At 64.6% G+C, this 57,117-nt stretch carries 52 protein-coding genes and 1 other RNA gene (2 of these 53 only partly in view); 22 read left to right on the forward strand and 31 right to left on the reverse strand.

Annotation, left to right across the window (positions count from 1 at the left end):
- From pstB to AAGT95_RS18365, 13 genes are all read right to left on the reverse strand, one after another.
- On the reverse strand, window positions 1–348 hold the 5' portion of the coding sequence (gene pstB / locus AAGT95_RS18305; RefSeq protein ID WP_110602429.1) for a phosphate ABC transporter ATP-binding protein PstB. The gene continues 477 nt to the left of window position 1, outside the view; 348 of the gene's 825 nt are visible here — the first part of the coding sequence; it begins with the start codon at window positions 346–348; its stop codon lies beyond the left edge, outside the window.
- A 20-nt stretch (window positions 349–368) separates the two neighbouring features.
- Window positions 369–1,220, reverse strand: a complete 852-nt coding sequence (gene pstA / locus AAGT95_RS18310) for a phosphate ABC transporter permease PstA (RefSeq protein ID WP_110717972.1) — start codon at window positions 1,218–1,220, stop codon at window positions 369–371.
- A gap of 17 nt (window positions 1,221–1,237) precedes the next feature.
- Entirely contained in the window at window positions 1,238–2,176 is a 939-nt protein-coding gene (gene pstC / locus AAGT95_RS18315; RefSeq protein ID WP_342594727.1) for a phosphate ABC transporter permease subunit PstC, read from the reverse strand.
- A 105-nt stretch (window positions 2,177–2,281) separates the two neighbouring features.
- Complete coding sequence (pstS, locus tag AAGT95_RS18320; RefSeq protein ID WP_342594728.1) at window positions 2,282–3,325, reverse strand: phosphate ABC transporter substrate-binding protein PstS; 1,044 nt, start codon at window positions 3,323–3,325, stop codon at window positions 2,282–2,284.
- Between the two features lie 326 nt (window positions 3,326–3,651).
- On the reverse strand, window positions 3,652–4,866 hold the full coding sequence (locus AAGT95_RS18325) for a Bcr/CflA family multidrug efflux MFS transporter (protein WP_342594729.1): 1,215 nt from the start codon (window positions 4,864–4,866) through the stop codon (window positions 3,652–3,654).
- Between the two features lie 272 nt (window positions 4,867–5,138).
- Entirely contained in the window at window positions 5,139–5,645 is a 507-nt protein-coding gene (locus AAGT95_RS18330) for an STAS domain-containing protein (protein WP_110602422.1), read from the reverse strand.
- On the reverse strand, window positions 5,638–6,777 hold the full coding sequence (locus AAGT95_RS18335; RefSeq protein ID WP_110602447.1) for a response regulator: 1,140 nt from the start codon (window positions 6,775–6,777) through the stop codon (window positions 5,638–5,640). The genes AAGT95_RS18330 and AAGT95_RS18335 overlap by 8 nt, the downstream gene beginning before the upstream one ends.
- 16 nt (window positions 6,778–6,793) lie before the next feature.
- Window positions 6,794–7,540, reverse strand: a complete 747-nt coding sequence (locus tag AAGT95_RS18340; RefSeq protein ID WP_110602420.1) for an MlaA family lipoprotein — start codon at window positions 7,538–7,540, stop codon at window positions 6,794–6,796.
- Entirely contained in the window at window positions 7,540–8,670 is a 1,131-nt protein-coding gene (locus tag AAGT95_RS18345; protein WP_342594730.1) for a beta-ketoacyl-ACP synthase III, read from the reverse strand. The genes AAGT95_RS18340 and AAGT95_RS18345 overlap by 1 nt, the downstream gene beginning before the upstream one ends.
- Before the next feature lie 84 nt (window positions 8,671–8,754).
- Entirely contained in the window at window positions 8,755–12,768 is a 4,014-nt protein-coding gene (gene hrpA, locus AAGT95_RS18350; RefSeq protein WP_342596546.1) for an ATP-dependent RNA helicase HrpA, read from the reverse strand.
- Between the two features lie 112 nt (window positions 12,769–12,880).
- A complete protein-coding gene (locus AAGT95_RS18355; RefSeq protein WP_110602416.1) occupies window positions 12,881–14,590 on the reverse strand; it encodes an AMP-binding protein in 1,710 nt (569 codons plus the stop codon).
- A gap of 125 nt (window positions 14,591–14,715) precedes the next feature.
- A complete protein-coding gene (locus AAGT95_RS18360; RefSeq protein ID WP_110602411.1) occupies window positions 14,716–16,512 on the reverse strand; it encodes a VWA domain-containing protein in 1,797 nt (598 codons plus the stop codon).
- Window positions 16,513–16,602: 90 nt separating this feature from the next.
- Window positions 16,603–17,088, reverse strand: a complete 486-nt coding sequence (locus tag AAGT95_RS18365) for a hypothetical protein (RefSeq protein WP_342594731.1) — start codon at window positions 17,086–17,088, stop codon at window positions 16,603–16,605.
- Between the two features lie 223 nt (window positions 17,089–17,311).
- Between AAGT95_RS18365 and AAGT95_RS18370 the strand changes: the two genes are divergently transcribed.
- Window positions 17,312–19,381 (forward strand): S9 family peptidase, encoded by a 2,070-nt coding sequence (locus AAGT95_RS18370; protein WP_342594732.1) that lies wholly within the window; start codon window positions 17,312–17,314, stop codon window positions 19,379–19,381.
- 48 nt (window positions 19,382–19,429) lie between these two features.
- On the opposite strand, the gene AAGT95_RS18375 is transcribed toward AAGT95_RS18370, so the two are convergent.
- The 10 genes from AAGT95_RS18375 to AAGT95_RS18420 form a co-directional block, all read right to left on the reverse strand.
- Window positions 19,430–19,885, reverse strand: coding sequence for a YcgN family cysteine cluster protein (locus tag AAGT95_RS18375; protein WP_342594733.1), 456 nt, complete (start codon window positions 19,883–19,885; stop codon window positions 19,430–19,432).
- Window positions 19,886–19,960: 75 nt separating this feature from the next.
- On the reverse strand, window positions 19,961–20,248 hold the full coding sequence (locus tag AAGT95_RS18380) for a YcgL domain-containing protein (protein ID WP_110710591.1): 288 nt from the start codon (window positions 20,246–20,248) through the stop codon (window positions 19,961–19,963).
- A complete protein-coding gene (gene rnd, locus AAGT95_RS18385; protein ID WP_342594734.1) occupies window positions 20,248–21,369 on the reverse strand; it encodes a ribonuclease D in 1,122 nt (373 codons plus the stop codon). The genes AAGT95_RS18380 and rnd overlap by 1 nt, the downstream gene beginning before the upstream one ends.
- Window positions 21,370–21,455: 86 nt before the next feature.
- The gene (gene recR / locus AAGT95_RS18390) at window positions 21,456–22,061 is read right to left on the reverse strand and encodes a recombination mediator RecR (RefSeq protein WP_110602401.1); all 606 of its coding nucleotides are present in this window, start codon (window positions 22,059–22,061) and stop codon (window positions 21,456–21,458) included.
- Window positions 22,061–22,387 (reverse strand): YbaB/EbfC family nucleoid-associated protein, encoded by a 327-nt coding sequence (locus tag AAGT95_RS18395; protein WP_110602399.1) that lies wholly within the window; start codon window positions 22,385–22,387, stop codon window positions 22,061–22,063. The genes recR and AAGT95_RS18395 overlap by 1 nt, the downstream gene beginning before the upstream one ends.
- 50 nt (window positions 22,388–22,437) lie before the next feature.
- Window positions 22,438–24,726: a DNA polymerase III subunit gamma/tau gene (gene dnaX, locus AAGT95_RS18400; RefSeq protein WP_342594735.1), complete on the reverse strand. Its 2,289-nt coding sequence runs from the start codon at window positions 24,724–24,726 to the stop codon at window positions 22,438–22,440.
- A gap of 219 nt (window positions 24,727–24,945) precedes the next feature.
- Window positions 24,946–25,042, reverse strand: an RNA gene (gene ffs, locus AAGT95_RS18405) — signal recognition particle sRNA small type.
- A 266-nt stretch (window positions 25,043–25,308) separates the two neighbouring features.
- Complete coding sequence (locus AAGT95_RS18410; RefSeq protein WP_342594736.1) at window positions 25,309–26,826, reverse strand: tripartite tricarboxylate transporter permease; 1,518 nt, start codon at window positions 26,824–26,826, stop codon at window positions 25,309–25,311.
- Window positions 26,826–27,272: a tripartite tricarboxylate transporter TctB family protein gene (locus tag AAGT95_RS18415; RefSeq protein WP_110597473.1), complete on the reverse strand. Its 447-nt coding sequence runs from the start codon at window positions 27,270–27,272 to the stop codon at window positions 26,826–26,828. Before AAGT95_RS18415 ends, AAGT95_RS18410 begins: the two co-directional genes overlap by 1 nt.
- Entirely contained in the window at window positions 27,269–28,255 is a 987-nt protein-coding gene (locus AAGT95_RS18420; RefSeq protein ID WP_342594737.1) for a Bug family tripartite tricarboxylate transporter substrate binding protein, read from the reverse strand. The genes AAGT95_RS18415 and AAGT95_RS18420 overlap by 4 nt, the downstream gene beginning before the upstream one ends.
- Window positions 28,256–28,483: 228 nt before the next feature.
- Between AAGT95_RS18420 and AAGT95_RS18425 the strand changes: the two genes are divergently transcribed.
- Genes AAGT95_RS18425 through AAGT95_RS18440 form a run of 4 tightly spaced genes read left to right on the forward strand, consistent with a single transcriptional unit; the run spans window position 28,484 to window position 32,439 of the window.
- Window positions 28,484–29,155 (forward strand): response regulator transcription factor, encoded by a 672-nt coding sequence (locus AAGT95_RS18425; protein ID WP_342594738.1) that lies wholly within the window; start codon window positions 28,484–28,486, stop codon window positions 29,153–29,155.
- Window positions 29,152–30,546 carry a sensor histidine kinase gene (locus AAGT95_RS18430; RefSeq protein ID WP_342594739.1) on the forward strand — a complete coding sequence of 465 codons (1,395 nt, stop codon included), beginning with the start codon at window positions 29,152–29,154 and terminating at the stop codon, window positions 30,544–30,546. The genes AAGT95_RS18425 and AAGT95_RS18430 overlap by 4 nt, the downstream gene beginning before the upstream one ends.
- 32 nt (window positions 30,547–30,578) lie before the next feature.
- The gene (locus AAGT95_RS18435) at window positions 30,579–31,682 is read left to right on the forward strand and encodes an ABC transporter substrate-binding protein (protein ID WP_342594740.1); all 1,104 of its coding nucleotides are present in this window, start codon (window positions 30,579–30,581) and stop codon (window positions 31,680–31,682) included.
- 7 nt (window positions 31,683–31,689) lie between these two features.
- Entirely contained in the window at window positions 31,690–32,439 is a 750-nt protein-coding gene (locus tag AAGT95_RS18440) for a TlyA family RNA methyltransferase (RefSeq protein WP_342594741.1), read from the forward strand.
- A gap of 7 nt (window positions 32,440–32,446) precedes the next feature.
- On the opposite strand, the gene mscK is transcribed toward AAGT95_RS18440, so the two are convergent.
- Window positions 32,447–35,851: a mechanosensitive channel MscK gene (gene mscK, locus AAGT95_RS18445; RefSeq protein ID WP_342594742.1), complete on the reverse strand. Its 3,405-nt coding sequence runs from the start codon at window positions 35,849–35,851 to the stop codon at window positions 32,447–32,449.
- 405 nt (window positions 35,852–36,256) lie between these two features.
- Between mscK and AAGT95_RS18450 the strand changes: the two genes are divergently transcribed.
- The 4 genes from AAGT95_RS18450 to AAGT95_RS18465 all read left to right on the forward strand — a co-directional run bounded on the left by AAGT95_RS18450 (window position 36,257) and on the right by AAGT95_RS18465 (window position 38,269).
- Window positions 36,257–37,180 carry a phospholipase A gene (locus AAGT95_RS18450; protein WP_110602811.1) on the forward strand — a complete coding sequence of 308 codons (924 nt, stop codon included), beginning with the start codon at window positions 36,257–36,259 and terminating at the stop codon, window positions 37,178–37,180.
- 75 nt (window positions 37,181–37,255) lie between these two features.
- The gene (locus tag AAGT95_RS18455) at window positions 37,256–37,597 is read left to right on the forward strand and encodes a DUF883 family protein (RefSeq protein WP_110602813.1); all 342 of its coding nucleotides are present in this window, start codon (window positions 37,256–37,258) and stop codon (window positions 37,595–37,597) included.
- Entirely contained in the window at window positions 37,597–37,977 is a 381-nt protein-coding gene (locus AAGT95_RS18460) for a phage holin family protein (protein WP_342594743.1), read from the forward strand. The genes AAGT95_RS18455 and AAGT95_RS18460 overlap by 1 nt, the downstream gene beginning before the upstream one ends.
- Entirely contained in the window at window positions 37,970–38,269 is a 300-nt protein-coding gene (locus AAGT95_RS18465) for a YqjK-like family protein (RefSeq protein ID WP_110602817.1), read from the forward strand. The genes AAGT95_RS18460 and AAGT95_RS18465 overlap by 8 nt, the downstream gene beginning before the upstream one ends.
- A 71-nt stretch (window positions 38,270–38,340) precedes the next feature.
- On the opposite strand, the gene AAGT95_RS18470 is transcribed toward AAGT95_RS18465, so the two are convergent.
- Complete coding sequence (locus AAGT95_RS18470; RefSeq protein WP_342594744.1) at window positions 38,341–39,522, reverse strand: NAD(P)/FAD-dependent oxidoreductase; 1,182 nt, start codon at window positions 39,520–39,522, stop codon at window positions 38,341–38,343.
- 148 nt (window positions 39,523–39,670) lie between these two features.
- On the opposite strand from AAGT95_RS18470, the gene AAGT95_RS18475 reads away from it, so the two are divergent.
- The 4 genes from AAGT95_RS18475 to AAGT95_RS18490 all read left to right on the forward strand — a co-directional run bounded on the left by AAGT95_RS18475 (window position 39,671) and on the right by AAGT95_RS18490 (window position 44,711).
- Complete coding sequence (locus AAGT95_RS18475; RefSeq protein WP_342594745.1) at window positions 39,671–40,825, forward strand: efflux RND transporter periplasmic adaptor subunit; 1,155 nt, start codon at window positions 39,671–39,673, stop codon at window positions 40,823–40,825.
- A complete protein-coding gene (locus tag AAGT95_RS18480; RefSeq protein ID WP_342594746.1) occupies window positions 40,825–43,950 on the forward strand; it encodes an efflux RND transporter permease subunit in 3,126 nt (1,041 codons plus the stop codon). Before AAGT95_RS18475 ends, AAGT95_RS18480 begins: the two co-directional genes overlap by 1 nt.
- A gap of 104 nt (window positions 43,951–44,054) precedes the next feature.
- The gene (locus tag AAGT95_RS18485; RefSeq protein ID WP_157958469.1) at window positions 44,055–44,405 is read left to right on the forward strand and encodes a DUF883 C-terminal domain-containing protein; all 351 of its coding nucleotides are present in this window, start codon (window positions 44,055–44,057) and stop codon (window positions 44,403–44,405) included.
- Between the two features lie 69 nt (window positions 44,406–44,474).
- Window positions 44,475–44,711, forward strand: coding sequence for a DUF883 family protein (locus tag AAGT95_RS18490; protein ID WP_110602827.1), 237 nt, complete (start codon window positions 44,475–44,477; stop codon window positions 44,709–44,711).
- 75 nt (window positions 44,712–44,786) lie between these two features.
- Here AAGT95_RS18490 and AAGT95_RS18495 read toward each other — a convergent pair whose 3' ends face one another.
- Together AAGT95_RS18495 and AAGT95_RS18500 are read right to left on the reverse strand one after the other, a co-directional pair.
- Window positions 44,787–45,185: a hypothetical protein gene (locus AAGT95_RS18495; RefSeq protein ID WP_342594747.1), complete on the reverse strand. Its 399-nt coding sequence runs from the start codon at window positions 45,183–45,185 to the stop codon at window positions 44,787–44,789.
- Window positions 45,145–45,429, reverse strand: a complete 285-nt coding sequence (locus AAGT95_RS18500) for a succinate dehydrogenase assembly factor 2 (RefSeq protein WP_110602831.1) — start codon at window positions 45,427–45,429, stop codon at window positions 45,145–45,147. The genes AAGT95_RS18495 and AAGT95_RS18500 overlap by 41 nt, the downstream gene beginning before the upstream one ends.
- A gap of 208 nt (window positions 45,430–45,637) precedes the next feature.
- Here AAGT95_RS18500 and AAGT95_RS18505 point away from each other — a divergent pair, with 208 nt between their 5' ends.
- From AAGT95_RS18505 to lapB, 3 genes are all read left to right on the forward strand, one after another.
- On the forward strand, window positions 45,638–45,934 hold the full coding sequence (locus AAGT95_RS18505; protein ID WP_110602833.1) for an integration host factor subunit beta: 297 nt from the start codon (window positions 45,638–45,640) through the stop codon (window positions 45,932–45,934).
- Window positions 45,935–46,029: 95 nt separating this feature from the next.
- Window positions 46,030–46,335 carry a LapA family protein gene (locus AAGT95_RS18510; protein WP_110602835.1) on the forward strand — a complete coding sequence of 102 codons (306 nt, stop codon included), beginning with the start codon at window positions 46,030–46,032 and terminating at the stop codon, window positions 46,333–46,335.
- On the forward strand, window positions 46,336–47,532 hold the full coding sequence (lapB, locus tag AAGT95_RS18515) for a lipopolysaccharide assembly protein LapB (RefSeq protein WP_110602837.1): 1,197 nt from the start codon (window positions 46,336–46,338) through the stop codon (window positions 47,530–47,532).
- On the opposite strand, the gene pyrF is transcribed toward lapB, so the two are convergent.
- Complete coding sequence (gene pyrF / locus AAGT95_RS18520) at window positions 47,533–48,240, reverse strand: orotidine-5'-phosphate decarboxylase (RefSeq protein ID WP_110602839.1); 708 nt, start codon at window positions 48,238–48,240, stop codon at window positions 47,533–47,535.
- Between the two features lie 225 nt (window positions 48,241–48,465).
- Between pyrF and AAGT95_RS18525 the strand changes: the two genes are divergently transcribed.
- The 6 genes from AAGT95_RS18525 (at window position 48,466) to AAGT95_RS18550 (ending at window position 52,841) form a co-directional block, all read left to right on the forward strand.
- Entirely contained in the window at window positions 48,466–48,729 is a 264-nt protein-coding gene (locus AAGT95_RS18525) for a ComEA family DNA-binding protein (protein ID WP_110602877.1), read from the forward strand.
- A gap of 108 nt (window positions 48,730–48,837) precedes the next feature.
- Window positions 48,838–49,308, forward strand: coding sequence for an FxsA family protein (locus AAGT95_RS18530; RefSeq protein WP_342594748.1), 471 nt, complete (start codon window positions 48,838–48,840; stop codon window positions 49,306–49,308).
- 187 nt (window positions 49,309–49,495) lie between these two features.
- Window positions 49,496–49,789 carry a co-chaperone GroES gene (locus tag AAGT95_RS18535; protein ID WP_071232843.1) on the forward strand — a complete coding sequence of 98 codons (294 nt, stop codon included), beginning with the start codon at window positions 49,496–49,498 and terminating at the stop codon, window positions 49,787–49,789.
- Window positions 49,790–49,847: 58 nt separating this feature from the next.
- Window positions 49,848–51,491 (forward strand): chaperonin GroEL, encoded by a 1,644-nt coding sequence (groL, locus tag AAGT95_RS18540; RefSeq protein WP_110710570.1) that lies wholly within the window; start codon window positions 49,848–49,850, stop codon window positions 51,489–51,491.
- Between the two features lie 161 nt (window positions 51,492–51,652).
- Window positions 51,653–52,372, forward strand: a complete 720-nt coding sequence (locus AAGT95_RS18545; RefSeq protein ID WP_110602844.1) for an RNA methyltransferase — start codon at window positions 51,653–51,655, stop codon at window positions 52,370–52,372.
- A 73-nt stretch (window positions 52,373–52,445) separates the two neighbouring features.
- The gene (locus tag AAGT95_RS18550; RefSeq protein ID WP_110602846.1) at window positions 52,446–52,841 is read left to right on the forward strand and encodes a hypothetical protein; all 396 of its coding nucleotides are present in this window, start codon (window positions 52,446–52,448) and stop codon (window positions 52,839–52,841) included.
- Between the two features lie 298 nt (window positions 52,842–53,139).
- Here the strand turns inward: AAGT95_RS18550 and rpsA are convergent, their stop codons facing one another.
- The 3 genes from rpsA to AAGT95_RS18565 form a co-directional block, all read right to left on the reverse strand.
- Window positions 53,140–54,816 carry a 30S ribosomal protein S1 gene (gene rpsA, locus AAGT95_RS18555; protein WP_110602848.1) on the reverse strand — a complete coding sequence of 559 codons (1,677 nt, stop codon included), beginning with the start codon at window positions 54,814–54,816 and terminating at the stop codon, window positions 53,140–53,142.
- A 222-nt stretch (window positions 54,817–55,038) separates the two neighbouring features.
- Window positions 55,039–55,719 (reverse strand): (d)CMP kinase, encoded by a 681-nt coding sequence (gene cmk, locus AAGT95_RS18560; RefSeq protein WP_110602850.1) that lies wholly within the window; start codon window positions 55,717–55,719, stop codon window positions 55,039–55,041.
- Window positions 55,716–57,117, reverse strand: partial view of a bifunctional prephenate dehydrogenase/3-phosphoshikimate 1-carboxyvinyltransferase gene (locus AAGT95_RS18565; protein ID WP_342594749.1) — the 3' portion only. The gene runs 779 nt beyond the window's last position; the window shows 1,402 of its 2,181 coding nt (coding positions 780–2,181); the start codon falls outside the window, past its right edge; it ends in the stop codon at window positions 55,716–55,718. Before AAGT95_RS18565 ends, cmk begins: the two co-directional genes overlap by 4 nt.

The raw sequence follows: 57,117 nt of genomic DNA on the forward strand, positions 1-57,117 counted from the left end.
TTTCTGAAACACCATGCCGACACGAGATCTCAGCAGGTTGAGATCGACCCCAGCCTCATAGATATCGTGCTCGTCGAGCAGAATCTGCCCCTCGGTACGAATCCCTTCGTAGAGATCGTGGATCCGATTGAAGCAACGGATCAACGTGGATTTGCCACACCCCGACGGGCCGATGAACGCCGTCACCTGGCGTTCGGGAATTTCCATGGTGACATTCTTGATCGCCTGGAACTTCCCATAGAAGAGATTCAGATCGTTGACGCGCAGCTTGGTGGCGATCTGCGGGGCGGCAGCCGCTTCAGCGGCGCCGGCGTTGCGCTTCTGGTCGAGATGAATATCGGCTGTCATGGCAGTCTCGCAGCTAGAAATCAGGATCGCTGGCGCGAGAAGTAGCGCGCCGCAATGTTCAGAATCAGAATGGCAGCGGTCAGGATCAAGGCCCCGCCCCAGGCCAACGCGACCAGATCGGGAATGAAGGCGTTGATCGTCATGTTCTGATAGATGGTCATCGGCAGGTTGGCCATTTCACTACCCAGGTCGAAGAAGTTCCACTGATTGGAATTCAGCGACGTGAACAGTAGCGGTGCCGTCTCGCCGCTGATCCGCGCGAACCCCAGGAGAATCCCGGTCATGATCCCCGCGCGAGCGCCGCTGTAACAGACTCGGACGATGATCCACCAGCGATGGGCCCCCAGCGCGGCCGCGGCTTCCCGCAGCGAGTTGGGTATCAACCGTAGCATGTCCTCTGTCGAACGAATGACCACCGGCACGATGATGACCGTCAACGCCAGCACGCCAGCCCAGCCGGAGAAGTTGCCCATCGGGACCACCACTACGGCATAGATGAACAGGCCGATGATGATCGAAGGTGCCGACAGCAGGATATCGTTGATGAAACGGATTACCTTGGCCATCAAGCCCTTGCCGCTATACTCCGCCAGCCAGGTACCGGCGGCCACGCCGATGACGGTGCCGATCACCGTTGCCGCGCAGGTCATGAGGAAGGTCCCCCAGATCGCGTTGCCCAGGCCCCCGCCGTTCATGCGGGTGCGCTCGACGAACGTCGACGGAGAGATCGCCCCGATCCCCTTGGTGACCAGCGTGAAGAGAATTGCGAAGAGAAAGATGAAGCCGATCACCGTCGCCAGTTGGCAGAGCACCATCACCAGCTGGTTGAGGCGTTTGCGACGCCGGTAGAGCGGCGTTTGATTGATATCCATGGACTCTCTCCTCCCGCTCAGGCGTGGCGACCGGTGCTGTTGCGCAACAGGTACCGGGCGAAGGCCAGCACCGCAAAGGTGATCAGGAACAGGATCAGACCCAGCGCCAGCAGCGCCGAGCGCTGGGTTCCGTCGGACTCGGAGAACTGATTGGCGATCAGTGCCGCGATCGAGGTTCCCTGCCCTGTCAGGGTGGTGTTGAGGAACAGGTTGTTGCCGATGACGAACGTCACCGCCATGGTTTCCCCCAGCGCACGCCCCAGTCCCAGCACGACGCCGCCGACCAGTCCCCCCTTCACCGAAGGCAGGATGACCCGTCGTGTCACCTCCCAGGTCGTGCAGCCCAACCCATAGGCGGATTCGCGCATGACCGCCGGAACCGTATTGATGACATCTCGTGATACGGCCGTGATGAAGGGAATGATCATCACCGCCAGAATGATGCCCGCCGTCGCCAGACCGGTGCCGGCGGGAAAGACCGAGGGGAACCAGGTGCGCAGCAGTGGCGCCAGCACCTCCATGCCCCACATGCCATAGATGATCGAAGGAATTCCCGCCAGCAGTTCGATCAGGGTGCTCAGCGGCTGGCGCAGGAACCCTGGACACTGCTCGGTCAGGAAGATCGCGATGCCGAACGAGACCGGCACGGCGATGACGATAGCGATGAATGACGTCAGCAGCGTGCCGTAGATCGCCGGCAGTGCACCGAAGACTTCGACATTGGCCGCCCAGCGGTTTTCCGTGAAGAAGTCCAGTCCGAAGCGCTGGATCGCGGGCCAGCTGGAGAACATCAGTGACGCGATGATCGCCCCGAGTAGCAGCAACACGGCGAAAGCGAAGGCAAACAACGTGCGCTCGAACCACACATCGATGCGCGCCTTTCGTTGCAGCCGCCTGCGAGTGGCGTCGCTGAGACGCCCCAGACCGCTGGTGGGAATCGCGTTGGTGGTGGCCATCTTCGTTCCTCGTCACTTGCCACTTACCGCCCAGGGGCGGCGTCTGATACAGCGCCGCGACGGAGGCGGTTGTCCCGCCAGCCGTCGCGGTACGTCAGTCAAGGATCACTGGGTCCAGACGGCTTCGCCATTCGGGCCCTTGATCTCGCTCCAGCTGTCACGAACCATGTCGGCAACGTTATCCGGCATCGGCACGTAGTCCAGATCCTGCGCCATGTCGTTACCGTTATCGTAGGCCCAGTCGAAGAACTTGAGCGCCTGCTTGGCGGCATCCGCGTCCTGAACCTGCTTGTGCATCAGGATGAAAGAGGCGCCAGTGATCGGCCAGCTTTCGTCACCCGGCTGGTTGGTCAGCACCAGATACATGCCTGGCGCATCCTTCCAGTCGGCGTTGGCGGCCGCGGCCATGAACGAATCCATGCTGGGTGCGACGACCTTGTCTGCCTTGTTCTTCAGGTGCACCAGGCTCAGGTCGTTCTGCGCGGCGTAGGCATACTCGACGTAGCCGATCGCACCATTGGTGTTGGCGATCTGGCTGGCAACCCCGGCATTGGCCTTGGCACCGACGCCTGCCGGCCACGCGACCGACTTGCCCTCACCTACGTTGTCGGCGAAGTCCTGACTGACCTGCGACAGGTAGTGAGTGAACAGGAAGTTGGTTCCGGAGCCCTCTGCACGGTAGACCGGCGTGATCTGGGTGTCGGGCAGGTCCATGTCCGGGTTCAGCTTGGCGATGGCGTCATCGTCCCAGTTGGTGATCTTGCCCTGGTAGATGTCGGCCAGTGTCGGACCATCGAGGTTGAGCGAACCGCCCTCGATCCCCTCGACATGGAACGCGGCAACCACGCCACCCATGACCATCGGCCACTGCATCAGGCCATTCTTGTCCAGCTCTTCCTTGGTCATCGGGGCGTCGCTGGCACCGAAGGTGACCGTCTTGGCGACAATCTGCTGGATGCCGCCGCCGGAGCCGATGGCCTGATAGTTGAGGCCGATGCCGGATTCGTCCTGATAGGCGTCCGCCCACTGCGAATAGACCGGGTACGGGAAGGTTGCGCCTGCGCCGGTAATGGCGTCTTGAGCCTGGACACCAGCGGCGCCCAGAACCATTGATCCGGAAATGAGCGTTGCGAAGACGTGTTTAAGCATAGCGATATCCTGTTTCCACCTTGGATGCGTGAGCGATAACGACGTTGCGAAGGTTGCCAGCACTCTCAGCGCACACCGTACGTCAGTGCCGTGACAGTTTTATGACAGCCATGTCATGGATGAAAAAGATCATTCCGACAGCCGTTATTATCCGAATGAAAAAACCACCGACGATCTGCTGGATCCCCAGAATCGTCGATGGTTCTCGAGGTGCTGCCTTAAGCGCATGGATGACAACCTTCGCGGCACTCACCATGACAAGGTTGGATGACAACTCAATGACAAGCGTCAAAACGCGTAACGATGGCGCCGCTTCGGGTAACGGCTCAGGGAGTCGGGTCCGGGGCCGCGGCTCGATGCTTGAGCGCACGTCCAGCCAGCACTCGCACCGCGACGTTGCCCAGCAGCGTGGCGCCCAGCATCGTCAGCACCGTCGGCCAGGCGCTGGCCAGCTCGAAGGCTCCGACCAGCGCCCCGGACACGGCACCGCAGGTGAACTGCAGACAGCCCTGCAGCGCCGTCGCCGTGGCACTCATGCGGGGGAAGTGGTCCAGCATCGAGGACATGGCATTGGGGCTGATCAGCCCCTGCATCCCCACGAAGACCACCATCAGCGGGGCAATCGTGAAAATGGAATCCAGCCCCGTTGCCACCATCACCACCAGCAGCACGCCTGCCGTCAACTGGACCCCAAGGCCCAGCAGCAGGTTTTGCTGCGGCGTGCGGGTCTTCAGCAGCCGGATATTGAGCCGGCTGGAGGAGGCCATGATCAGGATATTGGCGCCGAAGACGAAGGGATAAAGCGTGGTCGAGAGACCGTAATGCTCCATATAGAGATAGGGCGAGCCAGTGATGAACGCGAACATACCCGCAAACGACATCGATACCGCCCCGATGTAGCCCATCGCCTCCCGGTGGCGCAGCACGCTGGCGTAGTTCCCCAGAATCTGCCGCACCGAGGGTGCTCGCGGATCCCGGCCGTGCGTCTCGGGGAGATAGCGCCCAAGCAGCCACAGCACGAATGCGGCGTAGATGGCGAGAAACAGGAAGATCAACCACCAATCCGCCAGGTGCAGCAGCGCGCTGCCGATGGCTGGCGCCACCAGTGGCGCCATCATCAGGATCATGACCATGGTCGACATCACCTTGGCCGCTTCCCGACCGCTGAAGCGATCGCGCACGATGGCGGCGGAGTTCACCACGCACGCGCCACCGCCCAGCGCCTGCACGAATCGCCACCCCCACAGCGTCGCCAGCGAGCCGACCTGGGTCAGCGCCAGACTGGCGACCAGGAACACGCTCAACCCGATCATCAGTATCGGCTTGCGGCCGAAACGGTCCGACAGCGGACCGCAGACCAGCTGTCCGAGTGCGAATCCGAGCAGAAAGACGCTCAGCGATAGCTCGGTATGGTGCACGCTGGCACCGATCGACGACGCCAGCGCCGGCATCGCCGGCAAGTAGGCATCGATCGCCAGCGGTGCCAGCGCCGTATTGGCAGCCACCAGCAGCGCCAGCCGCCGGGCACTCAAGATCGTCACAGGCTCTCCTTCAAGATCGTCTCACGGATAGGGATCTCGATGTCCGCCGACTGCCGGCCCCTTGGTAATGCTCTCGCCCCGCCGAACGGGGATAGCCCAGGGAATCGCAAGAGAACCTCGCGGCCCGGCGGGCATCCCTGGCCTGGGCGATTCGGCCTCGACACGAAGCCCCCCCCGTCAATGGCACGGATCGCCGACGCGGGCGACGGACGGCCGACACCCGCGTCGCGACGCTCGTCATTCGTTACGGCCGGGTCTCGACCGAGGGTGGCTCAACCGTGCGGGGAAGCGTCGATGCGCTGCGATTCGAGCAGTTCGACGAAGGGTTGGAATTCGTGCCGATTGTGCTCGCTCATGCGCATGAGGATACGGTGGGCTTCCAGGATCCGCTGCTGGATGTCGCGCTCATCGGCCTCGATATGAGGCAGCTCATCCAACTCCGCCGGCTCGGTCAGTGGCGCTTCGAGCAGCGTGAAATAGCGTGCGAAGCCCATGACGTCCAGCATCCGCCGAACGTCCGGGTGCTCGGCGATGATCGTGGGCGGGTCATCCAAACGCCCCTGCACGGCCATCGCCACCTTGGCCAGGAACCCCAGCGCGGTGGAGTCGACGTTGGTCGCCTCGCGCAGGTCGACCATCACCGCCCGCAAACCGGGCAGTTCCGCCAGACGTTGCGCCTCGGCGTCCAGCGTCGCACATAGCGTCAAGCGCACGTCGCCGCAGAGCTTGAGCACAAATACGCCCGACTCGAAGGCCGCTCTTATCCGCCCTTCAATCATGGTCGAAACCACTCAGTGTCATCATGCTGAGATCATCCGGCAGGGGATCCCCCAACGCCAACCCTTCCCTCAGATCGTCGACGCTGGTGCAGTGTGTCGTGCGGTGCTCGAGTTCCTTGAGCCGCGCGTTCAATGACCCCTCCGGCAGACATTCCAGAATGCCGTCGGAGCAGAACCAGAGTCGGAACGACTCAGGTAACGGGCAACCATAGATGGGGTACTCGACGTCGGGAAACAACCCGACCGGGGGCCCCTCTCCCCCCAGGTATCCGCTTTGTCCCTCTGCCTGGAGAATCGGCATCGGCAACTGGGCGCCGAGCGCATAGTGCAGAAAACGGCGCTCATGGTCCAGCACGCCGGCAAAGATCGTGGCGTGCTTGCCGATACCGGTCTCCAGCAACTCCCGGTTGAGTTCGCCCAGCCACCGGGACGGAAACGCTTCCGGTAGCAGCGTTCGCCACTGGGCCAGCCAGCGATTGCAGAGGTACTTCAGCAACACCGTGACGAAGGCGGAAGAGGCGCCGTGGCCGGCGACATCGGCAAAATAGAAGAAACTGTAGCGTTCGTCACAGCGCTGAAAATCGAGAAAATCACCCGACAGATAGAGCGAAGGCGCGAACCAGTAGTCGCAACGCACGCCGTGGTGCACGACGCCCGGCGGTGGCAGCAGCTTGCGCTGCACGTGCCCGCCCGCCCGCTGGTCGTCCCGGAGCATCTCGAGATGCCGCTCGAGGCGATCGTTCAACGCCTCGAGCTCGGCCCGGCTCTCGCTGTGATCGCGCGACAGCCGTTTCAGTTCCAGAGCCCGCTCGATCAAACGCCGCAGAATGTCGACATGCTTGAGCGGTTCGACCAGGTAGTCGATCAGCCCGGCATCGAGCGCCTTGTGCAGGTCGTCGTCGCGCCGGCTCTCGCTGATGACGATGGTCGGACGTCCGACGGCCAGTCGCTCCCACCCATCGTGCGTGACCGCTCGGACATGCGCTACCACGAGATCGCAATGGGCCGGCAATGCCGAAACCGAGACGGCCGCCCGCACCACGATGTCGAGACGGGAAAGTTCTTCGATCAAGCGTTCACGGTCCGGCCCCGGCAGATCGATCAGACCGATCACGGGCAGCTCGTCCGACAGCGTATTGGACACAGGTCTACTCGGCGAAGTCGTCTTCACTATATTCGAAATCGTCACCGAACCCGCCGCTGGCGAACGGATCCTCGCCGGCCGCGCCGTTGGTGACCTCGAACTGGCGACGCTGCAGGTAAGCGTCTCGGATGAAGCTGTAGCGATCCCCCTGGATCAACGTCTCCTGGTCCAGCAGGCTGGCGCGCAGATCCACGTAGCGCAGGAAGGTCAGGCCGTAACGCCACTTGTCGTCTTCGACATAGGTGACCGGATAGGTGTACATATCGACCGGCAGGCCGCTGGTGTCTCGAACCGTGCTCGGCCCCAGAATCGGCAACACCAGATAGGGGCCGCTTCCCACGCCCCACACGCCCAGGGTCTGGCCGAAATCTTCCTCGTTTTCGTCCAGGCCCATGCGCGTGGCGGGATCGAGCACGCCGCCCACGCCCAGCACGGTATTGACCAGAAAACGTCCGGATGCGACGCCGGCATTGCCCCACTCCCACTGGAGAACACTGTTGAAAACCGTGCGGATTTCCCCCAGGTTGGAGAAGAAGTTGCCGACACCATCCTGGACCGGATCCGGCGTGATGGTGTCATAGCCCTGCGCAATCGGCTTGAGCGCATAGCGATCGAGCGTGTCGTTGAACTGATAGACACCACGGTTGAAACCCTCCCACGGATCCTGGGGATTCGACTCTTCCCCCGTCGAGGCACAACCGCTCAACGCCGCGGCGACACAGGCGCCGCCCACCCAATGGATCGATTTCATCAACACGCATTCCCTTTACGCAGTATCACACTGCCCGCACTGTAGCCCGCACCGAAGGAACACACCACCCCCACGTCGCCGTCCTGCAGGTCGTCGCGATGCAGATGAAACGCAATGATCGATCCCGCCGAACTGGTATTGGCATAGCGGTCGAGTATCACCGGCGCTTCCGACAGCGAGGGCTCGCGGCCCAGCACACGCTGCGCGATCAGGTCGTTCATGTGACGGTTGGCCTGGTGGAGCCAGAGCTTCCTGACCGAGTCCCCGGTCAACGACTGGCTCTCCAGATGATCGAGGATCAACGAAGCGACCATCGGGCAGACCTCCTTGAACACTTTGCGCCCTTCCTGGACGAAAAGCTTGTCCAGATCATCCCGCCCGTCGTCGGCAAGACGATTGAGAAACCCGAAGTTATTGCGAATGGCATTGGAGAACTGCGTCTTCAGCCGCGTTCCCAATACCGTGAAGTGCTCCCGATCCTGGGCGAGATGGTCGGCTTCCAGCACGATGGCGGTACAGGCGTCACCGAAGATGAAGTGGCTGTCCCGGTCACGGAAGTTGAGATGCGCCGAGCAGATCTCGGGGTTGACCACCAGCACCCGCTCCAGGCTGCCGGCACGGATCGCGTTGGTGGCCATGTCGATGGCGAAAGTCGCGCTGGAGCAGGCCACGTTCATGTCGAAGGCGTAGCCGCCCGCGCCCAACGCCGCCTGTAGCTCCACCGCGACCGCCGGATAAGGTCGCTGCAGGTTGGAGCAGGCGACGATGATCAGGTCGAGCTGATCGGCACGCACACCGGCCTCGTCCAGCGCCTGGCGAGCCGCGGCCACGCCCATCTCCGCCTGGACCGACAGCGCATCGTTGGCGCGCTGTGGGATGCGCGGTCGCATGCGCTCCGGATCCAGAATCCCCCCGGCTTCCATCACGTAACGGCTCTCGATACCCGAGGCCTTGAGGATGAAGGCTTCGCTGGAGTGCGCCAGCGGCTCGCGTTCTCCCTGCTCGATCGCCGCCGCGTGACGCAGATTCTCTGCATCGACCCAGGTATTGAAGCTGGCGACCAGTTCGGCGTTATTGATCGAATCCGGCGGCGTGAACAGGCCCGTCGCGGTAATCACGGCTTGCGTCATCGGCTATTACCTCCCGCGGCATCCGCCGCTCTCCATCATTACGCACACCCGCCGACGGCGGATGCAGTGTCTCGAGCCCGCCGATCACACGGTTTGCCCGGTTATCTCCTGCCAGCGTCGTGCCAGACGCTTCTCCGACACGCTCTCGAGCGTGCCCAACTGCTGGGCGAACAGCGAGACTCGCCACTCCTGCAACCACCAGCCGAATTCGACGAGGTCGGCATCGACGATGCCATCGCGATGGGTCTGCTGGCGCCGTGTATCGACTCTCTCCTCCCAGGCCTGCACCTGCTGCATCGAAAGCTGATCCCGCCGCAGGTCGCGGGGTGCCTTCTCGAGCCGGATCTCGGCCGCCTGCAGGTAGCGCGGATAATGTTTCAGCCAGGGGCCGGCGTCACGCACGAAGCCGGGGTAGACGAGGCGTTGCATCTGCGCCTTGAGATCACTGTAGGTCAGGGCCAGCGCCAGCGTGACGTTGCCCTTGAGTGCCTTGGTCACTGCCAGATGGCCTTGCAGCGCCTTGTGCAGGTCGACCAACAGCGCCTCGGCGTAGCCGACCAGGTCGCCGCGCCACTGCTCGAGACGAGCATCGAGCGCCTCCCGCGATCGCGGCAATGGATCGACCGCCACGGTCTGGGCCAGGCAGGCATCGATCACATCGCGGGCAAGCTGCTCGTGACTGCCGACCTTGGCAAACAGCAGCGCGGACTGCTTGAGCGCCGGCAGTTCGCGCTGGATGTAGCGCACGATGTCGGGCAACCGGCGCCGGGCCAGGTTGACGATACCGTCGCGGTGGGCGGCTTCGGCACGCGCGGCGTGGTCGAACCAGGCAACCCGCAGTTCGTCGCCCTCCACCACTACCGCCGGATAGACCTCGACCTGAATCCCGGCCTGGCGGGTCGTGCACGAATCGGGCAGCGGCGTTCCGGGCAGGTCGTCGAGACGCTCGGCGTCCTCTTTCGGCGTCTGGGCCAGCGCCTTGGCACCCGCCGCGGCGGCCTCGCCAAACCGCGTCTGCAGTTGGCGCAGATCACGTCCTTCACCCAGCACCTCGCCGTTGTGATCCACCACTCGCAAGTTCATCACCAGGTGCGGATCGAGCTGGTCGTGACGCCACGCCGACGGGTCCAGTCGGGTTCCGGTCTTGATCCGCAGAAACTCGCCCAGCGCCTCCTCGACCGGACGCTCGTCCGGCGTCATCGATGCCAAGGCAGCGTCGACCCAGTCGGGAATCGGCACTACCTGTCGACGCATCGCCTTGGGCAGCGCCTTGAGCAGCGCGATGCACTTCTCGCGCAGCAGCCCGGGCACCAGCCAGCTCAGCCGTCCCTGCGGAAGTTGCGCCAACATCACCGCCGGCACGGTCAAGGTGACGCCATCGTCGCCCGCCCCCGGCGAGAAGTGATAGCTCAGCGGGTAGCGCACGCCGTTGAACACCAGCTCGTCGGGGTACTGCTCGACGCTGACGTCGTCGGCGTTGCGCGCCATCAGTGCCGCTTTATCGAGCTTGAGCAGATCCGGCGTGTCACGTTCGGCCTGCTTGCGCCAGTTCTCGAAGCTGCGTCCGCCGGCGACGTCCGCCGGGACCCGCTCGTCGTAGAAGGCGAACAGCGTCTCCTCGTCGACGAGGATGTCACGCTTGCGCGCCCGATCCTCGAGATCCTCCACTTCCGCCATCATCGCGCGGTTGTGTTCGAAGAACGCCGCCCGGGTCTGGTAGTCGCCTTCCACCAGCGCCCGGCGCAGGAAGATCTCCCGGGCTTCCGCCGGCGCCACCTTGGCGTAATCCACGCGGCGGCCGGTAACGATCGGCAGGCCGAATAGCGTTACCTGCTCCAGCGCCACCACCTGGGCCCGCTTGCGCTCCCAGTGGGGTTCGCTGTAGCTGTGCTTGATCAGGTGCGCGGCCTGCGGCTCGATCCACTCCGGCTTGATCCTCGCCACGTCACGCGCGAACAGACGACTGGTCTCCACCATCTCGCCGGCCATCACCCATTTGGGCGGCTTGCGCGACAGGCCCGACGCCGGATGGATCAGGAAACGCCGGTTGCGGGCACCGAGGAACTCCCGGCTTTCCGGCTGCAGCTGCCCCAGGTTGGAGAGCAGACCGGACAACAGCGCCTGATGCAGACGCTGGGTATCGATCCGAGGTTTCTCCGCCGGAGATTGTTCCGCTCCCGCCACCGCACCCGGCTCCTCGGTGTCGGACTGCACGGCACTCGACGGCTCCAACTTCATCTCGCGGGTCAGCTGGCGCAGTTGGCGATAGGTGTCGTGCCATTCGCGCAGGCGCAGGTAGTTCAGATACTGATCGCGACACCAGCGCCGCAGTTGATTGCTCGACAGCGTCTCGCGCATGGCATCGAAGCCATGCCACAGATTGAGCCAGGCGACGAAGTCGGAGTTGGGGTCCTCCCACTGCTTGTGACGCTGATCGGCGGCCTGACGCTTCTCCGCCGGCCGCTCGCGGGGATCCTGCGTCGCCAGCGCACTGACCACGATCAGCACCTCGCGCAGACACTGGAAACGCTCGCCCGCCAGTACCATTCGCGCCAGGCGCGGATCGATCGGCAACCGGGACAGCTGCCGCCCGATGGCGGTGATGCGCTCGCCGTCATCGACGGCTCCCAACTCGAACAGCAGCCGGTAGCCATCCTTGACGAAGCGGGCATCCGGGGCATCGACGAACGGGAAATCGAACACGTCGCCCAGCTTGAGCGACAGCATCGACAGAATGACCGAGGCCAGGTTGGTGCGCTGGATCTCGGGTTCGGTGAATTCGGGGCGAGAGAGGAAATCCTCTTCGCTGTAGAGCCGGATGCAGACACCTTCGGCCACGCGCCCGCAACGCCCCTTGCGCTGATCGGCGCTGGCCTGGCTCACCGGCTCGATCGGCAGACGCTGGACCTTGGCGCGCGCGCTGTAGCGGCTCATGCGGACCAGGCCGGGATCGATCACGTAGCGTATGCCGGGCACGGTCAACGAGGTCTCGGCCACGTTGGTGGAGAGCACGATGCGCCGGCCGGCGTGGGACTGGAACACCCGGTTCTGCTCGGCATTGGAGAGCCGCGCGTAGAGCGGCAGGATCTCGGTACTCTTGAGTTCGGCGCGGCGCAGCACGTCTGCCGTCTCGCGAATGTCGCGTTCGCCCGGCAGAAAGATCAGGATATCCCGCGGGCCGCTGTACCAGCGCTTTTCGCGCTCGATTCGCTCGACCTCGTCGACCGCCGCCAGAATGCCCTCCTGCAGGGTCAGATCCTCCTCGTCCCGCGACTCCCGGACCAGCGGCCGATAATGCACCTCGACCGGATAGGCGCGCCCGGAGACCTCGACCACGGGGGCGGGCCGCAGCTCGCCGTTGCGCTCGACGGCAAAGTGCCGGGAGAGCCGCTCGACGTCGATGGTCGCCGAGGTGATGATCACCTTGAGGTCGGGGCGTCGGGCCGTCAGGCGCTTGAGATAGCCGAGCAGGAAGTCGATGTTGAGACTGCGCTCGTGCGCTTCATCGATGATGATCGCTTCATAACGCATCAGGTCCGGGTCGTGCTGCGTCTCGGCCAGCAGGATGCCATCGGTCATCAGCTTGACCAGGGTGTCGTCGCTGCTCTGGTCGGTGAAGCGCACCTGATAGCCGACCTGCTCGCCCAGCGGCACCTGCAGCTCCTCGGCCAGGCGAGCCGCCACCGAACGTGCCGCCAGGCGGCGCGGCTGGGTGTGACCGATCATGCCACGCCGCCCCAGCCCCAGCTCCAGGCAGAGCTTGGGTAGCTGGGTGGTCTTGCCGGAGCCGGTCTCGCCGGCGACCACCACCACCTGATGCTCACGCAGGGCCTCGAGAATGGTCTCGCGCTTGGCGGCGACCGGCAACGCCGCGGGGTAGTCCAGCGTCACCGGCTGACGCTGGCGACGCGCCAGCAGCTCACTGGATGACGCCAGTCGCGTTTCGACCTCCTTCAGCGACCGGTCGATCGGCTTGCCGTCGCGGGCACGTTGCGCCAGGCGCTGGAGCCGCCGACGCAGCTCGTAGGCATCGCGCAGCAGGCAGCCGTCCAGGCGAGTTTCCAGGTCATTCAGGGCTTGCAGCGAGGGGGAAGCGATAGCGCTCAAGAGATCCTCTACGTCGGCGAGAACGGGCCGCCACCCAGAGTGGTGACGAACCCGTCATTGTAGCGCCGTCAGCGGACCAACTCACGTCCTGGGGGAACCGATCTCATGCCGAGGGCTTGTCGCCCGCCTTGCCGGCCTCGTCGGCCCCATCCCCGGAGGCCTCGTCACGCAGCTCTCGTCGCAGCACCTTGCCGACGTTGCTCTTGGGCAGTTCGTCTCGTAGCTCGACGAACTTGGGCACCTTGTAGCCGGTCAGCTCCTGCTTGCACCACTGCCGCAGCGCCTGCGGATCGAGACTCTCGTTGCGCGCGACCACGAACAGCTTGACGGCCTCCCCTGTCTCCTCGTCGGGCACCCCCACGGCGGCGGCCTCGACGACATCGGGATGCCCCGCCACCACTTCCTCTATTTCGTTGGGGTAGACGTTGAACCCGGAGACCAGAATCATGTCCTTCTTGCGATCGACGATCTTGACGTAGCCGTCGTCGAGAATCATCGCCATGTCGCCGGTGCGCAGCCAGCCCTCGTCATCCAGCGTCTTGGCGGTATCTTCGGGACGGTTCCAGTACCCTTTCATGACTTGCGGTCCCTTGACGCAGAGTTCGCCACGCTCGCCGCGCGGCAGGGCGCGACCGTCGTCGTCGACGACCTGGATCGAGGTTCCGGGAACCGGCTTGCCGATGGTGCCGATCTGGGGCGCTTCGGGGGGATTGACCAGCGCGATGGGCGAGGTCTCGGTCAGACCATAGCCCTCGACGATGCCGAGCCCGGTGGTCTGCTCCCAGCGCTCGGCGACGACCTGGGTCAGCGCCATGCCGCCGGAGATGGTCATCTTGAGGCGCGAGAAATCGAGCGCCTTGAAATCGTCGCGCTGGCACAACGCGTTGAACAGGGTATTGAGCCCCACGAAGACCGTGAACGGCGTTTTCGACAGCGTCTTGACGAAGCCGGCGATATCGCGGGGGTTGGGGATCAGGATATTGTGCTGGCCGGTGACCATCGCGAACAGGCAGTTCACCGTGAAGGTATAGATGTGATAGCAGGGCAGCGGCGCGATGATCGTCTCTTCACCCTCCACCAGCGCCCTGCCGACCACCTGCTTGGTCTGCAGCATGTTGGCGATCAGATTGCGGTGGGTCAGCATGGCGCCCTTGGCGACGCCGGTGGTACCACCGGTGTACTGAAGGGCCGCCACATCGTCTGCGCGGCTGGCGACCACCTTGGCCTGATGCCGATGACCGGCGGCAAGCGCCTGTCGAAAACCGACCGCGTCCGGCAGCGAGTAGGATGGCACCAGTTTCTTGACGTGCCGCACCACCCGGTTGATCAGCATCCGCTTGGGCCAGGGATGCAGATCCGCCATTTCGGTTACGTAGACATGGCGAATGTCGGTCTGCTCGAGTACTTTTTCCAGCTTGTGAGCCATATTCGCCAGCACCACGACCGCCTTGACACCGGCATCGCGAAACTGGTGACGCATCTCGCGCTCGGTATAGAGCGGATTGGTATTGACCACGACCAGCCCGGCACGCAGCGCACCGAACACGGCAACCGGGAACTGCAGCACATTGGGCAGCTGTATGGCGATGCGATCGCCCGGCTCCAGGTCGGTCTCCTGCTGGAGCCAGGCAGCGAAATCGCCGGAAAGCCGATCCACATCCCGATAACTCAAGGTGTGACCCAGGCAACTGAAGGCAGGCTTGTCGGCGAATCGATCGCACGCCTCGGCGATGATGTCGTTGATCGACTCGAACGCTTCCATGCCCTCCAGCGGCGCTCCCGTTTCGATGCACGGGCTGACGCTGTCGCTCATAGGATCTCCTTGATTCGTGACGGTTATCGCTCTTATAACAGGATCCGGGCGGTGAGGCGCTGCCACCAAGGTTGTAAGACGCTCGACCCGACCGTCACAGGCCGTGGCGAGATCACCGTCGACGGCTAGATCGACGGCTCCTCGCGCCGGGCCAGTCGCCGCCGTCTGACGGCGCTCCGCCAGCGCAGCAGTATCCACGCCAACACGACGATGGCAATGATGATCCAGGTCACCGGTCGCTGCCCGTAGGTCTCCACGTATGGCCTGGCGAGCCGCCACCCCTGCTGCGCCTTGTCGACGGCGATATCGGCCATCTGCGAAGCGGTCAACCCATCGGTGAAGTCATCGCCATCGTCAGAACCCAGGCTATTGTCCTGCTGGCGGGAGTCGCTGGTGATGCCTCGTTCGAGATCCGCGCCGCTCAAGCCGACGGAAGCCTCGGGGTTGAGCCGCACGACCGGCAGCTCGAAGTGCAACGTGCGTCCACCGACACGGGCGTCGGCGGCGATGGTGACCGGCAGCGACTGACCTGGATCGGTCTGCGGCACCGCAATCGTCCACTCCCGCTCCCCGGTCTGGCGCACGTCGAGCGACCTGCCGGTAAGGCTTGCACTGAGCTGGGTATTGCTGACGTCCAGGTCGGGATGATTGGCACGCACGACGATCTGCGAGCCGTCCTCGCTCAGCACCGCACTCAGTGCAGCCACCACGTTGACCGTCTGGACCTGCTGGCGAATCATGCGATCGCTGCGCGCGGTGATCGTCAGCCGGGCATTGCCGAGTTGATCCACTCCCGGCAGTTCGCCGCGAAAGTGGTTATCCGACGGTTCCAGCGGCGTGGCGGCAAGGACGGCCCCGTCCAGGTCCTTGAGTTCAGCCCGAACGGTGAGCCCGTCGGGACGCCTGTCCGCTCCCAGCACCTCCCCGTCCGACGCCAGCCAGACATCCAGCGGCGTGGAAAAGCCGCGATAGAGCGTTGCCGGAAGCGGCGAACTGCGCAGCACGGTGTCGGCATGAATGCCGATACGGCTATCGTCACCGATATCGCCCTCGATCCGCCATTCACCGGCGGCCGGATCGGGCACGGTGACGAGGTCGTAGCGATCACTGCTCTGCCACTCCACGGCACCGGGATGGTCGCCGCGGGAGTAGCGCTGGCCATCCGGACCCACCAGCACCGGAGAATCGACGCCCGGGGCGTGGAACAGCAGCGCGTTGAATTCGTCGATATCGTCGTCGACGCTGAACCGCTGCTGCCCGTCGATGGGGATCTGGTCCCCCGGCAGGATACGGTCGAGGACATCCAGAAAGGCACGCAGCAGTTCTTCCGGCGTATCGGCGACCGCCGCCAGCCCGCCAGTGGTCTGTGCGACCTGCTCGAGCAGCGGCAGATCGACATTGTTCGACAGCGCGATGGCATGGACGACGACGCCACGCCCGGCAAGCTCCGGCGCCAATTCGTTGATGATGCGTTGGCGCGAGGCACTGTCTCGCTGCGCCTTGTCGCTGCCTGAGGCGGGCAAGTCGACCATGCCATCGGTCAGCAGGATCAGATGTCGGTCGGCGCTGTCAGGCGCTGCATCGGCCGCCTGGCGAAGCGCCCGCTCGATATCCGTGAACTGTTGATAGTCGGTCAACTGCGGCGAGAGGCTGGCCACGCGACCCCGCCAGGCGTCCGCCACCGTACCACTCGGGAGAGGATTGGCGACCGTGGTCCCGAAGGTCCAGATCGACCCCCGAGCGCTGGGCGGCAGCAGTGCCGCGGCGAAGCCCAGGGCGTTGGCCCGCAGGTTCTGAGGATCGTTCTGCTTCATGCTGCCTGAAACATCGACGACGATCCGCACGTCCGGTGCGGACTGCGCCAGCGCCCAGGTCGGGGCGAGCCCCGTTGCCAGCATCACCATCAACAACAACGCACGCATCTCTCGCTTCCTTGTCGAAACACACGCCGAGAACGAGGTCACGACATCCTCGTCCAGTAGTATCGTTGGACAGCCCTTCGGACCGGGGAGTCAGTTGACCACCGGCTCGCGGCGGCCATCCGCCTTGCCGTGGGCGTCGCCACGCTTGCCGGGAGCCCTTGCCGCGGCACCCGTCGGCCGCCCCTTTTTCCGGCCGTGGCCAGACCCACTGCCGGTATCGTCATGGCGGCGACGCAGCAGGCGCCAGGCTCCCAGCCCCAGGGCGGCACCCAGCGCGGCGCCGACCAGCAGCAGCGGCATCGCGCCGGCGACCTGACCGCCATCGTGCTGGATGACCCCGACCGCCATCACCACGATGGCCGGGGCCAGGCCAGAGTAGGCCTCCCCCGGCTGCAGCAGCGGCAGCGAGAACGGCGCCACCGCCCATAACCCGCCAGCGACGACGCCGACCAGGATCAGACGCGGTAGCAGCGGTATCCAGCGCACCGCCAGATAGCCGGTCACCAGAACGATCAGAGAAAGAACCCCATAACTCAGCCAGAGCTGCGGCAGCGAATCGGAAAACAGCATGGTCATGACTCTCGATTCATACGATTTGCCACATGGTACACTCCAACCAGTCAAAGCACAGCCGCACCGGCGCCATCGGATGCGTGATTCGACGCCCAGTCGCCGCACTCCGGGCACGCCTCCGCGGATTCGCGAACCCGGCCCCGGCACACCGCTTCCAGCGCCCGGCCTGGCCAGATGACGCCCATTTCATCGACAGCCTCAGCTCGCAAGGATTCCGCATAGTCCCATGTCCCGCTCGCAGACGACCCAAGTGCTTCCCGCAGTTCACTTCCGGCGTGATGATGACCCCGACTGGCACTGGCTGGAGTCACGCGACGACCCTCAGGTCAAGGCGTTCCTGCGCGCCGCCAATCGCGAGAGCGATGCGTTCTTCTCTCCCCTCGCAGCGCTGGAGGACGCTCTCTACGAGGGCCATCTGGCGCGGCGGGAACTCAGGGTGGTCGGCCTGCCCATGGCGCTGGAGCGTTTCCGCTACTGGAGTGAAACGGCCGGCGACGCGGACTATCCACGGTGGTGGCGACAGCCGATCGCCGAAGAGGCCGAACCGGAACTGCTGCTGGACATCGAGTCGCGCTCGAAGGCCCACGACTTCCTCGAGCTGGGCGACATGGCGATCTCGTCGGACGAGCAGTGGCTTGCCTGGACCGAGGATGTCAGCGGCAACGAATACTTCGACCTCTACCTGAAACGGCTACCGGATGGTGAGCCAACCCGCCTGCGTCGTCGCATCGGCCCGGACCTCGTATGGGCGGAGGACAACCGCACGCTGTTGTTCACCCGCTACGACGCCACGCAGCGCCCCGCCAGCGTATGGCTGCTGCGACCCGGCGACGACCACTGCGAGAAGATCTTCGAGGAAACCGATGTCGAATTCTGGGTGGGCCTGGGCAAGACGCGCTCTCGCCAGTGGCTGATCCTGGAGACGGCCTCCAAGGACACTGCCGAATGCCACCTGATACCGGCCGATGCACCCGGCACCCCGCCCCGGTGCGTGCGCCCGCGGGAGGCGGGGGTCGAATACGGTCTGGATCACCGTGCCGACACCTTCTACGTGCTCCACAATCGCGATGCCTCTCACTTCCGCCTGGACACCGCCCCGACGTCTCGACCGTCGAGCTGGACCCCCCTGGTACCGCATCGCGACGACGTCACCCTGGAGGGCATCGACGCCTTCGCTTGGGGCCTGGTGATCACCGAGCGTGACCATCACGAAGCCCAGGTCTACCTGCGCGTGATCGAACTCCCGGATACCGGGTCATCGGAGGACAGCACCCCGCGGCCGGGGGCGCTGCCGGGCTCGCGGCTGCCGCTGCCCGAGGCCCCCTGCAGCCTGGCACTCGGTGACACACCCGACTTCCATACCCGCAAGCTTCACCTGCGCGAGGAGTCGTTCACCCTGCCGGTGCGATGGATCGAACATGACCTGGACAGCGGCGAGCAGCGCGTTCTCAAGACGCAGCCGCTGTATGGTGATCTTCAGCCCCAGGACCTGATCTGCCAAAGGCTATGGGCAGAGGGCCACGACGGAGAGCGCATCCCTGTCTCGGTGGTCGCCAGAGCCGATGACCTGGGCAAGGCGCCGATGCCGACGCTGCTCTACGGCTATGGCGCCTACGGCGAGGTCCTCGATCCCTGGTTCTCGATCGCACGCCTGGAACTGCTCTCCCGGGGCGTCGCGTTCGCGGTCGCCCATGTGCGCGGCGGTGGCGATCGCGGGGAGCCCTGGTATCTGGCGGGCAAGCTCGAGCACAAGGAAAACAGCTTCAGGGACTTCCTGGCGGCGCGTCATGCGCTGGTCGCCGGAGGCCTGTCGGACCCGAACCGGGTAGCGGCCTATGGCGCCAGCGCCGGCGGCCTGCTGGTGGGAGCCAGCCTCAACATGGAGCCAGAAGCCTTCTGCGCCGCCGTGCTCGACGTCCCCTTCGTCGACGTGCTGCGGACGATGGAGAATCCCGACCTCCCCCTCACCACGGCGGAGTACACCGAGTGGGGCAATCCGGACGAGCCCGCCGTACGCCGGCGCATTCGTGATTATTCACCGCTCGACAACCTGACCGCCCAGCCCTACCCCAGCATGCTGCTGCAGGGGAGCTGGCACGATTCACGGGTGCCTTACTGGGAACCGGCCAAGCTCTACGCGCGCGTGACCGAATTGGGTAGCGCCCGGGGGCCGGTACTGCTGCGCACCGACATGGCAGCCGGGCATGGCGGGGCATCGGGCCGATTCAAGGCCTGGCGGGACAATGCACGCCAGGATGCCTTCATCCTGTGGTCGCTGGGACTCGCCGGGCAGTAGCGCCGGAAAACGCGCATCGGTCGATGATGATTCTGTACCCGCTCACGTTCAGCGCTGTTCGTCGAGCGGGATGATATCGATGATATGGGCCTCGTAGTCGGCCTCGTCGACATCGGTTTCACTGACGGCAAAATGGCGCACGCTCATCCCGCGCTCGTGCATGCGACGATCGTCACCGCTGCGTAGCGGATGCCAACTGGCCAGCTTGCGCCCTTCGGCGAGACGACGATAGGCGCAGCTGTGGGGCAACCAGTGGAACTCGTCGAGGTTCTGCAGGCTCAACTGGGTGCACTCGGGCACTTTCTCGAAGCGGTTCTCGTAGTCGCTGCAACGGCAACTGCCGATGTCCAGCAGCCGGCAGGCCACGTTCAGCGTCGCGACATCGCCCGTGTCGGCATCTTCCATCTTGACCAGACAGCACTTGCCGCACCCGTCGCAGAGCGCCTCCCACTCCTGCTGGGTCAACTCCTCGAGGGAAAAGCGTTCCCAGAATCGATCACGCATATCGACCTCCGCCCCGGTGATTCTCGCCGCACCCTCGCCTTGGGAACGTGCGCCGAGGGGGTGTGGTACGTCTCATCACTCCCCCCGCGGCGTGAACAGATCCAGCATCTCCGGATCCTTGGCCGGCGGCATCTGCAGATAGAAGCCCTGATCACGGATCGCCGCCATGACCTTGACCACGTCGACGCGCGCCAACGGCCGCTCGGCCCTCAGCAGCAGCGTCATCACCGCGATGGGCGGCCCGAACCGCTCACGCAGCGCCTGCGGCACCGGCGCCATGCCCTGGGCCTTGTCGAGATAGAGATACATCTCGTCTCGACGCGGGCTCTTGACCACCTCGCAAATCAGCCGGGAGGCGTCCATCACGCTGCCTCCTGTTCAGCCAGCGCCCGTTCCCAGTCGGCCGCCAGCACGCGCCCGCGCCATCCGGTCGGCAATGGCAGCGTCTCCCGCTTGAGATGGGCGGTGACGATCGCCTCCATCTCCGCTCGGTTGGCGAGTCGCTCCGGGGCGACGCCAAGCGCCTCGGCGTGGGTCTGGACGACCTGCTTCAGCGCCTTGACGCGACGCTTGAACGGGGGCGAGTTCGGCACCGGCAGCGGTTCGCAGAGCGCCGCTTCATCCTGGTGCTGCGCGGTCTTGACCAGTGCCAGCAAGGTGTCGCCTTCGCGCTTGACCAGGCTGGGGGTGACGCCTTCGATGGCCGCCAGCTCGTAGCGATTCTGCGGCATGGCCTCGGCGACCGCGAACAGCACGGCATCCTTGACCAGCCAGCCGCGCGGGACGTCGCGACGACGTATCTCCACTTCCCGCCAGGCCGTGAGTTCGCGGTACGCCTCGATCTGGCGCGGCTTCAGCCGCCACAACTGACGGTGACGGGCATACCATTGCTCGGCGCTCCCCTCGTGCCCACGGCTCAACGCCGCGCACTCTTCCTCCAGCCATTCTGCGCGCCCCAGCTCGACCAGCTCACGCGACTGGCCCTCCCAGATGGCGGGAAGGAACACCACGTCCAGCGCCGCATATTCGAGCTGAGCTGGCGTCAGTGGACGTTCCAGCCAGTTCGAGCGAGTCTCCTCCTTCGGCAGATCGACGTCACAGCGTCGGGCGACGAGCCGCCGGTAACCGATCGCCGAGTCGCTGCCCAGAAAAGACTCGGCGATCTGTGTATCGACCAGCGGCGCCACCGTCACGCCGGCCCACAGCGCCAACACGTCCAGATCCTCGCCACAGGCGTGGATCAGCTTCAAGGGCCCGCCGCCCAGCAACCGCTGAAACGCCTCGCTGGCCGCCACTGCCTGCGGATCGATCAGGTACACCGTTTCTCCAGCCGTCAGCTGAATCAACGCCGGCACGGGGAAGAAGGTGGTCTCTCGGAAGAACTCGGTATCCAGCGCCACGACATCCGCCTCGGCCAGCACCTCGTAAGCGGCCTGCAACCCTTCCGGGGTGTCGACCCAACATAGCGAATAGTCAACGCTCATTCAGATTCCTTGCGGCCACGGACGTGGCCCTGCGATACGAAAGGTGAGAGCCTGGGCGCGGCAGGAGCCCCCGCCGCGTCCAGGCTTCACTCGGAAGAGAACGGCTGGCGCCCTTGAAATGCCCGGCTGAGCGTGCCGCCATCGACATACTCCAGCTCGCCACCCATGGGCACACCGTAGGCCAGCCGCGACAGCCTCGCTTCTCGCCCGACCAGGTGCTCCGCGATGTAGTGCGCGGTCGCCTCGCCTTCCACGGTGGGATTGGTCGCCAGGATGATCTCGCTGACGGTCTCTTGGGCGAGTCGTGCTTCCAACTGGTCGAGACCGATATCGTCGGGCCCGATGCCGTCGAGTGGCGAGAGGTGACCATGCAGGACGAAGTACTGGCCTCGATAGCCACCGGCCTGCTCGATCGCCAGCATGTCCGCCGGCGACTCGACCACGCACAGCAGCGCCGAGTCGCGACGCGGATCCTGGCAGACGCCGCACAGGGTCTCCTCGGTCAGGGTTCGACACCGCTCGCAGTAGCCAACCCGCTCGATCGCCTCGGTCAACGCCTGAGACAGCCGGCGCCCGCCATCGCGCTCCCGCTCCAGCAGATGCAACGCCATTCGCTGAGCCGTCTTGGGCCCCACGCCGGGCAGCACGCGCAGGCTCTCCAGCAGTTGCTCGACCAGCGGTGAGAAACTCATCAGAACGGCATCTTCATCCCGGGAGGCAGGTTGAGTCCGGAAGAGACCTCTTCCATCCTCGCCTTGGACTGGCTCTCCACCTTGCGAGACGCGTCGTTGACAGCGGCCGCCAGCAGATCTTCCAGCAGCTCCTTGTCTTCCTGCATCAAGGAGGGATCGATCTCGACCCGGCTGACGTCATGACGGCCATTCATGGTGACCTTGATCATGCCGGCGCCAGCTTCGCCCGAGACTTCCATCTGGGCGATCTCTTCCTGCACCTGCTGCATCTTTTCCTGCATTTCCTGGGCCTGCTTCATCAGGCCACCCATGCCACCCTTGAACATGACGAACTCCTTCGAGATGGAATTTTCGAGACTGGGGTCGTTGGCAAGTGTCACACGCGGTCGGCGGTGACACTCTCTTCGATCAGACGGGCGCCGAAGCGCGCTTCCAGTTCCTGAATATGTGGGTCGACCCGCAGCGCTTCAACGGCGCGGGCATGACGCTCGCGAGCCTCTCGGTCGCGCCTGGCCTTGGCCGTCTCGCGCGAACCATCCAGTTCGGCGACGTTGACCTCAAGACGGCGAGCGTAACCGATACCCGCCAGCGCCTTGGTAATCCGATCGACGTGCAGCTCCGACAGCATCGCCGACTGCCCGGGGTCCAGCGTGACGTGAAGCACGTGCCCGTCGTCGCTGTCGATGACGCAGTGCGCCGCGAGGTTGCGGGTGAGACCACCGATGTCGAGGCGATCGAAACGCTCGAGCCAGAGATCATGCGTCAATGGTGTCGTCGCGGCGACTACCCCGGCGGGGTCAGGCGACTCGTCGATGACCGCCGGAGATGAAGATTCCCCAGCGCTGGCGGCTGCCGGCGGCGTCTCGGCGGCATCGCGCTCGGAGGGCATGTCGGCCGGGTGCGCGGACGACGCATTCGGGTCGACCGGCAAGGCCGGCGCCGGGTCGTGACTATCGGGAAGCGCCGCCAGTGACTCGTCGCCAGAGACGTTCGACTGCTCCGCCCAGGCGTAGGCGTCATTCTGCAGATCGGCGTCGCTGTCGACATCGATCTCGCGGCCGGATTCGGCATCGCCGCTAACACCGCTGCCGCCGCTGGCACCGACATCGCCGGCTTCGACGCCTGGCGTGGAGAAATCCGCAGCTGAGAATGACTCCGCCTCCCGCGGCTCCCATGACGTCGATTCCTCCGTCGCTGGCGCCGGTTGCCGTGGCGCACCAGGTGCCTCGACATCGACCGACCAGGGCGGACGGTCATCCGCCTGCGGCTCGACGGCGGCCGGGGACGATGCAACCGGCTCGACCGGTCGTTGATCGACCGCGGGTAGCGGCTCGTGTGGCGCCGGCTCTTCAGGATTCACCCGCGTCGGTCCCGACGCCACCGATTCCGGAGCCGCCGATTCCAAGGACATAGTGCTGGCCGCCGATGCCATCGGTTCGGCCGGCGCAGGATCATCGGCCCGCGCGTCTTCTGCAGCGGTCTCGCCTGCGCGCGTCTCACGCTGGGCGTCACGACCACCATCATTTTCGCCCTGCGGATTTCCGCGCAGCGGCAGGTCGGTCTGCGGCGGTGTCGGCACCCCCTGGGGGCGGAAGGCCAGCATGCGCAACAGCGTCATCTCGACCGCCGAACGCGTGTCCGGCGCGTTGTCGATGTCGCCGCGCCCCTGCAGGGCGATCTGGTAGTAGAGCTGGACGTCCTCGGCGGTGAACCGGCCGGCCAGTGCCAGCAGTTCCTCGCGATCGCCGTGGCCATTGTCCAGGGCAGAGGGCACCATCTGGGCGATGGCCAGGCGGTGCATCAACCCGGACAGCTCGTCGAGCACGCCGGCAAAGTCCGGCCCTTGCTCGGCCAGTGCCGCCACCTCCGCCAACAGTCGCTCGGCGTCGACATCCGCCAGGGCCTGGGCCAAGGCAATCAGATGCGCGTGATCCAGCGTGCCGAGCATGGCGGCCACATCCTCACGGCGCACTTCACCCTGCCCAAACGCGATGGCCTGATCGGTCAGGCTCATGGCGTCGCGCATCGAGCCGTCGGCGGCCTTGCCGAGCAGCCACAGCGCCTGCGGGTCGAAAGCGACCTGTTCGGCCTCCAGCACCCGGGTCAGATGCTCGACGACCCGCTCCGGCGGCATGTTCTTGAGCGTGAACTGCAGGCAGCGCGACAGCACCGTCACCGGCAGTTTCTGGGGATCCGTCGTCGCCAGCAGGAACTTGACGTGCGGCGGCGGCTCTTCCAGCGTCTTGAGCAGCGCGTTGAAGCTGTGCGTCGAGAGCATGTGCACCTCGTCGATGAGGTACACCTTGTAACGCCCCTGGGTCGGCGCGTACTGAACGTTGTCCAGCAGCTCGCGGGTGTCCTCCACCTTGGTCCGCGAGGCGGCATCGACCTCGATCAGGTCGACGAAGCGGCCGTTGTCGATATCGCGACAGGTCTCGCACTGGCCGCAAGGCTGCGAACTCACCCCCTGCTCGCAGTTGAGACACTTGGCGAGGATCCGGGCCAGCGTCGTCTTGCCGACGCCGCGCGTACCGGTAAACAGATAGGCGTGGTGCAACCGGCCCTGGTCGAGCGCGTTGACCAGCGCACGGCTGACATGCTCCTGGCCGATCAGTTCGTGAAAGGTACGCGGGCGCCACTTGCGGGCCAGAACCTGATAACTCATGCGGCGCGATACTCCTCGCAGGTAGGTTCGCGGCTGGACGTGATCGTGAGAAACGGTGCGGGCGCGACCGAAAACGTCGATGCCAGCATCGATATCCGAGACAGTGATCGGACCATTCTAGCAGGGTCGGCAGAAGCGTGACGAGGCAGGAGGGAACGACTTTCGGACCGCCGCGAGATCGACGGCGGCCATCGATGTCGGGCCCGAAATGGAGGCGGCCCCGACCAGCCACATCCCGGCACACGCGGCCACCACTACCGTTGCTCCCTTCCGGGCCTGGCGGGGTTTGCGGTTTAGCGTTGCGGGAGGACCGGTAAGGGCCACCGTAACTCGACTCATCGACGACACGGATGAGATCGAAGGTCGACAAAGCCTGTTCCATCAAGACGTTGCCGAGCGAGCGGCACTATAACAGCGTCATCGCCTCGCGACAACCGGCAGACATCGACCGGGCGGAAAGAGTACGCCCTGCCGCTGTCAGCCGCGGGATGACGGCTCTCCCCTCGCCCGGCAGGAGATGACCGGCCACGAAAAAGCCCCGCCGGATCACCGGACGGGGCTCGAATCGCGGCTACGACATGGTCAGCCGACTTTCTCCTTGGCCGCCTGCATGCGCTTGCGCAGGATCGGCCCCACGATCACCGGCAGCAGCAGCCCGATGATCGCCACCAGCCACAGCCCGATCGACAGACCGCTGCTCCATAGAATCGACCAGTCGCCGTCGGAGATCTGCATCGCGTGGCGCAGGTTCTTCTCCATCTCCGGCCCCAGCAGCAAGCCCAGGATCACCGGCACCAGCGGAATCTCCAGCTTGCGCAGGATATAGCCGGCGACGCCGAAGGCGATCATGAAGTAGAGATCGAAGGTCGAGTGGCTGATCGAGTAGATGCCCACGAACGCGACCATGGTCACGATCGGCAGCAGGTACATCGGCGGCACCGACAGGATCTTCACGAACACGCCGACCAGCGGAATGTTGAGCAGCAGCAGCATGAAGTTGCCCACCAGCAGTGCGGCGATGACGCCCCACACCAGGTCGGCGTTCTGGGTGAACATCAGCGGCCCGGGGGTGATGTTGAGCGATACCAGCATCGCCAGCAGCACCGCAGTGGTGCCGCTGCCCGGCACGCCGAGGGTCAGCATGGGTACCAGCGCGCCGCTGGAGGCGCCGTTGTTGCCGGCCTCCGGGGCGGCGACACCGCGCGGGTCGCCTTCACCGAAGTAGCCCTTCTTGCCGACGATCTTCTTCTCCAGGGTGTAGGTGATGAAGCTGCCCAGCGAGGCCCCGGCCCCCGGCAGCACGCCGGCGATGAAGCCCAGCACGCCGCCGCGCAGCGTGGTCGGCATGATCGACAGGATCTCCCGCCACTTCAGCTTGAGCGGATTGACCTTGATCATCTCGCGCCCCTTGCCGGCCTTCTCCTCGATGAAGAACAGCAGCTCGGAGACCGCGAACAGACCGACGATGGCGATGATGAAATCGACCCCTTCGTAGAGCTCCAGCACGTTGAAGGTGTAGCGCTGGGTGCCGGTGGAGAGATCGATCCCCACGGTGGCGATGATCAAGCCGATGGCTGCCGCCATCAGCGTCTTCATCGGGTTCTTGCCGGTGATACCGCCAAGCGTCGCGAAGGCCAGTACGAACAGGGCGAAGTACTCGGCCGGGCCGAACGTCAACGCGAACCGGGCCAGCAGCGGCGCCAGCAGAATCAGGCCGATGGTGGCGATCAAGCTGCCCATGAACGAGGCGATCGCCGAAATCGCCAGCGCTTCGGCGGCCTTGCCCTGGCGCGCCATTGGATAACCGTCGAGACAGGTCATCATCGCCGGTTCGTCACCGGGGATGTTCAACAGGATCGACGAAATTCGTCCGCCGTACATCGCCCCGGCGTAGACCGCGGTGAGCATGATCAGCGCCGTTTCGGGCTTGAGGCCGAGGGTGAAGGCGAGCGGAATCAGGATCGCCACGCCGTTGGCCGGGCCGAGACCCGGCAGCGCGCCGATCAGGGTGCCGATGAAACAGCCCATCAGGGCGAACATCAGGTTCTCGGGCTGCAGCGCCACGCCGAAGCCGAGCGAGAGATAGTGCAACGTCTCCATCAGTGGATCTCCAGCAGGCCGAGCGGCAGCGGCAGTTCGAGCCCGTAGGTGAACAGCACGAACACCACCACGCCACTGATCAGTCCGGTGAGATAGGCCTTCACCGGGCGCGCGCCCATGCGCCAGCACAGCGTGCCGACGGCGAGCATGGTCGAGAGGATGAACCCGAGCGGCTCAAGCAGCAGCGCGTAGGCGATCAGCACGACGACGGCAATGCCCAGCTCCAGGAAGGTCCTGGCCACCGGCCAGTGGTTGTCCGGGTCGGGCTTGACGATCATGTACAGGCTACAGATCGCGAGGATGACGGCCAGCAGCTTGGGAAAGGTCTCGGGACCCACGGCTTCCGATCCCCCGAAGGGGACCGGAAACTGGGTGGCGCCGTAGTAGTAGGCGACGGCGATCACCAGCATGACCAGGCCGAAGACGCGGTCGTTGAACTTGCTCATTGAATCAGCCCGATTTCCTTGGAGAGCGACTGGATATCCTGGATCTGCTGCTTGACGAAGGCTTCGAACTCGCTGGAGTCCGGGTGGAACGGCATCAGGCCGTTACTCTTCATGACCTTCTTCCACTGGTCGCTGGCATAGAGCTTGTCGATGGCATCGACCCAGTACTGCTTGGCGTCGTCATCGATGTCGGCCGGCATGTAGAAGCCGCGCCAGTTGGGCCCGACCGCATCGATGCCCTGCTCCTTGGCGGTGGGAATGTCGGCCAGGTCGCCCGGCAGGCGCTCGTCGGAGAGCACCGCCAGCACGCGCAGGTCGCCGGACTTCAGGAAGCCCTGGGTCTCGGTGACGTCACCGGTGAAGGCGTCGACGTGACCGCCGATGACCTGGGTCATCGCTTCGCCGCCGTTGTTGTAGGAGAGATAGGGAATCCGCGGCAGGTTCTCGACCCCGGCCGCCTTGGCCGCGATCAGCACCTTGAGGTGGTCCCAGCCGCCATTGGCGCTGCCGCCGGCGAACTTGACCGCCCGCGGGTCCTGCTTCATCGCATCCATCAACTCGTTGAGGTTGTGGTAAGGCGAATCCTTGGAGACCGCGATCACGCCATAGTCCGCGCCCACCGCACCGATCCAGTTGACCATGTCGGCATTCATGCCCGGAAACTGATTCTGGGCCAGACGCGTGGTGGTGGCGGTTGAAGCGGCCACCAGCAGCTGGTCGTCGCCCTTGCGCTTGCTCACGGTATGGGCGAAGGCGACACCGCCACCGGCGCCAGCCATGTTGATGGTCTGGACACTGGCCGGGACCAGCTTGAGCTCCTCGAGCACGTTACCCACGCTACGGCAGGTGAAGTCCCAGCCGCCGCCCGGGTCGGAGGGCGCGATACACTCGACCTTGCCGGAAGGCTCGAACGCCATGGCGCTGCTGGCGGTCAAGGCCAGCGTCGCGGCGGCCACCCACTTGATTGTCTTGGCTGCAAACATGTTTGCTTCTCCTCGCTGATGGAGCGGAGTTATTCGTGGCTGACGCCAACCTTACAGTTTCGTAAGGTAGAACGTTGTTCCCGTCAGCGGAAATTAGGGTGAACCCTTGTAACGGTCAACGGCCGGGCGGTAAAAGCCAACTAAAGTTCAATGCCCTGCGAATCGATTCGTTTACAATCGCCCGACCCGGATCACGCGCCTCCCCCTCTTCACCGGCTGGAGTTCTCCATGGCACCGAAGTTGATGCTGATAGAGGATGACCCTCTGCTCGCCAGCACGCTCACCGCAACGCTGGCGGTCGACAATCAACGTATCGAACGGATAGGCGATGGCGGCGAAGCCCTTGCCCGGTTGTCGCTCGATCACGACTACGATCTCATTCTCCTGGATCTCAACCTGCCGACGCGCAGCGGTCTCGACGTGCTGGCGGCACTGCGCTCGCGCGATCGACAGACCCCGGTGCTGATCCTGACCGCGAGAGCCGCCATCGAGGATCGCGTCAGGGGGCTCGACCTGGGTGCGGACGACTATCTGGCCAAGCCGTTCGCGCTGGACGAGCTGGAAGCGCGGGTCCGCGCCCTGTTGCGACGCCGCCAGCACGACCAGAGCGAATCGATCTCGCTGGGTTCGCTGCGACTCGACCGCCATCGCCAGCACTTCACCCTGGGGGACGCCGCCCTGCCGCTGCCGCCGCGGGAACACCGCCTGCTCGCTTGCCTGATCCGCTACGCGGGGGAGCCGGTGGACAAGGCGCGCCTGCTCGAGGAGGCTTTCGCCGGGGAGCCGGTCGGGGATAACGCCATCGAAGTCTATGTCCACCGTCTGCGCCGGCGTCTCGCCGACTCCGACGTCACCCTGCGCACGGTCCGGGGCATCGGCTATCTGCTGGAGGCCGAGTGACCCTGGTGCGACGCTGGCGACTGTCGCATCTCAGCCTCTATCGACGGCTGATGATCTGGCTGTTCTGTCCCTTGGCCATGCTGGTGGCGATCATGCTGCTGCAGGCCTGGTTCGCGTCTCGCGAGGCCGCCGACCGCGCCTTCGACCGGCTGCTCGACGCCGCCTCGCTCTCCATCGCCGAGCAGGTTCGCTGGCAGCAGAGCCGCTTGTGGATGGACCTGCCGCCTTCGGCACTGGAGATGCTCGCCACAGACGCCGAGGAGCGGGTGTTCTATGCGCTCTACGATGCCCAGGGCCATTTCGTCACCGGCAATCGTTCGCTCCCCTCGCTACCGCCCGCCGGCGTCGGCCAGATGAGCTATGGCGACGTGCTCTCCCGCGGCATGCCGCTGCGCCTGGGGGTATTGCGCTCCCGGCTGGAGGGGTGGGATCGCAGCGACCGGTTCGAGGTCAGGGTGGCCCAGAGTCGTGAGGGGCGACAGGCACTGGCCAACCAGCTGTTTCTGGCGAGCCTTGTCAATATCGTGATCATTGCCGTACTGGCCATGGGGGTCGTGCTGCTGTCGGCCCGCTTCGCGCTGGAACCGTTGACCCGGCTGAGACGCGCCATCCGCCAGCGCGATCCTCGCACGCTCGCCCCGCTCGAACTGGCGCTGCCCCGGGAACTGGCGGAGCTGCGCCAGGCATTGAACGAACTACTGGCGCGAATGCGTCGCGTCCGGGCCAATCAGGAGCGCTTCATCGGCGATGCCTCTCACCAGTTGCGCACGCCACTGGCGGGGCTTTCAGCACGCGCGGAGCTGGCCATTCGCCAGTCGGAGCCGGCGGCGTGGCGCGACGCGCTCGTCACCATGCACGGCACCGCCACCAAGACGGCGCGACTGGCCGGTCAGCTACTGTCGATGACCCGTCTCAACAACCCCGAGGCGGCGCCGGCCAGGCGTTCGGTCGATCTCGCCGCACTGGCGCAGCGCTGCGTCAGGGAGTCATTCGCGCGCCATTACCGTCACGGCATCGATCTCGGGGTCGAAGTGCCCGACCATCCCGTCATCGTGTCGGCGACCGACTGGCAACTGGAAGAGGCGCTGAACAACCTGATCGAGAACGCTGCGCTCTACGGCGCCCGCCAGATCACGGTGCAGGTCACCGACGCCCCGACGCGCCTGATCGTCACCGACGATGGCCCCGGCATCCCCGAATCCCAGCGTCTGCTGGTGCTGCGCCCCTTCCACCGTGGCCAGGAAACGGGCGATGGTACCGGCCTGGGCCTGGCGATCGTCGACAGCATCGCGCGCGCCCACGACACTCGCCTGCTCCTGCAAACCGCCAATCCCGACCACCCCGAGCGCCCTGGCTTATGCGTCGTTCTGATCTTTCCCACCGACCACTGAGACTCCCCCGCTGCGTCCGACGCCTCGGCGTCGTGTGGCTGGCACTGACGCTCGCGCTGACGGCTCAGGCGCAGGCGAGGACTCTGCACTTCGCCGCGGATACCGAACCGTCCCGCGCCCTGACCATCTACGGCGTGCTCGATGCACCGCAGGTTCGGCCGCTGCTCTCCGATTTCCATCGCCGCCACCCCGACATCGCGATCGACTACCACAACCTGGAGACACTGGCGCTGCACGCCCGCGTCCTCCAGGAGCGCGACGCCCCGCGCGCCGACGTAATCATGTCCCCCGCGATGCCCTGGCAGTACCAACTCGCCAACGAAGGGCTGTCGAGCACGGTCGACTCTACCGCCGCCGCCGACTGGCCGAGCTGGGCGCGCTGGCGCCAGGAGCTGTTCGGCTTCACGTTCGAGCCGATCGTCATGGTCTATCGGCGGGACCTGGCACGACACATGACGCCACCGCAAAGTCACGCCGATCTGCTGAGCCTGCTACGGCAGCATCCCCGGATGCTCGACCACCGCGTGGTCACCTACGATCCGCGGCGAAGCGGCGCGGGCTACACCTACGCCATCGAGGACGCCAGGATCTCCGCCCGCTACTGGGACCTGGTCGAGGCACTGGGCAACAGCCACAGTGTTCTGGAAACCACCACCGCCGCCATGCTCGAGGGACTCAGCCAGGGACGCTACTGGATCGGCTACAACCTGATCGGCTCCTACGTGCAGGATTATGTGGCCGAACATCCCGAGCTGGTGATGGTGGTGCCCAAGGACTACGCCCTGGTACTGCAGCGTCTGGTCATGATGTCGCGGGATGCGCCTCACCCCGACAGCGCACGGCGTTTCATCGATTATCTGCTGAGCGCATCGGCGCAACGCCTGCTCGCCACCCAGACCACGCTGGGGGCCGTGCACCCGTCTGTCGATGGCGCCGGCACCGCGGCCGACCTGCGCGACCGATTGGGAGAGGCGATCCGACCGGTTCAGATCGGTCCGGGCCTGCTGGCGACGCTGGACACGCTCAAGCGTCAGACGCTGCTGGAACAGTGGCAGCAGGCCTTCGACAACCGGCCGACACACGCCGACGGCCCCCTTGCCGACCCTTCCCCCCTGCCCGACGCTGCAACGGAGTGAGCCGCTCATGACCCGACTCGATCAACTGGTGACCGCCCACGTCCGTTCCCGTACCCGGGCCCAGCGCCTGATTCGCCAGGGTTACGTCAGCGTCAACGAAGGCGGCGCATGGCGGGTGGCGCTGAAACCGGGAGAGAAGCTGCCGGATACCGTGGACCTGCGGATTGCCGAAGCGCCGGAGGAGCGCTATGTGTCGCGAGCCGGCCTGAAACTGGAGGCTCTGCTGGAGGCGTTGGCACGCCGCCTCGACGGCCTCACCGTACTCGATATTGGCCAATCCACCGGTGGATTCAGCGACTGCGCGCTGCGCTACGGCGCCGAGCGGGTGATCGGGATCGAGGTGGGGCACGACCAACTGGACGCTTCGCTACGCAACGACGCCAGGGTCACCTGTCTGGAGGGCGTCAATGCGCGCCGGCTCCCCTTCGCCGAGCTGGAGAGGATCGCCCCGGACGGCATCGATGTCGTGGTGATGGATGTCTCGTTCATCTCGCAGACCCTGATCCTGCCGGAGATCGCCCAGGTGCTCCACGCCGGTGGGGAGCTCTACTCCCTGGTCAAACCGCAGTTCGAGGTAGGCCCCGGCAAGGTCGACCCCAGAGGGATCGTGCGCGACGCCACCCTCTACACGACGGTGGCCGATACCCTCCAGCAGGCCTGCCAGTCACACGGCCTGATGGTCGATCATTGGCAGGAGAGCCCGATCCTGGGCGGCGACGGCAACCACGAGTTCCTGCTCCACGCCCTGCGCCGCTGACCGCCTGTCAGCGCCCGCCGTCACCGCCGTCGCTGCCGCCATCCGGGCCCGCGCCACCAACGTCGCCGTCACCCAGATGACCGTCATCGCCACTGCGGGACTGGCGGGACAGGGGAGCGCCGACAGCCGAGCCGGCCGGAGAAGCGCTGGCCCCCAGCGGCGCCCCCTCTCCATCCGCACTCTGGACCCGCGCAGACTGCCCGTTCTCGCCGTGCAGCCACACGTCCATCTGGTTGAACGCCACACGAATGCCGTGTTGCTTGAACAGCAGGTCCAGCCGGCGATTGATCTCGTCGCTGGCGTAGAGTCGATCCAGCAGATCGTTGACGAAGATTCGCAGTTCGAAGTTGAACGAGGTCGGCCCATAGCTGATGCAGAACACCTGCGGCTCGGGATCCCGCAGCACACGGCGGTTCTCGTCCGCGGCCTGGCGCAACAGGCGATGCACCTCGTCGAGGTCCGATCCGTGCGCCACGCCATAGGTCAGCACCACCCGGGTGACGTTGTCCGACAGCGACCAGTTGATCAACTGGTCGGTGACGAAGGTCTTGTTGGGGATGATGATCTCCTTGCGGTCGAAATCGGTCACCGTGGTGGCACGGATACGAATTCGGCTGACGGAGCCGTGGAGCTGGCCTAGCGTGATGGTGTCGCCGATCCGCATCGGACGCTCGAACAGGATGATCAGCCCCGAGATGAAGTTGGCGAAGATCTCCTGGAGACCGAAGCCGAGCCCCACACCGAGCGCCGCCACCAGCCACTGCAGCTTGTCCCAGGAGACCCCGAGCGTGCCGAGCGAGATCACCACGCCGGTCCCGACGATGGTGTAGGAGAGCAGCGACGAGATCGCGTAGGCACTTCCCTGCTTCAGCGTCAGCCGGGAGAGCACCATGACCTCCAGCAGCCCAGGCAGGTTGCGTGCCAGCATCATGGTCAACGCCACCACGACCAGTGCGATGATCACATCCGCCACGGTGATCGGATCCAGCGTCACCGCGTCGCCCTGCCCCCGCTCGATCTCCCATACGCTGACCTGGTCGAGATAGGAGAAGACCTCGAGCAGGTCCGACCAGATCAGGTAGAAGGCAAAGGTGAAGCCGATGAACAGAATCAGTTTCGAGAGCCGCAGCGACTGCTGGTTGACCTGCTCCATGTCCAGGGGCGGCTCCTCGACCACCTCGAGCCCGCCCTCGGCGCCCTCCTGTATCTGCGCTCGCCGCCGGGCGACCGCACGGCGGTAGGCCAGCCGGCGCTGCGCCACCGCCAGCCCCCGCACCACCGTCGCCTCGACCAGGATCCAAAGGCCAAAGATATAGAGCGAATTGATGAAGCGACCGATCAGACGCAGGGCGGCGTATTCGTAGCCCATGACGATCAGGCCACCGAGCACCAGCGGCACCATCGCCAGCCCCAATCCCAGCAGCAGTCGGAACAGCTTGAGGCCGAAATAGGGCACGTGGGCCAGGATCAACTGCACCAGAATCCAGCTCATCGCCAGCAAGCCGGCCAACAGCGACAGCAGGAACAGCGGGCGGCTGGAGAGTTCGGCCTGGCTGCCGGGAGAGGTCCCGCTGATCAGGATGACCGGAATCAGCGAGATGCCGAGCCAGAACAGCAGCCGCCGCAGGCGCGCCACGTAACCCGCCGACCAGTGGAAATGACGTGTCGCCACGCCGTCGGATACCAGCAGCCTGCGCGCCCAGCCCAGCACGCCCCAGGCCAGGGCAAGCTGCAACAGGGATTCTCCCAAACGCCCGGCGAAATCATCGCTACCCAGCCTCAGCACGCCACCCACGGCTGCCAGGATCAACGGACCATGGGCGGCCAGCAGCGCGTTGTAGAGGATTGCCCGGGGCGTGTGCATTTGGGTGTCACGCTTGAGCCGGCCGATCTGCTCGTGCAGATTGAGCAGCCGAACCTTGATGCGACGTCTCAGCATCAGCAACCCCCCCGCCAGCAGCAGCAAGGGGACCACGGCCAGGGCCCGGACGTCCGGAACCTGCCAGAAACTCGCCAGCGCCGGCCGCCACTCACCGCCGCGCACCTGTCTCGCCAGAACGCCGGGGGCGTCAAGCCACCAACCGAAGGTCAGCGCGCGCGCGCTGGCCACCCAGAACAGCTGCTCTTCGATCACACCGCGGATCGATGTCGAGAGCCCCGCCAGCTGCTCCTGGTTGAGCTGGAGATCGATGGCCACGGTCAGCAGGTTGCCGTACTCCCGATCCAGCTGCTCGAGCACTTCGCTGCGTGACTGGAATAGCTTCACCAGCGAGTCGACCAACGATGGGGTGACCTCGATATCGGTGTTTGCCAGGCTTTTCTCGGCCAGCTCCCGGGGGTGACGCAGCGCATCCCGCTGATCGACCAGATCGAACTGACTCAGGCGAGTCGCGGCGATCTCCTCCTGCAGACCGCCCAGTGCATTGATGTCAGGCAGGGCTCGACGCTGCTCGTTGAGAATGCGCGACAGCAGCGGGCTGCCACGAATCGCCTCGATCTGCTCGTTGAGCGTGCGCTTGACCTGACGCACGCGATCGAGCTGGGAGCGGGTATCGATGGCTTGCCGAATCAATTGGTTGGTCCGGTCGGTCACTTCGAGAAGCCGGTCGCTGAGCTCGCGGTTGGTCTTTTGAATCTCGCGAAGCACCGGGTGCGCCGCGATCGCCTTGGCGTCCTCCTCGCTGATGTCCGCGACCGCCTTCTCCGACTCGGCACGGCGCTGACGATCGAGCGCTGCCTGCAGCGAGTCCAGCCGCGCTTCCTCGATGGCGACCTGACGTCGAAGCAGGTCCCGCCTCTGCACATCGAGCTCGCGAAGCACCGTGTTGTTGGCCAGTTCCTGTCGATGGTATTCGGCTTGCAGGTCGGCCAAGGCCAGTTGCAACCGATAGCGAGCCTCGGCGGGATCGAGGACCTGGGAATCCTCGTCACTGGAGGTCTGAAGCTGGGTCCGCGCCTGCTCGGCATCGTTCATCGCGCTGGCGATGGCCGACTGCGCGCGCTCGGGCAGCGTCTCCGCACTGATCAGCCGGGCGTTGATCGATGCCAGCTGGCTCTGCAGCGCCTCGAGCTGATTCAGCGACTCGGTGGTCTTCTGGCCCAGGACCTCCACGGAGAGCTGGTCGAGGTCGTCGGCCTCGGGCGCCTTCCGGTCGCTCAGCCCGGCAAGCTGGCGCTCGAGTTCGCGGGTACGCTGTGGGGCCTGTCGGGCCGAGGTCTCGAGCGACTCCAGGTCCTTGCGCAGGGCCTTCAACGACGCCAGCGTCTGCTGAGCCACACGCAGATCAGCCAACTCCGTCTGCTGCGCTTCGCTGGGTGTGTCGATCTTCTCGAGCTTCTGCTGCTGCGCCTTGAGCTCGTCTTCGCTGGGCAGACCGTCCGGCTGTTGGGCGAAGGCGACAACGCTTGTCATGAGTATGCACAATACGAGTGCAAGGAACGTGCTACGCTCGACCCCTTTCAACAGGCTGGCGCGCAATCGGGCGGCCGTTGCCGACGGCAGCGCCGCCGGCCTGAACGGTGCTCGTGCTGAAAAGCCTGGTTGCCCAGAATACTTACCCGCGACCGGGTCATCCGACATGCCGACTCCTCGTCAACTCCGTACATACGGCCACCACCGCTTCACAGCGGTGCGATCCTCTATCGATAGCGGAGTCTACCGCCAGCGCGTGTGGGTTTCGAGGCGTTGCTTAGCGCGCTCCCGAGTTTGAAATAAGTCGACGACATGCTAGAAATCGTCACTACCCGAAAAGAAGCCTGATTTTCATCAGCCGGATCTTGCTTCCACCCCATTGGATCATCTTGACAGGACAGTCTTATGACGCCCACTCGTTCGCTGCGCCATACCGGCATTCTTCTCCTCGGGATGGTGACTTCGTCCTTGGCAGTGGCTCAGGATTCAAGCACCAGCAGCGACCCGGTCCAGCAAGCGAACGAACAGGCGGAAGTGCGCCGGAATCTCGAGGCGGAGACTGCCGAGAACCCGTTGGCGGTCACGACCTATCGTCGCAACTACATCCTGCCCTGGACCTACAACAGCAACCCGGACGAATCCGACTTCCGGGAGATCACCTCGGAGGGCAACGTCGACAAGTCCGAGATCAAGTTCCAGTTGAGCTTCAAGGTCAAACTGCTCGACGACATCTTCGGCGACAACGGCGACCTCTATTTCGCCTATACCCAGCGCAGCTGGTGGCAGGCCTATAACTCCGAGGCCTCCGCGCCCTTCCGCGAGACCAACTACGAGCCCGAAGGCTTCGTCAGTTTCGACAACAGCTGGACGGTGCTCGGCTGGACCAACACCATCAATCGTGTCGGCTTCGCACACCAGTCCAACGGCCGCTCCGATCCGCTGTCGCGCAGCTGGAATCGCCTCTACGCGGAGACGATTTTCCAGCGCGGCGACTGGGCCTTCAGCGTCGCCCCGCACTGGCGTATTCCGGAAAACGCCGAAGACGACGACAACCCGGACCTGGAAAACTACATCGGCTACGGGGACCTAACCCTGGTGCGTGCGTTCGGGGATCAGGAAGTCTCGTTGATGGTTCGTGGCAACCCAGGCAAGGCGCACTACGGGGGGCAGCTCGACTACTCCTTCCCGCTGTTCGGCAAGGTGCGCGGTTATCTGCAGTACTACAAGGGGTACGGGGAGAGCCTGATCGACTACAACCATGACGTGCAACGCTTCGGCCTTGGCTTCAGCATCAACACCTTTTTGGCCGGGATTCCCGGTACGCGTTGATGCCGACAGATTGCCAATCTATGCTGAAGCCTGTCTGTTTCACCCATGCCACTCGACTGTCAAAGGATGACAACCATGACCATGCAACCTATCGGCGGCAACGGCCCCGAGCGTGAACGCGAAGCCTCGACCGAACAACTCAAGGAAGATCTGCGCAATCTGTCTCACACGGTCGAGGAGCTGATTCACGCCACGGCGGACGACTCCCGCAGCAATATCTCCGAACTGCGTGAACGCGCTCAGCAACGTCTGCATGCCACGCGCGAACGTCTGGAAGCGCGCGGAGAGGCGCTCTACTCCAGCGCCAAGGGACAGGTCGACGCCACCGACCGCTACGTGCACGAAAATCCCTGGACGAGCATCGGTATCGGCGCTGCAGCGGGCGTGGTTCTGGGACTGCTGCTGGGACGTCGCTGATGGCAGGGCCGGCTGAAAACGTGATCTCCGCCGCCAGGCGACTGATCGCCAACCTCATCGCCACCGGCCAGACGCGACTGCGCCTGGCAGTGGTCGAGTGGGAGGCGGAGCGCGACCGGATGCTGACGCTTCTGCTGCTGGCTGGCGCAGGGCTTATCGTGCTGTCGTTCGCGATCGGGATGCTGCTGCTGTTGGTTGTGGTGGTCTACTGGGAAGAGCACCGTCTGCAGGCGATCGGTATCTGCTCGGCGGCGCTCTTCGTCCTGTCAGGCATCTTGATCTTCTCCGCCAAGCGGGTCGCCAAGCAGCGCAAGCTGATGGCCGCCACCCTGCATCACCTCGATCGCGACCGCCAGGCATTGGGGAGCTCTCATGACTGAACGTTCGCGACAACAGCAGCTGGACGAGCTGGAGGACGAGATCCTCCAGCAACGCCTGGACATGACCGCCGCCATGCGGGAGTGGCGCGATGCCACGGCGCCGATCGACAACGCCTGGGACAAGCTGATGAGTTGGCGCGTTCCGTTGATGGCGGCCGGGGGGTTGCTGGCGATGCGCAGTGCGCGCAAGCCACGGTCGACCGGGCGACTGTTCAGGCGAGCGCTGACCGGATTCATGATGTACAACCGCGGCCGGGCGCTCTATCGGGCGACCCGCGGGAGAAACCGCTAGCGATCCGTCGCGCTGTCTCTGTCAGCCGAACCGGATGGCCACTGCACTCAGTGGCCATCTTTCGTTCGGGCTCAAATCGCCTGGCCGCAGGCCACGCCGGACGACCAGGCCCACTGGAAGTTGAAACCACCCAGCTGGCCGGTGACGTCCAGCACCTCACCGATGAAGTAGAGCTGGGGGAGCGCGTCGACGGCGAAGGTCTTCGACGACACCGCAGCCGTGTCGACGCCGCCCATGGTGACCTCCGCGGTGCGCCACCCCTCCGTGCCCGCCGGCTTGAACTGCCAGGCCCCGAGACCGCTCGCCACGGCATCGATATCGGCGTTGGAGAGCTCGGCCAACGGCCGGTCCTGCCACCCCTGCCACTCGATCAGCGCCTGGGAGAGACGCTTGGGCAGCAGTTCGCCCAGCCAGCTACCCAGCCGTCGCCGCGGCACGCGTCGACGCAGGTCGGCCAGGGTCTCCGCAACCGGGGTAGAGGGCAGCCAGTCGATCGCCACCGGCATGCCCGGCAGCCAGTGGCTCGAGGCCTGGAGCATTGCCGGCCCGGACAGACCGCGATGGGTGAACAGCAACGGCTCACGGTAGGCGCCGTCGCCGCAACTGGCAACAACGGGACAGGAGAGGCCGGAGAGCGAGGCCAGTGACGCCTTCCATTGCGACGTCACCGTGAATGGCACCAGTGCCGCCCGCGTCTCGGTCACGGCCAGCCCGAACTGGCGCGCCAGATCGTAGCCGAAGCCGCTGGCGCCGAGCGTCGGGACGGAGAGGCCTCCGGTGGCGACGACCACGGCCCCCGCTGCCACCCCGCGGCCATCTATCTCCAGCTGCATCCCTTCACCCAGGCGCTCGACCCTCCCTACCGTGGTGGAGAGCGAGACTTCCACGCCTGCCCACTCGCACTCGGTCAGCAGCAGCGAGACGATCTCCTTCGCCGACTGCGCGCAGAACAGCTGGCCAGGCGCCTTCTCGACGTACTCGACGCCATGCCGCTCGACCAGTTCGACGAAATGGTGCGGCGTGTAGCGTTTCAGCGCCGAAATCGAGAAGTGCGGATTGCGCGAGAAGAAATGTGCCGGCGTGGTGGCGAGATTGGTGAAATTGCAGCGCCCACCGCCGGACATCAGAATCTTCTTTCCCGCCTTGCTGGCATGATCGACGACTCGCACGCGAAGGCCGCGGTAGCCCGCGGTCAGCGCGCACATCAGCCCCGCTGCGCCAGCGCCGATAATGACCACGTCGTAGGTTTTCATCTCCGCACCGCACTTGCCTCACTGAATGGGTAGGCATTCTAACAGAGGCGTTTTTCGAGATGCCCTTTTCATTCGCCGGTCGTTCAGGTACTAACGAGTGGCGCGCACTCGCCCGCCCAACGCAACGCTGACAAGATATCCGCCAATCATGACAACGAATTCGGCAGCTCGTGAGCGCTTCACGCTCGGACGCGAAACCCGCCTACCGCCCCTGCTGGCCCTGGCCCTCTGCGCGATAGCGACATGGTTGCCGGGCCCGCCCCCCGCGAGCGCCCAGGAGACGCCGCCTGTCGCCGTGATCGGCGCCACGGTCATGGCTTCGACCTGGCAGGACCCCGTGGAGGCGCTGGGAACCTTGAGAGCCGACGAGAGCGTCACCCTCTCCTCCACGCTCACCGGCACCGTCAGCGCGCTCAATTTCGAGGACGGCGACGAGGTAGCAGCCAACCAGTGGCTGGTGCAGCTCGACGACGCCCAGGCTCAGGCCGAGCTGCGCGCCGCCCAGGCGCTACTGGGCCAACGCCGGAGTGCGCTCAACCGGGCCCAGCAGCTCCAGGATCGCAACCTGGGGGTCCGCGCCACGCTCGAGGACAATGCCGCACTGGTCAAGCAGAGCGAGGCCGAGATCGATGCCATCCGCGCGCGACTCGCCGATCACCGCCTGCAGGCCCCCTTCGCGGGCACGGTGGGGTTGCGCGAGATCAGCGTGGGCGCCCTGGTCACCCCCGGCACCGAGCTGGTCACGCTCGACAAGCTGGACACCATGAAGCTCGACTTCACCGTCCCGGCGACGCTGCTGTCGGTGCTCCACCCCGGCCTGACACTCAGCGCCACGACACCGAGCTATCCGGACCAGGTCTTCCGCGCCGAGGTCGCGACCCTCGGCACGCGTATCGATCCCATTTCGCGCAGCCTGGTGGTCCGCGCCAACCTGCCCAATCCCGACGGCCGGCTGCTGCCGGGCATGCTGATGGAAGTGCAGTTGAACCAGCCCGCGCGCGAGGCGTTGACGATCCCGGAAAGCGCGCTGGTTCCGGATGGCGAACGCCAGACGGTCTGGCTGATCGAACCGGGTCAGCCGGCCCATGTGACGCGCCGGGAGGTCACCACCGGCGAACGCCGACAGGGGGAAGTCGAGATCATCGCGGGGCTCGATGGCGGGCAGCGGATCGTGACCCACGGCACGCTCAAGGTACGCGAGGGGGATCCGGTCGAGCTGGTCGCGGAAAATGTCGGCGAGGGTGACATCAGGGATGTGCTGGAGCGTCAGCGCCGCGCCACCGAATCCCGGGCGAGCGACTGATGCGAATTTCCGATCTATCGATTCGCCGCCCGGTTTTCGCGACGGTCGTCTCGCTACTGCTGATCGCCTTCGGCCTGCTGGCCATGGAGCGCCTGCCGCTGCAGGAGTATCCGGCGATCGACCCGCCCATCGTCAGCATCGAGACCAACTACCCCGGCGCCTCCGCCAGCGTGGTCGAGACCCGGATCACCCAACTGCTGGAGGACCGCATCGCCGGTATCGAGGGTATCGTCTCGATCGAGTCCAGCAGCGCCGACGGCGAATCGGAGATCGACGTCGAATTCTCGCTGGATCGAGACATCGACGGTGCCGCCAACGATATCCGCGACCGCATCTCGTCGGTGGCCGACAACCTGCCCGACCAGGCCGAACCTCCGGAGATCGAGAAGAGCGACAGCAGCGACGATGTCATCATCTGGCTGTCGCTCTCCGGCGAGGGCTATACCATCCCGGAACTCACCGATTACGCCAATCGCTATCTCGTCGACCGCTTCTCGACCCAGAACGGTGTGGCTCGGGTTCGCCTGAGCGGCGGCAAGGAGTATGCGATGCGGGTCTGGCTCGATCGCAACGCCCTGGCCGCGCGGCAGCTGACGGTCGATGATGTCGCCGATGCGCTCCAGAACGAAAACGTCGAGCTGCCGGCCGGCTTTCTCGAATCCCGCGACCGCCAGTTCACGCTGCGCATCCCCCGCAGTTTCACCACTGCCGCCGACTTCCAGAACCTGGTGATCGCGCGAGGAGACGACGGTTATCTGGTGCGGCTGGCCGACGTCGCCCGGGTGGAGGTCGGCTCGGTCGAGGAGCGTTCGCTCTATCGCGGCAACGAAGTCCCCATGGTCGGCCTGGGCATGATCAAGCAGTCGACCGCCAGCGTGCTGGAGGTCGCCAACGGCGCCAAGGCGGAAATGGCCCGGCTGCAGCCGACGCTGCCGGACGGCATGCAGCTGTCGCTCAACTTCGATTCCTCGGTGTTCGTGTCAGGTGCCCTGCACGAGGTCGCAGCCACCTTGTTCATCGCCATGGGATTGGTGGTGGTGGTGATCTTTCTCTTTCTGGGCAACGTGCGCACGACCCTGGTGCCAGCGGTGACGGTACCGATATCGCTGATCGGCACCTTCATCTTCCTGGCCCTGTTCGGCTTCACCCTGAATCTGCTGACCTTGCTGGCGCTGGTCCTGGCGATCGGTCTGGTCGTCGACGACGCGATCGTGGTCATCGAGAACGTCCACCGGCGCATGGTGGTCCATCGCGAAACGCCCCTGGTGGCGGCCTATCGCGGTACGCGTCAGATCGGCTTTGCGGTGATCGCCACCACCCTGGTGCTAATCACGGTATTCATTCCGTTGAGCCTGCTGCAGGGGGATATCGGGCGCCTGTTCTCGGAGTTTGCCCTGACCCTCGCCGCCGCCGTCGGGCTCTCCTGCCTGGTCGCGCTGTCGCTGGCACCGATGCTGTGTTCGAAGCTGCTCAACCCGAGCATGCACGAGAGCCGCATCAGCCGCGGCGTGCAGTGGCTGCTGGACCGTTCGCAGACGATCTACCGGCGCTGGCTAAGCCGGGCGCTGCGCTTCCGCTGGTTCATGGTCGGCCTGTTTGCCCTCGTCCTGGCCCTTACCGCCTGGCTGTTCCAGCAGTTGCCCAACGAGTACACCCCCCGGGAGGACCGTGGCGCCTTTTTCGTGCTGATCGAGGGGCCGCCCGGCGCGACCTTCCATTACATGCAGGATTACTACGACGAGATAGAGACCCGCTTGATGTCCCTGGTCGACGCCGGCGATATCAACCAGGTGTCGATTCGTGGCCCGCGTGGCTTCGGCAATGTCGAGAATTTCAACGACGGCATGGCCATCGTCACCCTCAACGACTGGGGCGACCGGCGTTCGGCGTGGGACATCATGGCCGATGTCAGGCAGCGCCTTGACGATCTTCCCGGCGTCACCGCCACGCCGGTCATGCGCCAGGGCTTCGGCGGCAGAGTCGAGAAGCCGATCCAGTTCGTGATCGGCGGCAGTACATACGAGCAGCTGGTCGACTGGCGCGACCGTCTACTCGAGCGTATCCGCGAGGACGGTAACGTGGGGCTCGAGGCGGTGGACAGCGACTACAAGGAGACCCAGCCACAGCTCCGCATCCGGATCGACTACAACCGCGCAGCCGCCCTGGGCGTGACCGTCAGCACCATCGGCAACACCCTCGAGACACTGTTCGGCGGCCGCAACGTCACCACCTACGTCGATAACGGGGAGGAGTACGACGTCATCCTCGAGGGGGAGCGCGAGCGCCAGCGAGCGCCGAGTACGCTGGACAACGTGCAGGTCCGTTCGGCGGTCAGCGGCGAGCTGATTCCACTGGCGAGTCTGGTCTCCATCTCCGAATTCGCGGGTGCCAGCGAACTAAATCGATTCAACCGGATGCGCGCCATAACGCTGGAGGCCAACCTCCAGAGCGGTACCGCCATGGGTGACGCGCTCGCCTACCTCCAGCGGATCGCCGCCGAGGAGCTGCCCAGCGAGGCGGTCATCGACTACAAGGGCCCCTCGCGCGATTACCAGGAGGCCAGCGGCGCCACCGCCTTTCTGCTCCTGCTGGGCATCGTCGTGGTGTTCCTGGTCCTGGCGGCCCAGTTCGAGAGCTTCATCCATCCGCTGGTCATCATGTTCACGGTGCCGCTGGCGATCAGCGGTGCCCTGCTTGGCCTCTGGGCCAGCGGCCAATCTCTCAACATCTACAGCCAGGTGGGGCTGGTCGTACTGGTGGGGCTGGCGGCCAAGAACGGCATTCTGATCGTCGAGTTCGCCAACCAACTGCGCGACGAGGGAGCGCCGTTCTCGGATGCGCTGGTCGAGGCGGCCGTGACACGGCTGCGACCGATACTGATGACCACCGTCACCACCATGGCTGGCGCGATACCGTTGATTCTGGCCTTCGGCCCGGGCGCCGAATCGCGCATCGTCATCGGCACCGTGATTTTCTGCGGGGTCGCCGTTGCCACGCTGTTGACGCTGTTCGTCGTCCCGGTCGCCTATGACATGCTCGCGCGACGGACCGGCTCACCCGGCGATGTCAGTCAGCGACTGGAGCGAGAGCTGAATCTCGACGCGTCGACGCAGGAAAGGTCCTAGCGAGTCATGGAAATGCAACTACACTTCTGTAGCGACGCCCATGCCAGACATGACGCTGTCGCGGGAATCGTAGGGAGGCCGTTTCACCGAACCGGAGGATGAACATGAGCCTGTTCCATCGTGACGACAAGGAAGGCGAGGCCAGCCGTATCGATGAAGATATGGCAGCGGCCGCCGAGCGTGCGCCTCGCCTGGGGGACGATCCAATCCGGGAGGAGCCTGCACTGGCATCGCGGGACGACCCTCTCGAGGAGAGCATCGACGAGCCGTCCCCCCACGCTGCCGCCTATTTTCCCCAGCACAGCTGGGCGGATCGTTCGCGCCAGCGCCTGGACGAGCAGATCAACGACACCTGCCAGAGCTGCGACGACTTCGTCCAACGCAAGCCCTGGCAGAGCGTCGGTATCGCCGCGCTGGGCGGCGCCTTGCTGACGCTGATATTGAGCCGGCGTTGACAGCTCGAACCGACAGGACGAATCTCCTGTTCTGAACCACCATCATCGACCAACGATTAAGGATGATCCATGAGCCGCAACTATCGGGAAGAGAGCCGGAACTATTACCGCGACGCCAAGCGCCGAGGCCGTCAAGGCCTGGAACGCGCGAGGCATCGGGCGGACGATGTCAGCCACGAGTTGGCAGAGCATGCGGAAGAAGCCTGGCGCGAGACCGACGATTACATTCACCGTAATGCCTGGAGCAGCATCGGCGTCGCCGCGCTGGCCGGGTTTGCCATCGGATTCTTCGTCGGCCGCCGCTGAACGCCAGTGTGACCACGACGGCCCCGCCAGCGTCAAGCCGGTGGGGCCGTTTCACGTTTGGCGTGCAGGATCCGGTCACTCGGCTTGACTGGCTAGCGTCTCGCGCAGACGACGCAGCGAGTGTGCATCGCCACTATCGGGCCACAACCACAGACGTCGGCCGGAGAGATCGACCGCCGACAGCAGCGGTCCAAGGCGCACCAGCCGGCACGGGGACGGCTGCCACACCCGGGCATCGGCCGAATACTCCCAGACCGTCCTCTCCCCGGCCATCATGCATCGCAGATAGCGCCGTCTCGGCGTCGAGAGAAACTGTCGGCCGGCGAATGCCAGCCCGATCAGCGATATCGATACGGCCAGCCGCCAGTCGACCCACCACCCGGCGTAGCCGGACAAGGCCAGTGCCGACAGCCCCTGGCAAGTCAGCGACAGCCTAGAGCGCCTGACGACGACTGTTGTCAGTGGTCTCGGCATGTTCGACGATCATCTTGACGAGACGCCGCAGCTCGGCGTTCTCTGGCCACTCGCGCCGCATCAGCCAGGTGAAGAGATCCTGGTCCTCGTTGGCCAGCAACTCCCGGTACAGCACCTGGTCCGAAGGCGTCAGTTGGTCGTAGCGCTCCTCGAGAAACGGCATCAGCAGCAGATCCAGCTCCCACATGCCACGTCGTGAATGCCAGTAAAGCCGTCGTCGCGTGACATCTTCGTTGTCTGACATGGACTACCCTCGATCCGATGTGCTGAATGACTGCAATGCACAGCACTATACCCGAGTGAACTGCCGGTCACTATTCAGTCATCCGGCTCACCCGGCTAATGCGTTGTTTTCTCGAAAGTTGCGAAGTATGCTGAAACGACAATAACAGACGTCGGACGCCCATTACGCGGTTCTTGGCCGCCAGGCAGAGGCCTCACGGAGAATGTCGATGACAAAGTCTGAATTGATCGAACAGATCGCCACCCGTCGCCCCGAGTTATCGGCGAAGGAAGTCGAAGCGGCGGTGCGCGTCATTCTCGATGATATCACCAACGCCCTGGCGGACGGCGGGCGCGTGGAAATTCGCGGATTCGGCAGCTTCTCGCTGCACTTTCGCGAGCCCAGGACCGGACGCAACCCCAAGACCGGCGACCCCGTCGACCTCGACGGAAAATACGTCCCGCACTTCAAGCCGGGCAAGGAACTACGCGAACAGGTCAATGCCAGCCGCGCGCTGGGCTATTGATCTCCCCAGTCATTGCATCCGTCGCCCGATTCGACGGCTGCCATCGCGACGACCGATCACGACCGGACCGTCGCGGTGCGTCACCAGGAATTACTATGCGCTGGCTCAAAGGCGTCATTCTCGCCATCATCCTGATCGTCGTGCTGCTGCTCGGCATCCTGTTTGCCGTCAACAACCAACAGCCGCTGCCACTGGACTTGATCTGGGTCCAGCTTCCCCCCGCTTCGTTGTCGCTATGGCTTCTGGTTGCCCTGGCTTGTGGCGTGATTCTCGGCATGCTGGCAATGACAGGGATGTATCTTCGTCTGAGAACCCTGTTGACCCGGGCCCAGCGTCACAATCAGCAACAGCGCAAAGAACTCGATCGTCTACGGACGCAGGAGTTCAAGGAAAGCACCTGAATGAGCGATCCTCTGCTGCTGGCGTTGCTGGTGGCAGCCATCGCCATCGGCTGGTTGCTGGGGCGCTGGGAATCAGCGGGGCGCGGCCGGCGTCGGCCACGCCCCGAAATGCCGAGCGGCACCCTGCCGAAGGACTATTTCGTTGGCCTCAACTATCTGCTCAACGAGCAGCCGGACCGCGCCATCGAGACCTTCACCCAGGCGCTGGAAGTCAACAGCGACACGGTCGAGACGCATATCGCCCTGGGCAATCTCTACCGGTCGCGCGGCGAAGCCGATCGCGCCGTCCGCATCCACCAGAATCTGCTCGCCCGGCCGGCACTGTCCAACGCCCAGAGCGGCCAGGTCCAGCTGGAGCTCTCGCGCGACTTCCTCACCCTCGGGCTGCTCGACCGAGCCGAGCGGCTACTCCTGTCACTGCAGAAGAGCCAGGTCGACGACGCGCAGAAGCTCGCCGCCAAACGCCTGCTCGTCGACCTGTTCGAGCGGGAAAAGGAGTGGGCCCAGGCTCTCGACACCGCCCAGCCACAACTGGTGCGTCAGGACCCCGACATCCGGCGGGCGGCGGCGCACTGGCACTGCGAGCTGGCCAGTAGGCACCGCATCGAGAGCAGTCCGTCACTGGCCAGAAAGGCCTTGAAACAGGCACTGCATACCGATGAACGCTGCGTTCGCGCCAACTGGATGCTGGGCCAGCTCGAGTGGGATATCGGCCACTATCGCGACGCGGCCCGATGCTGGCAGCGAATTCCCGAGCAGGATCCGAGTTTTACCACTATCGTGCTGGAACCGCTGCGCAATGCCTACCGTCTACTCGATGACGAGGACGGCTGGTGGCAATTTCTGGAGAAGCAGTTGCAACACGACCCCCAGACCTCGGTGGTGATGATGGCTGCGGACACGCTAAGACACCGCCAGGGCACGGAGATCGCCTGCGCGTTCGTCAGCGATCAGTTGCGCGACCACCCCAGCCTGCGTGGCGTCGACTACCTGATGGACCTCTATCTGGACGATAGCGATCCCGCCGAGCGGGATCGGCTGGAGCTGCTCAAGCAGCACACCCGGCAATTGCTGAGCACCCGCCCGAGGCATCGCTGCCAGCGCTGCGGCTTCGGAGCCGAACAGCTGCACTGGCAGTGTCCCCGCTGTCGCAGCTGGGGTACCAGCAAACCGGTAACGGGCCTGGAAGGTGAATGATCACGACCTGCCTGCCAGGGAGAGCTCGATATCGGCCAGCGCCGCCATCGGATCGGCCGCCTGGGTCACGGCCCGGCCGATGACCAGGTGCGTGCTGCCGGCGGCCATCGCGGCATCGGGGGTCATCACCCGCCGCTGATCCCCCTGCTCCGCGCTGGCGGGGCGAATCCCCGGCGTCACCTTGAGAAAACCCGCCCCACACAGCTCACGCAGCCGGGCGCTCTCGCGCGCCGAGCAGACCACCCCATCCAGTCCACTTTCCTGGGCTAGCCTGGCCAGGCGCTCGACCTGAGACAGGGCACTGCCGGCGACGCCGGTTTCCTGGAGTTCGTCATCCGTCATGCTGGTCAGCACGGTGACCGCGATGAGCTGCGTCCCGAGCCCGCGTTTCGCCAATCGCTCGGCGCTCGCCTCCATCATCCGGCGACCGCCGGCAGCGTGTACGTTGACCATCCACACGCCCAGATCGGCGGCAGCCTCCACCGCACCGGCGGCGGTATTGGGGATGTCGTGAAACTTCAGGTCCAGGAAGACCTCGAAACCCCGCTGGTGGAGCGCCTCGACGGCCCCAGGTCCCGCACGGGTGAACAACTCCTTGCCGACCTTGACCCGGCAACGGGCGGGGTCGAGCGCGTCGGCCAGTTGCAGCGCCGCAGCCAGGTCGGGGTAGTCGAGCGCAATGATGAGCGGCGATTCCGGGGCGGGCATGGGTCGTCTCCTGCAGTCGAATTCGGGCGGGAGTATACCTGACCCGGCAATGGATAGGGCCCTCCTGCCACATCCGCGCCAGCTACTTTAGCGAGATTGAGTAGAAATTGGCTGACAGGAATGATCGCTTTTTTCCGATAAAAAATCGTGACGCAGCGTCGATACCTGAGAGTGATGGCCGGTCACGAGGCCAGCTTTCACTCACTGCAACCGAGAGAGATGCTCATGAAGACGCTGCTCCAAGCCGTGCTGTTCTCGCTGTTCAGCTTCGCCGCCCTCCCGGCGCTAGCTCAGGATACGCCCGTCAACATCAACGAGGCGTCGGTCGAGACGTTGACGACGCTACCCGGGATCGGTGCAGTCAAGGCACAAGCGATCGTCGACGACCGGGAAGCCAATGGCAACTACGAGAGCCTGGAAGACCTGACTCGCATCGACGGAATCGGCAACGCCACGGTGGCCAATCTCGCCGACAGTGCGACGTTTTGAGCCCTGCTCCGGGGCCGGCGGCTCGTCGGCTCCGGGGTGGCAAACGGTTGCAATTCCCCCATTCGTCTCCATCTTGCCAAGTCAGGCAGCGTCAACGACGGAGACATCATGCCCCTGCTCATCCTCGTCGCCCTATTCGCGATCGCGGACTTCGCCGTGCTCTTTACCCTGGGCGCAAAAATAGGCCTGCTGGCCAGCCTGGTGTGGATTGTCGCCAGTGGCGCCCTCGGTATTCATCTCATTCGCCGTGAGAGCCTGCTGACGCTTCAGCGAGCCCGTGCCCGCATGGCAGCCGGTGAAATTCCCTCGGACGAAATCCTGGCGGGGGCGTCATTCGTATTGGCTGGCATCCTGCTGATAGCACCCGGTTTTCTTTCCGATATCGTGGGTCTAATATGCCTGGCCCCCGGCAGCGGTCAGCTGATGCGTCGCTGGTCCACCCGAGGCAGCCGAGGCGCTGGCCCGAAGGGTGCCGAAATCCCCGGCGACTGGGATGCCCATCGGCGCGATTCGGACAGTACCGCCAGCAGCGCTGATACCGACCCCATCGAGGGCGAGTATCTCGGCAAGGAACGTTGAAGCCCCGCCGGGCGATAAAATTTTCAGGCCGCCCCCTTGAAACCGGCTGGCCAGACCCAATCAAGGCAGCAGCGACAGTTTTAGGCCGTCAGGCCCATTAACCGGAAGGCGAAAGCCTTCGCCCCTTGAGCCAGGCTCATGTGGGAACGTGCATTTGTAACATGCAACCATCAGGAGAACGTGAGCAATGAAAATCCGTCCCTTGCACGATCGCGTCATCGTACGTCGCAAAGAAGAAGAGCAGAAAACTGCTGGCGGCATCGTGCTTCCGGGCAGTGCCCAGGAGAAGCCGACGCGCGGTGAAGTCCTGGCAGTGGGCAACGGTCGCATCCTCGAGAGCGGCGAAGTTCGCGCACTGGACGTCAAGGTTGGCGACACCGTGATTTTCAAGGAAGGCTTCGGCGTCGAAAAGCAGAAGGTCGACGGTGAAGAAGTCCTGATCATGAGCGAAAGCGACATTCTGGCCGTCGTCGAAGGCTGATCGGCCGAAGCTCGACGATTCATCAAGATTTCACGCATTACATTAGGAAGATCGAACAATGGCAGCTAAACAAGTCAAGTTCTCTGATGATGCTCGCAAGCGCATGGCACGTGGCGTCAACGTTCTCGCTGATGCAGTCAAGGCGACACTCGGACCGAAAGGCCGTAACGTCGTGCTGGAAAAATCCTTCGGCTCGCCCACCGTCACCAAGGACGGCGTCTCCGTGGCCAAGGAAATCGAGCTGAAGGACAAGTTCGAGAACATGGGCGCCCAGATGGTCAAGGAAGTCGCCTCCAAGACTTCCGATGCCGCGGGTGACGGCACCACCACCGCCACCGTTCTGGCTCAGTCCATCGTCAACGAAGGTCTGAAAGGCGTCGCTGCCGGCATGAATCCGATGGATCTCAAGCGCGGCATCGACAAGGCCGTCATCGAGGCCGTCAAGCACATCCAGGCGCTTTCCGTGCCCTGCACCGACGCCAAGGCGATCGCTCAGGTCGGCACCATCTCCGCCAACGGCGACGCGCGCATCGGTGAGATCATCGCCGAGGCGATGGAGAAAGTCGGCAAGGAAGGCGTCATCACCGTCGATGAAGGTCGCGGCTTCGAAGACGAGCTGGAAGTGGTCGAAGGGATGCAGTTCGATCGTGGCTACCTCTCCCCGTACTTCGTGACCAACCAGGACACGATGGCGGTCGAGCTCGAAGACCCGTATCTCCTGCTGGTCGACAAGAAAGTCTCGAACATCCGCGAACTGCTGCCGGTGCTGGAAGCCGTCGCCAAGGCCGGCAAGCCGCTGGCGATCATCGCGGAAGATATCGAAGGCGAAGCGCTGGCGACTCTGGTCGTCAACAACATGCGCGGCATCGTCAAGGTGGCTGCGGCCAAGGCACCCGGTTTCGGCGATCGTCGCAAGGCGATGCTGCAGGACATCGCGATCCTGACCGGCGGCACCGTGATCTCCGAAGAAGTCGGCCTCAGCCTCGAGCAGGCCAACCTCGACCACCTGGGCAGCGCCAAGCGCATCACCATGTCCAAGGAAAACACCACCATCATCGATGGTGCTGGCGTCGAGTCCGACATCGAGTCGCGCGTCGCGCAGATCCGTGCGCAGATCGAGGAGACTTCCTCCGATTACGATCGTGAGAAGCTCCAAGAGCGTGTCGCCAAGCTGGCGGGCGGTGTTGCCGTGATCCGCGTCGGTGCGGCGACCGAGTTCGAGATGAAAGAGAAGAAGGCGCGCGTCGAAGATGCGCTGCACTCCACTCGCGCCGCGGTCGAGGAAGGTGTCGTGCCTGGTGGCGGTACCGCCATGGTCCGCGTCCTGACCCTGATCCAGGGCCTGACCGGTGACAACGAAGACCAGACTCACGGTATCGCCATCGCGCTTCGCGCCATGGAGTCCCCGCTGCGTCAGATCGTCACCAACGCTGGCGAAGAAGCCTCCGTCATCGTCAATCGCGTCAAGGAAGGCGAAGGCAACTTCGGCTACAACGCACAGACCGGCGAGTACGGCGACCTGTTCGAAATGGGCGTCCTCGATCCGGCCAAGGTGACCCGCACCGCGCTGCAGTCCGCGGCTTCCGTCGCCGGCCTGATGATCACCACCGAAGCGATGGTGGCCGAAGATCCGGAAGACGCACCGGCAGGTGGCGGCGCTCCGGACATGGGCGGCATGGGTGGCATGGGCGGCATGATGTAATCACTGCCCCGCCATCGCCTGATCCTTTCAGGTATCATGGAAAGCCCCGCCTTCTGGCGGGGCTTTTTTTGGTTCTGTCGTCGAGTCGGCCTGGCCTTCGGCCCGCCCGGAGGCAGTCGCCGACACCCTGAATTCTTCTTGCCCCCAGGAGTTTTTCGCGCATGCTGGATCGCATTCGCATCGTTCTCGTCCAGACGTTCCACCCCGGCAATATCGGTGCCAGCGCGCGCGCGATGAAGACCATGGGCCTCAGCGACCTGGTGCTGGTCGCTCCACGCCAGTTTCCCGATGAGGAGGCGACGCGGCTCGCCGCCGGCGCCGCCGACCTCGTCGAGGGCTGCCGCGTCGTCGACTCCCTGCCGGCGGCGATTGGCGACTGCGTACAAGTCATCGGCGCCAGCGCCCGCCTGCGCAGCCTGCCGCTGCCCTGCTACCACGAACCGGAGCAGATGGCCGCCGAACTCTGGCGTCGCCTGCCGGAGGGGCCGGTCGCCATCGTCTTCGGGCGGGAGCGATATGGCTTGACCAACGAGGAGATCGGGCACTGCACGCATCAGTTGAACATCCCTGCCAACCCGGACTATGGCGTGCTCAACCTCTCCCAGGCCGTGCAGATCGTCGCCTACGAGGCGTTCCGACAATCCCGCATCCAGGGGGAAGCGCGGCAGATGCCCAAGGCCAGCGGCCCTTATCCGACGATGGAGCAGCTGGATCACTTCTACGCCCACCTGCACCGGGCCCTGGAGAGCGCCGGGTTCCTGACCCAACCCCACGCCCGGACCGAGGCTCATCTGCGTGCCCTGTTCACCCGTGCCGAGCCGAGTCGCAAGGAGCTGTCGATTCTGCGTGGCGTGCTCAATGCGCTCGAACGCCACGATTGACGACAGACTTTGACACGGACATCCAAGCCATAGAGAATGGTAATCACTCTCATCAACAGAGTGATGGTGAACCATGCATTCAGAGCGCTCCCGACTCCACTACACCTGCGTCTTTCTGCTGGTCTCCTTTCAGGCCGTGCGCCAATCGCTACCCGCCGCCACCCCCTCGGCAGCGCCGTGCTGGCTAGACGCCGAGATGCTGAAGATGCTGCTGCGCGAGCTCAAGCGCTGCCGCGAAGAGGCCTCCCCCTTCCCGCCGGTGCACGCCTCGCTGGACGTCGCTACCTACCACTGCGGCCTGCTGATGGCGCAGTGCCCGGCGGCACTGGATCCCTCGCTCTGCAGCTACCATCTGGATGCCATCACCCAACCGCTCAAGCAGGCCATCGCTGAGCTCTCCGGCCACCACGCTGCGACCCCGGGCGCGACACAGAGCGGACGAGGCTGGCGCGGCTGGCTGAAGCGCTAAGCGCTCGTACCCAATCCTGTGACGATTTTCCAAACCCTTTGACGAAGGGCGCCGGGGGGCAGGGTAAAGCGAGGGTCCTTTGCCAGGGATGGCAAAGGTAGCGCCCAAGGAGGGGTTCACAGCGCCCTCGCGACACCCCGCCGCCGGAGAAGCCCACTATCGTCTACCGGCTTTTTGAAAGGCGTTCGTCGTCGCACGCGGAGAGGCGCCATCACCGCCCTACCGATCAGCGAGTGACAGACATAAAAAAACAGCGCCCGAAGGCGCTGTTTTTCATGGGAAGACCGAATCCGAAGGATCAGTCCTGGCCCATCTGCTGCTTGATCAGATCACCAATGGTGGTCGGGCCGTTGGGCTCGACGTCCTGATCGCGCAGTTTACCCATGTTGCGACGGGTATCGACCTGGTCCTTGGCTTTGATGGACAGGTTGATGACGCGGCTCTTGCGATCCACGTTGACGATCTTGGCTTCGACGCTGTCGCCTTCGTTCAGCACGTTGCGAGCGTCTTCGACACGATCGGCACTGATCTCGGACGCCTTGAGCACGGCCACGACATCAGTCGCCAGCTCGACATGGGCTTCCTTGGCATCGACTTCGATGATGCGGCCAGTGACCACGGCACCCTTGTCGTTGACAGCCAGGAACTCGGAGACCGGATCGGACTCGAGCTGCTTGATGCCCAGCGAGATGCGCTCACGCTCCGGGTCGATCGACAGGATGACCGCTTCCGCTTCATCGCCCTTCTTGAACTGGCGAACGGCTTCTTCGCCGGTCTCGCTCCAGGAGATGTCGGAGAGGTGAACCAGACCGTCGATGCCGCCTTCCAGGCCGATGAAGATACCGAAATCGGTGATCGACTTGATGGTACCGGCAACGCGGTCGCCCTTGTTGTAGCGGCCGCTGAAGTCTTCCCACGGGTTGGTGGTGCACTGCTTGATACCCAGGGAGATACGACGACGCTCTTCGTCGATGTCGAGAACCATGACTTCGACTTCGTCACCGACCTGAACCACCTTGGACGGATGGATGTTCTTGTTGGTCCAGTCCATTTCGGAGACGTGAACCAGACCTTCGACACCCTCTTCCAGCTCGGCAAAGCAGCCGTAGTCGGTCAGATTGGTGACGCGGGCGTTGACCTTCATGCCTTCCGGATAACGGTCGACGATGTTGACCCACGGATCTTCGCCCAGCTGCTTCAGGCCCAGCGATACGCGATTGCGCTCGCGATCGAACTTGAGAACCTTGACGTTGATCTCGTCGCCGACAGCCACGATTTCGCTCGGATGCTTGATTCGCTTCCAGGCCATGTCGGTGATGTGCAGCAGGCCATCGACGCCACCGAGGTCGACGAACGCGCCGTAGTCGGTGAGGTTCTTGACGATACCGTTGATCTGCTGGCCTTCCTGCAGAGTCGCCAGCAGCGCTTCACGCTCGGCGCTGTTCTCGGCTTCGAGAACGGCACGGCGAGAAACGACGACGTTGTTGCGTTTCGGGTCGAGCTTGATGACCTTGAAGTCCAGCTCTTTGTGTTCCAGGTGCGCAGTGTCGCGTACCGGACGCACGTCGACCAGCGAGCCCGGCAGGAAGGCGCGGATGGAGGAGACGTCGACGGTAAAGCCGCCCTTGACCTTGCCGTTGATCACGCCCTTGACGATCTCGTCCTTCTCGAAGGCCGCTTCCAGTTCCTTCCACGCTTCGGCGCGCTTGGCCTTCTCGCGTGACAGGCGGGTCTCACCGAACCCGTCTTCGACGGCTTCCAGCGCGACCTTGACTTCGTCACCGACCGCAATGGTCATTTCGCCATTGTCGTCGCGGAACTGCGCCGCGGGGATCTGCCCCTCGGACTTCAGACCGGCGTTGACGGTGATCCAGTCGCCTTCGATGTCAACCACGGTCGCCATGACGATGGCACCGGGTTCCATGTTGATGTCCTGGAGAGACTGTTCAAACAACTCAGCAAAGCTTTCGCTCATGTGATTCCTACGTGATCAACGTTGATGACGGTCAAACCGTCTTCCTCCGTACCACCAGCGAGCACGGGCCTTATCGACATATCCCTGGGGATGTTGGCGCTGGTTCGACCTGCAGCGACTTTTCAGTCGGGTCGTTGCACGTCATGACATCTTGCCAGGGGCCCCGGGAGCGGAAGTGCGTCGTCGGCTTCTGCCGGGAAGCGGGACTGAAACCGGTAGGCTTCAGGCCAGCTTTCGTTCGGCGAGCAGCGTTTCGATACGCTCCACGACTTCCGGTATATCCAGCTGCGTGGTGTCCAGCTCTACCGCATCTTCAGCGGGCTTGAGCGGGGCGACCGAGCGCTGCATATCGCGCGCGTCGCGCGCTTGGATTTCTTCCAAAAGGGTCGAGAGTCTAGCATCTTCACCTGCCTGCTGCAATTGCAGCAGACGTCGCCGCGCCCGCTCTTCGGCGGAGGCGGTGAGATAGATCTTGAGCGGTGCGTCGGGAAATACCACGGTCCCCATATCACGTCCGTCGGCGACCAGCCCCGGCGTCTTGCAGAAGTCACGCTGGCGCTGGAGCAGCGCGGCGCGGACCGGCGGCAGCGCCGCCACCTGGGAAGCCGCATTGCCGACGCTTTCACTGCGAATCGCCGTGGTCACGTCGTCGCCTTCCAGCAGGATCTGCATCGCCCCATCCTCGACGGCGAACACCACGTCGAGCGCCTGCGCCTGCACGGAGAGCGCCTCGGCATCGTCGACGGCCACGCCGTTGCGCATCGCCGCCAGTGCGGTCAGGCGATAGAGGGCGCCGGAGTCGAGCAGGTGCCAGCCCATGTGCTCGGCGATCATTCGACTGATCGTTCCCTTCCCGGCCCCGCCCGGGCCATCGATGGTCAAGACCGGCGCCAGTGTCGTCATGCCGATACCTCCGTCAGTTCAAGCCCCACCTTGTTGGCCAGCGCGACGAAACCGGGGAACGAGGTCGCCACGTTGGCGCAGTCGTCGATCGCTATCGGCCCGTCGGCCCGCAAGGCGGCGACGGTGAAGGCCATGGCGATGCGGTGGTCGCCGAGACTGTCCACCTGTCCGCCCTGGTAACTGGGACCATCGCCGGACTTGCCGACCACGTCGATGCCGTCGTCGTAGACGGTGGTCTCGACCCCCAGGATATCGAGGCCATCGGCCATCGCCTGGATCCGGTCGGACTCCTTGACCCTGAGCTCCTCGGCGCCGCGCAGCCGGGTGGTGCCCTCGGCGTTGGCCGCGGCGACGAACAGCGCCGGAAATTCGTCGATCGCCAGCGGCACCTGGTCGACGGGAATGTCGATCCCCTTGAGCGGCGCATAACGGATATGCAGGTCGGCCACCGGCTCGCCGCCCACCTCACGCGGATTTTCCAGGCGCAGATCGGCACCCATTGCCTTGAGAATGTTGATCACCCCGATCCGGGTCGGATTGACCCCGACATGCTCGAGCACCAGATCGGAGCCCGGCGTGATCGCTGCCGCCACCAGGAAGAAGGTGGCAGAAGAGATATCGGACGGCACGTCGATGGGTGCGCTGGTCAGTTCGCCGCCGCCCTGCAGCGTCGCCAGGTCGCCATCGCGATCGACCTTGTAGCCGAAGCCGTTGAGCATGCGTTCGGTATGGTCCCGGGTGGGGGCCGGCTCGCGGACCCGGGTCTCGCCCTCGGCGTAGAGCCCCGCCAGCAGCAGGCAGGACTTGACCTGGGCGCTGGCCATCGGCATGTCGTAATGGATGCCCTTCAGCGGCTGGCCACCGTGGATCCTGAGCGGCGGACGCCCCCCCTCGGCGGTATCGATCCTTGCTCCCATCAGCCGCAGCGGATCGGCCACCCGGGCCATGGGACGCTTGGTCAGCGAGGCATCGCCGGTCAGTTCGGTATCGAAGGCCTGCCCCGCCAACAGGCCGGCGAACAGCCGCATGGCAGTGCCGGAGTTCCCCACGTAGATCGGACCGGCCGGCTTTTTCAGCCCGTGCAGGCCCACGCCATGGATCGTCACCCGGCCCTGATGCGGCCCTTCGATGGCGACGCCCATGTCGCGAAACGCCTGCAGCGTCGCCAGGCTGTCCTCGCCTTCGAGAAAGCCCTTGACCTCGGTAACACCGTTGGCCAGGGCACCGAGCATGATCGAGCGGTGGGAGATGGACTTGTCGCCGGGAACGCGAATCCGGCCCTTGACCGAACCGCCGGGCGATACCCGATACTGAACCTGTCGTGCTTCCATGGTCTGATAACTCGTCTGATTCAACAGCGTTTCAAAATAGTGCCTGGCATGACTGGCGCGATCGAAC

This window comes from Salinicola lusitanus, from assembly GCF_038648475.1.
In the GTDB taxonomy this organism is placed as follows: Bacteria; Pseudomonadota; Gammaproteobacteria; order Pseudomonadales; family Halomonadaceae; genus Salinicola; species Salinicola lusitanus.

Coding starts and splice junctions, on each gene's coding strand:
- pstA (WP_110717972.1), bottom strand. CDS start 1,220: ATGGATATCAATCAAACGCCGCTCTACCGGCGTCGCAAACGCCTCAAC.
- pstC (WP_342594727.1), bottom strand. CDS start 2,176: ATGGCCACCACCAACGCGATTCCCACCAGCGGTCTGGGGCGTCTCAGC.
- pstS (WP_342594728.1), bottom strand. CDS start 3,325: ATGCTTAAACACGTCTTCGCAACGCTCATTTCCGGATCAATGGTTCTG.
- AAGT95_RS18330 (WP_110602422.1), bottom strand. CDS start 5,645: ATGATTGAAGGGCGGATAAGAGCGGCCTTCGAGTCGGGCGTATTTGTG.
- AAGT95_RS18340 (WP_110602420.1), bottom strand. CDS start 7,540: ATGAAATCGATCCATTGGGTGGGCGGCGCCTGTGTCGCCGCGGCGTTG.
- AAGT95_RS18345 (WP_342594730.1), bottom strand. CDS start 8,670: ATGACGCAAGCCGTGATTACCGCGACGGGCCTGTTCACGCCGCCGGAT.
- AAGT95_RS18355 (WP_110602416.1), bottom strand. CDS start 14,590: ATGAGCGACAGCGTCAGCCCGTGCATCGAAACGGGAGCGCCGCTGGAG.
- AAGT95_RS18360 (WP_110602411.1), bottom strand. CDS start 16,512: ATGCGTGCGTTGTTGTTGATGGTGATGCTGGCAACGGGGCTCGCCCCG.
- AAGT95_RS18365 (WP_342594731.1), bottom strand. CDS start 17,088: ATGACCATGCTGTTTTCCGATTCGCTGCCGCAGCTCTGGCTGAGTTAT.
- AAGT95_RS18370 (WP_342594732.1), top strand. CDS start 17,312: ATGTCCCGCTCGCAGACGACCCAAGTGCTTCCCGCAGTTCACTTCCGG.
- AAGT95_RS18375 (WP_342594733.1), bottom strand. CDS start 19,885: ATGCGTGATCGATTCTGGGAACGCTTTTCCCTCGAGGAGTTGACCCAG.
- AAGT95_RS18380 (WP_110710591.1), bottom strand. CDS start 20,248: ATGGACGCCTCCCGGCTGATTTGCGAGGTGGTCAAGAGCCCGCGTCGA.
- rnd (WP_342594734.1), bottom strand. CDS start 21,369: ATGAGCGTTGACTATTCGCTATGTTGGGTCGACACCCCGGAAGGGTTG.
- recR (WP_110602401.1), bottom strand. CDS start 22,061: ATGAGTTTCTCACCGCTGGTCGAGCAACTGCTGGAGAGCCTGCGCGTG.
- AAGT95_RS18395 (WP_110602399.1), bottom strand. CDS start 22,387: ATGTTCAAGGGTGGCATGGGTGGCCTGATGAAGCAGGCCCAGGAAATG.
- dnaX (WP_342594735.1), bottom strand. CDS start 24,726: ATGAGTTATCAGGTTCTGGCCCGCAAGTGGCGCCCGCGTACCTTTCAC.
- AAGT95_RS18410 (WP_342594736.1), bottom strand. CDS start 26,826: ATGGAGACGTTGCACTATCTCTCGCTCGGCTTCGGCGTGGCGCTGCAG.
- AAGT95_RS18415 (WP_110597473.1), bottom strand. CDS start 27,272: ATGAGCAAGTTCAACGACCGCGTCTTCGGCCTGGTCATGCTGGTGATC.
- AAGT95_RS18420 (WP_342594737.1), bottom strand. CDS start 28,255: ATGTTTGCAGCCAAGACAATCAAGTGGGTGGCCGCCGCGACGCTGGCC.
- AAGT95_RS18425 (WP_342594738.1), top strand. CDS start 28,484: ATGGCACCGAAGTTGATGCTGATAGAGGATGACCCTCTGCTCGCCAGC.
- AAGT95_RS18440 (WP_342594741.1), top strand. CDS start 31,690: ATGACCCGACTCGATCAACTGGTGACCGCCCACGTCCGTTCCCGTACC.
- mscK (WP_342594742.1), bottom strand. CDS start 35,851: ATGACAAGCGTTGTCGCCTTCGCCCAACAGCCGGACGGTCTGCCCAGC.
- AAGT95_RS18450 (WP_110602811.1), top strand. CDS start 36,257: ATGACGCCCACTCGTTCGCTGCGCCATACCGGCATTCTTCTCCTCGGG.
- AAGT95_RS18455 (WP_110602813.1), top strand. CDS start 37,256: ATGACCATGCAACCTATCGGCGGCAACGGCCCCGAGCGTGAACGCGAA.
- AAGT95_RS18460 (WP_342594743.1), top strand. CDS start 37,597: ATGGCAGGGCCGGCTGAAAACGTGATCTCCGCCGCCAGGCGACTGATC.
- AAGT95_RS18465 (WP_110602817.1), top strand. CDS start 37,970: ATGACTGAACGTTCGCGACAACAGCAGCTGGACGAGCTGGAGGACGAG.
- AAGT95_RS18470 (WP_342594744.1), bottom strand. CDS start 39,522: ATGAAAACCTACGACGTGGTCATTATCGGCGCTGGCGCAGCGGGGCTG.
- AAGT95_RS18475 (WP_342594745.1), top strand. CDS start 39,671: ATGACAACGAATTCGGCAGCTCGTGAGCGCTTCACGCTCGGACGCGAA.
- AAGT95_RS18480 (WP_342594746.1), top strand. CDS start 40,825: ATGCGAATTTCCGATCTATCGATTCGCCGCCCGGTTTTCGCGACGGTC.
- AAGT95_RS18485 (WP_157958469.1), top strand. CDS start 44,055: ATGAGCCTGTTCCATCGTGACGACAAGGAAGGCGAGGCCAGCCGTATC.
- AAGT95_RS18490 (WP_110602827.1), top strand. CDS start 44,475: ATGAGCCGCAACTATCGGGAAGAGAGCCGGAACTATTACCGCGACGCC.
- AAGT95_RS18495 (WP_342594747.1), bottom strand. CDS start 45,185: ATGCCGAGACCACTGACAACAGTCGTCGTCAGGCGCTCTAGGCTGTCG.
- AAGT95_RS18500 (WP_110602831.1), bottom strand. CDS start 45,429: ATGTCAGACAACGAAGATGTCACGCGACGACGGCTTTACTGGCATTCA.
- AAGT95_RS18505 (WP_110602833.1), top strand. CDS start 45,638: ATGACAAAGTCTGAATTGATCGAACAGATCGCCACCCGTCGCCCCGAG.
- AAGT95_RS18510 (WP_110602835.1), top strand. CDS start 46,030: ATGCGCTGGCTCAAAGGCGTCATTCTCGCCATCATCCTGATCGTCGTG.
- lapB (WP_110602837.1), top strand. CDS start 46,336: ATGAGCGATCCTCTGCTGCTGGCGTTGCTGGTGGCAGCCATCGCCATC.
- pyrF (WP_110602839.1), bottom strand. CDS start 48,240: ATGCCCGCCCCGGAATCGCCGCTCATCATTGCGCTCGACTACCCCGAC.
- AAGT95_RS18525 (WP_110602877.1), top strand. CDS start 48,466: ATGAAGACGCTGCTCCAAGCCGTGCTGTTCTCGCTGTTCAGCTTCGCC.
- AAGT95_RS18530 (WP_342594748.1), top strand. CDS start 48,838: ATGCCCCTGCTCATCCTCGTCGCCCTATTCGCGATCGCGGACTTCGCC.
- AAGT95_RS18535 (WP_071232843.1), top strand. CDS start 49,496: ATGAAAATCCGTCCCTTGCACGATCGCGTCATCGTACGTCGCAAAGAA.
- groL (WP_110710570.1), top strand. CDS start 49,848: ATGGCAGCTAAACAAGTCAAGTTCTCTGATGATGCTCGCAAGCGCATG.
- AAGT95_RS18545 (WP_110602844.1), top strand. CDS start 51,653: ATGCTGGATCGCATTCGCATCGTTCTCGTCCAGACGTTCCACCCCGGC.
- AAGT95_RS18550 (WP_110602846.1), top strand. CDS start 52,446: ATGCATTCAGAGCGCTCCCGACTCCACTACACCTGCGTCTTTCTGCTG.
- rpsA (WP_110602848.1), bottom strand. CDS start 54,816: ATGAGCGAAAGCTTTGCTGAGTTGTTTGAACAGTCTCTCCAGGACATC.
- cmk (WP_110602850.1), bottom strand. CDS start 55,719: ATGACGACACTGGCGCCGGTCTTGACCATCGATGGCCCGGGCGGGGCC.